Here is a 57,671-nt window from a genome sequence, read left to right as displayed (position 1 = left end):
GGGATGCGGGACTTCGTGCCGGAGACCACGTTCAGGCCCTCCTCGATGTCGCGTTGCAGGGCGCGGTCGCGTAGGTAGCGGGCGACGAAGATGGTCTTCTGGGCGCGGCCGATCTCCAGCATCGCCTGGTAGGCGGGGTGGGAGGCGGCGCGGGTGAAGCGGGAGAGGATCGCCTCGGTGGAGGCGGTGCCGGTGCGGATCGCGGTGGCGTACTTGATGACCTGGTCCCACTTGGCGGCGATCACCTCCCAGCGGATCGGGCGGGTCATCGCCGCCGCGAGGTTCGGGTAGGCGCCCGGCTCGCCCGCGGCCGGGCGGTAGAGCTTGACCCGGTTGATCTGCTCGATGCTCGGCAGCAGGTCGACGTTCAGCAACCTGGTTACCCCGAACCCGATCTCCGACTGGCCATGCGAATCGACGTAGTTGCCTTCCACGCTCATCGTGGTGTCATGGCGGATCGCGCCCTCGACCATCGCGGCGACCTCCGGGGCAGAGGCCCGCAACGTCTGGGAGTGCACCACCACGGAGCCGCGCTCGACGTGCCAATACACCAGCACACCCCGGCCGGAAGCGCGCGGGTTCCGAGATTCTTGGGCTGCCAACGGCCTGAACTCGCGCGCCATTCACGATAGATATAGCACCAGCGGATCGGTTGAGATGTGCAACGGCCCCAAGGTTGCGCTGGCAGCATCGTTGCCGGCGGGCTGAGGGCCGCGCATGCGGTAAGGGAGATCAAGGACACGATGGCGTCGACCAAGGCCACCAGCAAGATCACGAAGTTGGACCTGGCTCCGCTCGGCAGCCAGCCGAGGGCTTGCCCGGAGGAGGTCTCAGGCTCCTGGAGGTATCTCAAGGGAGCCCACGAGAGTGTCTCCGGGTTGTTCGACACCCTCCATGTGATCCGGCTGAAGTCCGCCGAGGAGACCGACCCGCGAGGGCGGCTGTCACACGATCAAACGGACCAGCTCAGGGCCGCGATCGTATTCACCTCGGCTGGCCTGGATGCTTGCCTCCGGCGGCTACTCAAGGACGCGCTGCCGACCCTGGTCAACGGGAACAGTGCAGCTGAGGGCAAGTTCAAGCAGTTCATCAACGAGCAACTCAACGAGAAGGCCAGCAAGGCTTTCAGGGCCGCAGTCATAGACCCCGACCCCAGGACGAAGCTGATCGACATCTATGTAGAGGCTCTGACGGGCTCCAGCCTCCAAGGGCACAGGGACCTGCAGAAGGTGCGGAACGCCCTCGGCATCCCAGAGTCGGACATCAGCGACAGTGCTCTGGAGGGGCTGAGCCCCTTCTTCGCCGCGCGCAACGAGATCGCCCATGAACTTGACCTTGTTGATCCGACCGGCCGAGGCAGTTCCAGCCGCCGCGGCCGCACGATGACAGCAGTCCGTGATCAGTGCGACGAGGTTCTTCAGCAGGTCAAAGCCTTCGTGGTCAACGCGGCCAAGCAGGTGAAGGCGGCGGGCAAGGCCACGCCCTGACGGCTCTTGGCACTCTCGGTGATGGCTATCTGGGTAGCTTCGACGTGCGTTCGGGGTGGGCGGTGGCGATGTACTTCATTGCGGTCTCGGCGGCGATGCCGAACACGCGCATGAGGTGGACGGGGTCGGCGGTGTGGCGGGCCTCGTCGAGGATGCGGTCCTGGCGGAGCTTGGACGGGCTCAGGCCGAGGGGCCGGAAGATGCCGTTCATCACCATGGTGGAGACGGGCGGGAGCCTGTCGTCGGCTGCGGTCTGCTGGCTGACCAGGAAGTAGCAGTTGGCGGTGAGCGGCTAGCGCCGGTGGCGCTCGCGGAGCCACTCGCCGGCGAGGGTGTGGCTGAGTTCATCGAGGTAGACGGTGCGCCGCAGGTCCCGGTGGACAGCCGAACTGTTCATAAGCTGGGGCGACACCCGTTGGAGAACCAGGGGCGTCCGGCGTCGCGGCGGACGCGGCCCCGGGCCTCGGCGCGTGCTGTGCCCGGCCCCGCAGACCGAAGGTCGGCGGGGCCGGGGGAGTGCGGGTGGCAATCGCGTTGGTCGGCTCGCCCGTGATCCGGACGGGACTCCGGCGATGCTGTCCGAAGCCGATCCAAGCTCTGACCAACTGCGCTGGCCAGTAGGTCAGTTGTCTCCGAAGTCGAACTCGGCGGTGACCGGCGCGTGGTCGGACCAGCGTTCGGCGTGGGTGGCAGCCCGTTCGACGTAGGCGCCGACGGCCTTTTCGGCCAGGGTTTTTGTAGAAACAATTAGGTCTACTCTCCAGCGGAACGACGCCTTTTGTAAAAGGTCCACCTGTTCGAGTGTGGGTTGTTCGAGGGTGTCTGCTGGCCTGGGCGGTAGGGGGCCTGCTATGGGCAGCATGACAGCTTTGGCGCCGGTTCGGGCGGTGGTTGGTTCGCGTGTCTCGGACACGCACGGGGACGAGGGCAAGGTGTCGCACCTGGTCCAGGCCGAGTCGGCCGCGCGGCACGCGCTGTCGAAGGAGTGGGAGATCGTCGGGTCGTTCGAGGACCTGGACGTGTCGGCGGAGGTCACGCCGTGGAATCGTCCGGACCTGGGGCCGTGGCTGACCGAGCGGCAGGGCGAGTGGGACGCGTTGGTGTGGGCGAAGGTCGACCGGGCGTTCCGGTCGGCGAAGGACTGCGCGGATGTGGCGCACTGGGCGGAGGAGAACCACAAGGTCCTGGTCTTCACTGATGACGGGATCACGCTGGACTACCGGGAGGGTCGGGAGTCGTCGTTCGGGAACGAGCTGGCGAAGGTGTTCCTGATGCTGGCGTCGATCTTCGCGGAGATGGAGCTCAAGCGGATCAAGGCGCGGGTGACGGCTGCGCACCGGCATCTGCGGAAGACGGACCGGTGGGCCGGGGGTCAGCCGCCGTACGGGTACCGGATCGTGGACCGGCCGGGCGGTGGCCGGACGCTGGAGCCGGACCCGGTGACGTCGGAGGCGGTGCGGTACATGGGCAGGCTTCTGCTGGAGGGGCAGAGCCAGTGGATGATCGCCACCGCTTTGGAGGCGGCCGGCTTCGACACCCCGGCGACCCACGCCTACAAGAACCAGGGCGAGTCGTACTCGAGCAAGCGGAAGACGCCGCCGTCGAACCACTGGAACCCCAGCAGTGTGGGGAAGATCCTGCGTTCGCCGGCGACGGTGGGCCTGAAGCTGACCGGTCGCTCGGTGAAGGCGCGCACGATCGCCCGTGATGCGAAGGGCCTTCCGATCCGGATGGCCGAGCCGCTGTTCACGGAGGGGGAGTGGGCGGCGGTCCAGGCGGCGATGGACGAGCGCTCGGTGACGAAGGAACGCTCGAACGGCGCCTCGCCCTGGCTGGGCGTGCCGCACTGCGACCGCTGCGGGGACCGGTTCTACCGGCAGTTGAACTTCGCGAAGAACGGGAAGGTGTACGAGTACTACCGGTGCGCGAAGACGGCTGGCAAGCCCGCGTGCAAGGGCCAGTCGATCAAGGGCGAGCGAGTCACCGCAGCGATTGCCGCGCTGGTGGAGCGCCTGGCCGGCCTGGCGATGACGGTCCGCAGGTTCATCCCCGGCGAGGACCACACCGAGCAGCTCAACCACGTCACCCAGGCCATGCGCGACCTGCGGGAGGAGAAGCGCCGAGGCCTGTTCGACTACCCCGGCGGCGACGACGAGTACTCCGAAGCCCTCGAGACCCTGGTCGACGAACGCCGCCGCCTCGCCGCCCTCCCGCAACGCCCCTCCGCCTGGGTCGAAGTCGAGACCGGCCAGACCTTCGCCGACGCCTGGACCCAGGCCGACCAAGAGCATCGCCGCCAGCTCCTCCTGGGTCTCAAAGCCAGGCTGTACATGGCGCCGGCCGTCGAGGGTTGGTACCTACCCGCCGAACTCGAGGCGAGAGTGCGACAACAATGCGCATGACGCGGGACGTCGATCGAGTTGCCGGCCGCTCGCTGCTCCGACACCGCGCTCGAGACCACAGCCCTCACCGACTGCGGAACAACAACCTTCACGTCTCGACGACAGACCGGACTGGATGGACAGGGTCCACGCGGTCATGGACCGAACGATAGTGGAGCGCAAGGCGGGAACGTAGCCTCGGCACATCGGGCATTGGCTCCGGCGGATCCTGATCCCGTCGGCTGGCCCGTGACGTGAGTCTGCCGACGACAGCCGCGGGTGCAGGTCACGGGACGGATCTCGGTGATCACCCAACGCGTCATCCATGCCGCGGCTAGGGTCCTTGAGTCAAGGAGTCTTACGACAGTTGATCAGGTGTGGGGGGATAGATGGCCGCAGGCACGCCTGCAAGTGTTCGCACGGGGTCGCTGGGCGTGCTGGAGCAGGCCGTACTGGACGCCGGGTATGACTTCACCCCGGTCCTTAACCACCTTCACGACCTCGGGTTGCGCGATCCGTCCTGGACGGTGAAGCGCTCTCTGGCGGTCGGGCTCGCCCACTCCTCCTTTCTCTACGAACACACGGATCTGCTTCCCGGTGTGACGAGAGGTCTGCTGGATACGCTCCACGGTCTCGGGATGACCTACGTCTGGCGGCGTGCCGCGATCCGCGGATATCAGCAGCTGCCGTCCCCGTTGACAGCGGGCGCGCTGAGCAAGCACGCCAGCAATGTTTCCCTGCAGGTCCCCGGCTGGGCTGTCCAGCAGTCCTGGCTGCTGCGCTCCTGCCGGCTGAGTGCGGGACTGGTGGGTAAGCCCGTACCACCAGGAGTGGCGGCCACCGTGCTCCGCCAGCTAGTCGGGGTGCTCTGCGTGCTAGACCGGCAGGACGTGGCCGATAGGCTCCTCGAGAGCCTGGTAGTGGACGCGACCCAATCTGACGCGGTCACCGATCCCAGGACAAAGCTTCAAGTTCTTCTCGGCAAGGGCGCGCCCACCTACGAGTTCGACCGTGAAGGTCCGGACCATGATGCCGTGTTCACGGCGGTCGCCACTGACACCCTTGGCCGGCAGGGATTCGGAAAGGGCAGCAGCAAGAAGTCAGCCTCCCGCAACGCTGGGCTGGACTTCATCAGCCGCCACCTGCCTCATGCTCTGCAGGTCGCTGCCCACCCCGGATCCCGACGAGAGACGCCAGGAGAGATACCCGGCCATGCAGTACACGCCTCTGCCGTACGGCGAGTTCAGGACCTGTTCGCGCTGCCCCCCGGCTCCCGCCCCTTGCTCGGACAAGCGCTAGTCCACGCCTCCTGGGAGTACGAACAGCGCTCGGTCCTCATGCCGCTGCACCAACAGGACAACCAGGCACTCGGATTCATCGGATCGCAGGTCCTCAACTTCGAATATGTTCTCGCGCAAGCCCGCAGCTCGGTCCACTCACCGCCCGATGCCTTCTTCAGCACGTCGGTGCCCAACACCGTCTATGACTCTGCCCTCCGCCTGGCCGGCCTTGCACCGGCGCTCCTACTCGGGGTCGGTCAAGCAGCCAAAGGCATTCCGGTCGAAGTCGGCTCCAACGCCTTCCAAGCTGTGATCGGCGCGGTTTTCGTCGCCAGGAACTTCCCGCCCTCCCTTGCTGAGGAGTGGCCGCTGGAGTGGAGGACGCTCTGGCCAACGCTCATCCCCGAAGCCTCAATCGACACCACAACGGCACTCGGCAAGCTTGCCAGCGGCATGCAACTGCAGATCCACTACACCGTGCGCGAGTACGGACCGGACCACGGAAAGCAGCACCGTGCCACCGCCGTACTGACCAGCTCCCTACTCCAGGCCGCTGTTAGCGCCCGAGAGGGTGAGGCCATCTCCGGGAAAAAGGTCGCACGACAGGCTGCGGCTCAGGTCGTGTTGGATATCCTGGACGCCCTGGCTGGCCGCCAGCCCGCGAAGATGCTCGCTACTGCGCCCGAAGGCGACCAGTCGGTGGCCCGCTTCATCCTCGCTCACCAAGCCGCCGCTTTGACACGGAGCACGATCCCTCTGCCCCGCTGGATCAGCGGGCAGCTGTTCGGCCTCCACTGGGCAGCCTCGTCCGAAGCCCTCCTCGAGTGGGCCACCGAAGCAGACCAGCTCATGACGCGCGCAATGAGCTTCGAGGACGGAATCAGCTCGTTCCAGAGGGCCTTCCGAGCCGCCCGCGACGCCGAGCGAGCTGATGACCAGGCCCGCAGCATCGACCTCGAGCTCTCCAACCTCTTGAGCCGCATCCAGCGCCTGGACGACCCCGAAGCCCTGACCGGCGATGACCTCCAACGACTAGTCCAGCTATGCGACATCTACCGCTGCATGGGCACCGACGATCCCGACACCGCCCTCGCGGACCTCATCGACGACTGGACACTGCTGCACCGCGGACGCCTCAACATCACCGGCAGCCCGGACAAGCCCGACGCCGAACTCACAGGCCGCGAGCGGGCCGTTCTCGACGCCCTCGCCAGCACCCTCCTCAAGACCGCCGGCACGGCCTCCGTCGAGATACTCAGCAGCCAGCCGCTGCGTCTGCGGTTCAACACCGACCTCGACGCCACCCAACGGCAAGCCGTCGACCAGACATGCAAGCTCTGGGCTGGCGTAACCCGGACTGTGACCATCACACTCGTGCATCAGGGCATAGAGGCAACCATCGCTGGCACCCACGCCCCATCGGCCCGCGGCCCCATCATCCGAGCCGCCCTCACTGCGCTGCGACCCGGCACCGAGCCATACCTCGCCTCCGTTGCCGACCTCCTCCACGACCTGAAGAACCAGGTCACCGCCGCGCGAACGGCGGCCTCGACGCCGGCCACCAGCCGAACGGCCAGACTCGAGCACCAGCTGACCGCCAGCCGGCACCTCGACCAGGCACAGGCCCTGGCCATCCGTCTGAAAGCCTCCACGTCCACGCTCAGCTACGACGGCGAACAGGCCACCGAGCTCGGGCCGTTCTTGCGCACGTACGCCGCCACCGTCCTCACCCGACTACCCGGAACGATCTCCCTGTCCATACCGGACGCCCGCCGCGCCGTCCACATCGCGATCGGAGAACGAACGCTCCGCGCCATCTTGGACAATCTCGTCGGCAATGCCATCGAAGCCATGCCTCACGGAGGCGCGATCACCCTTGAATGGACCGCCGACGACTACGAGGCCGTCGTCGAGATCGCCGACACCGGCCCCGGCGTACCCCCCGACATCCTCAACGCCCTCACCTCCGGCGAACGGATCCGCAGCACCAAACCCGGCGGAAACGGACTCGGCCTGCTCGGAGCACGCTCACTCCTGACCCGCGCCGGCGGACACCTGGCCGCGCCACCCACCGCGTCCGGCACCACCTGGCTCCTTACCCTTCCCGTCGCACCAGCGCCGTCCCCGGAGACATCGTGACGCAACCCCTCGCCGACGTCCGTATCCTCGTAGCAGACGACCAAGAAGACGTCGCCAGAACTCTGTGCAGTCCACTCCGCCGGGCCAAAGCACGCCTGCATTTCGTCACGGACGGCCAAGCAGCGCTCCAGGCCCTCGCCAGCAACTCCTTTGACCTCGTCCTCCTCGATATGAAGATGCCCCCGGACGAATGGGGCGGTGTCTGGCTCCTGCAGCAGCTCCAGGCCAGCGGCTCCCGAACTCCAACCCTCGTCCTCTCCGGTGAAGGAGCAAAGCAGCAGGTCATCCAGGCCATGCGCCTAGGAGCCACCGACTGGATCGACAAAGCCGACACAGATAAGGAACTCCTCGACCGAACCATCACCATCCTCGCCCAACACCATCAGCAGGCTCTGTCCGCTGGCAGCGAGCAACTCCCCACCCCCGTCGCTTCCCGCCTTGCCCGCTACCTCCGGACAACCGACCCCGACAAGCAGCTGACCGAAGGACTCCACACCCTCGAGGCAGTACTCCGCCTCGCCGCATTGATCGGATTGGCCAGCACACCACCGTTCGCCCTACCTGGGATCACCCTCGACCGCCTCGCCGCCCCGAGCATGGGAACGTGGCTGACCCTGTGCACCGCACTCGCCAACAGCCCCGCCCCGAGCGGCAGCTTCCAGCGTCTCTTCGCCTGCCTCGCACCAGACTCCCAAGGCCGGCAGGCCATCCAGGAATTCGTCACCATCCGGAACCAACTCGCCCACGGCAGCACGACCGCACGCCGAGCAGACCTGGACCGCCTCGACACGCTGCTGCGCCGCTTCGCGCACCGGGCCGTCTCGTCCGGCGTCGGCGAGATCGCCGTCGCCACGGCCATGACCTATGACGGGGAGAGTTACGCCGTCGACGTCCTGACCTTCCGCGGAACCGGGAAGCCCAGTCCAAATACGGTGTCCGCCAAGAATCCGCCGGTCAACGGCTCCGTCCTGCTTCTCCACAAGGACGCCGAACCGATCTCTTTGACTCCGCTGATGGTCTCCACCGTCGCCGAATCATCGGGATCCATGCACATTCTCCAATTTGATGGGCTCCAGCGATCCAAGAGCGCTCCGAGCCCCAGCGCGGCCCTGAAGTTCGCTCGAGCACACGTCGGCGAGGAGGGTAGTGTCGGAACCTTCCCCACGCCCACGTGGCCGGCACTGGCTGCATGGACCGGTCGGACCTGACCGGCTCGGCGGACTGTCTATCGGGCATGGGTCTGTCGAGCAGCAAGCTGTGTCGCTGAGGCAACGCCTGCCTGGGCGCCCAGTCGAGCACTCACTGATGTAGTGCCACGTGCCCACTCGCCGTCGCCGGGCGCGCCCCGGCCAGCGGTGGCGCCGGGGGCGCATCTGCCGTTCGTCGTGCCGGGCGCCCACGATGCAGCAGATGACCAGCTCGTAGTGGGTAACCGCGTAGGCAGGGTCAGCGGGCTCGGTGACCCTGCTGAGGAGCGACGGTGAGGACGGCCAGACCCTTGCCGACACCCCCGCCTCGCCTATTGACCCGAAACGCTAATGTTCCGGCGCGTCGAGGATGTACCGGACGTGCGGGGCGCGGAAGTAGCCCCGCACGATGTGGGGTTGCTTCTGGCGGCGGCGGAAGAAGCGGCGTACCTCGCCAGCAAGCTCTCCGGCGTTTCGGGCTCGGCAGGCTGGCAGTCGCGTCCGCTTGAGGTCGGCGTTGACGAGGTCGTCCGGGTTGGTCTCCGGCGCGTAGGCGGGCAGCAGGTGCAGGACGATCCGGCTCTCGTGCTCGGCCAGCCACTCGCGGACCCCCTTGCTGCGGTGGACGGAGTGCCGGTCGACGACCAGGTGGATCTTCCGGTCGAACTGCCCAACCAGTCGCCGGAGGAAGTCGAGGAACACCTTGGTGGTGAACGATCCGCGGTAGACCGTGAACCACATCTTCCCGCGGGTGCTGATGGCCGACATCGCGTTCACCGAGAACCGGTTGCCGGTCCGCCTGATGGTCGGTGTGCCGCCTCGGACAGCCCAGGTGCGTCCCGAGACCTGGTCCGAGCGGACACCGACCTGGTCGGCGAAGAGGATCTCGGCGCCCTCTTCGGCGGCTCGCGCGCGGATAGCCGGCCAGGTCTCCTCACGCCACACGCGCACTGATTCCGGATCCTGCTCGATCGCCCGCTTGTCCGGGCGTTGGAAGGACAGGCCCCACCGTTTCAGGTACTTGCCCACGCCCTGCTCGGTCAGCCGCACCCGGTAGAGCATGGCGATCAGGTCACCGACTGCAGCACGCGTCCACAACTGACCGCCCAGGCCCAGGTCTTCGGGCTGGTGGTCGAGCACCGCCTGCCGGACGCCCTGCTGTTCGTCCGGGTCCAGGACCTGCTGCTCGCCCGGCCGTCGTCCGCGTCGGCCGGAGACCAGAGCCTCACGACCGCCGGCCTGCCACGCCGCCCACCAGTCGGCGACCGACTCCGCACTCACGCCCAGGAGTTCGGCCACATCGCGCCGGTCCCGTCCCACCTGAATCGCCGCCACGGCCCGCATCCGCAGGGCCTCCTGCGCGTCCGGCGACAGCCGCCGAGCGTCCCCAACCAGATCCGTCACACCCGGATCAGCGAGCCCGGAACCTTACCGTTTCGGGTCAATAGGAGAGATGTGGCCATCAGTACGGGTAAAAGGGCACCCAGGAAGCGTTCGGAGTAAGAATGGGGACCCTCGGCGACCGCCCGGTGTTGATCACGGAATACGAGGAGTGCGGGTCGAGGCGTTCGACGTTGGCGGTCCGGCGGCGTTTCCCCTCCGTCGATGCTGACAGGCTGGATACCAGGTCAGCTGTCTGGCGAAGGATGTTCCTCAAGCGCGAGGCGGATGCGGGCAATACGCGCTTCGGCTTTCCGAAGCGAGGCGCCAACCTCCGCGCTTTTGGCCGCCAGGTCTCCGATCTGGCCACTGTGAGGGGCCTGAAGGTCAGTCTCATGATCTCCCTCGTGCATCAGCCGGAAGACCTCTTGAAGGGCGCGGTGCTGGTCGTCCTCGTCGAGGTGCTCAGAAAGCTCGAGCCACTTTGCTTCCTTGCTGGCTGCCTCTTCAGCGGCAAGGACCACGACGTCCCTCACGACACCGCGGACGATATCTTCCAGCTCCAGGGCGTGCTGGAGCAATGGGGCCATGCCCATGTCGGAAGCGTCGGGCTGGTGACCTGACCTGAACGTTCCGTAGAAGTGCCAGGGAGCCTGCTTCTCGCTCAAGCGTTCCAAGGCTCTGAACACGGGCCCGAAGGAGGTCATCGGCGGGTCCTGGGTATTCAGGGACGCCCGATGGCTCCAAAGGTCAAGAATGGTGCTTGCCGTTTCGCGTCGGACGCTTTGGACTTGCGACTCATCCGCAGCCTGGGCGCGGACGATCAGATCGCCGATGTGATGTGCCATCCAGCGGCCGAGGACATCGTTGCTCGGCAGGCTCTCCGCGATCTCCTTGCCGAGTGCGAGCGTCTTCTCAAAGCTCGCTGCATCCTCCGGATGCATCGAAGAGGTAAATCTTGAAGGACCGCTCGAGGAAGGGGAGGCGTTCGTCATCGTCATTGTCCCGCATGCTGGAGTAGGAAGGCTTGTGGTCGTCATGAGTGCGGTCGATCGCCACCTCGACGATCAGACTTCGACCGGTCCCGGCGAGTAGAGCGAGGAGGGCCTCGCGCTGGATCTCAAGTCGCTGGCCCTGTTGTGTTATGCCGACGCGCCGACCGGTCTGCGTGCCGTCACTCCAGACAGTGCTGCGAAGGGCAGGCCTATCGGAACACACCCAGATGCGCATGTCGGCGTCAGGAACGAGTCCGAGCATCGACACGAACTCATCGGCAGGGTGAGCAGGAGGGAATCCGACGGCGGCGGCTACTGGATCCCTGCCGTCTTGGCCTTCTCTCGTGTACTGGTCCACGATCCAACCGCTCAGCTCGAAGCCGTCGGTTGAGAACTGGTCCTCCTCGTCTGTGGCGTCAGGGAGACAGAAGTCCCAGTGGGAAGGGGCTGTCTGCAGCGCGAGGACCAGCGCCCGGGCGTTGTCAGAGTTGGCCAGAGCGCTTCGGATGGAGACGTTCTGGGCCGCTCGGTCGGTGGTGTCATCCGACCTTTCCCATACAGTGATCCAGCCGCTGTTCGCAAGGAGCCGTTGACTGAAGTACTGGCTGTTGAGACGCCAGACCCACTCCCGGTCGGGGGCGTGGTCTGGCCCGGTGAAGATGCTTCTCGGCGCGGGGTCGCGTCGGTCGGAAAGCCATCGGCCATCCTTGCGACTGATGAGGAACCTACCGAGCCATTCCGAGAATCGGTCGGCGGGTGAATCGTCATCTTGGAGGACTGGGTACTTTGTGACCAGTTCGCCGGCCGCAGCCCACAGTGCATGAGTGGACAGGTAGAAATGCAGGTCCTCTTCCTGTGGCCATTCCGATTTATGGGCGAAGCTTGAGTCCCGTGGATAGAGTCTCAATGTGTGGCGAGGGTCCTCGTCGCAGTAGTGAGGCTTCAGTCGATCGATGAGGACGTGGTCGGCGAGCCTTTCGACTTGTTCCTCCGTCATCCCGAATGCTTCTGCAAGCGGTCGGCACCAGTAGTCGGTGAAGTCCAGGAAGAAGCGGAACCGGACGGGCTCAGCGCTGGGGAGAGCGGAGGCCTCGTGTGTACCTGCGCGGGCGTCCTCCGATGCGAGAACCTTCTGCCGCCGAGCCGCCCGGTCCTGCCAGGAGTGGCGAATGATCTCCGCCGGCACATTGACGGAACGGCAGGTGAGGAGCTCGTCCGACGTCAGTTGAACGGCGCCGGAGGACGCCAACGAGATCAGGGTGGTCCTGGCACTCTCCCGCATGACGACGTGGGGAACATCGTCGAAGACGACCTTCTTCAACAGAGGCGCGAAGAGCGAGATCTGGTGAAATGCGCCGGGTTCCTCGGCTGCGCGTGCCAGCGCGAAGAGGAGCCACTGCCGCGCGTGCAGGTCGTAGAAGGGAAGACGGGTGTGCCTGAACGGGGACACGTCGAGAACCCCAAGGGCGAAGCGGTGCAGGGCGTCGAGTTCCTCGACGCAGCCGAAGGCCGCGAGGAGCCTTACGCAGTGGGATGCCTGCCAGCGCATGCCAGGTGCGGGATCGCCGAGGGCGGTCCACACGTAGCCGGCCACGCATTCGCCGATTCTCGATGGGATGGCAGGGAGCCTGGCAAACTCGCCATCGCCGGAGTCTGTGGGTGCGACGTCGGCGAGCATGGTGGTGAGGTCATCGAGAAGGACCGCTGCCTGGGGGTGTGGAAGTCGCTGTGCCAACCGCCCCGCCAGAGCGTAGCACTCCTCGGAGGATAGCGGGACCTGATGCGATCCGAGTTCCTTAAGGGCTGCTCCCAGCAGGTCTTCGTTTGGAGTACCGGCAAGTTCGGCGACCACTTTTAGGTCTAGGGTGTCATAGCTCCGGGTCGTGAGTTCTCGGCAGAACCTCGCGGCCGCCGTTCGGCCGAGACGGCCGATTCGCCTGCGGACCGCCTGAGGGAGAATCGGCTGTTCGGCGAGCTTCTTGACCATCGCTGCATGGTCGAAGATGGAGAAGTGGGGGTTGCTTTCAAAGGCGGCCACCATGTTGTCGAGCCTGGGGAGCGGGACGCGAACCGCTCGGTCGACGACACTCTCCCATCTCAGCAGGGCCTTGGAGTCGCGGACCAACACGCGGGCCGCTTCCCAGCCCTCGGCGGTGGTGAGGTCGCACGTCGTTAGGGCTTCCTCCGCCTGCTGTCTGTGTGTGACTCGGGCCTCGTCCTCCATGTACCAGTCTCGCGAACTGTTCATGGCGGTCGTGGGGATCACGAAGTGACGTGCGGCAGGAGCAAGAGGTGTCCCGTCGAGCTTGATGCCGAGCTCATTGGCAGTCTGATCGAGGCGGTCAAAGGACTCGGTGCGAAATCGCTCAGGTCGGAGGAACTCCCCGGCTGCCTGGGCAGTGGCTTGGCCGTGGGCGGGCGCATGGCGGAACGCTCGTTCGACGAGCTGAAGGGGGTTGACGCTGTGGCCGCCGAAGGGCAGCAGCCCCAGCTGTACGGTGGCTGTGAGCGGACTGTTGTCCTCTGCGGTGACCGCTCGCATGAACGGCAGCTCGGAACAGAACCGGCGGTCTCGCCAGCGAGAGGCCGTGGCTGTTGCCGATCGTCCACTAAGGCGGCTGATTGCCGAGAGCGCCTCGGAGGGGTCAGCGGCATCTCCGACGAAGGGGTCGAGACCCTCAACGACTTGCGCGACGCGGTAGGCGCGTACATCGTCGTCCTCGGTCTCTGAGGAGGCAGCTCGTGTGAGAGCGACGAGTGATTTCCACACCGCGTGGACGTCGTCCCCCACGCGATCCGTCAGATCGATGGCGTGAGTGAAGTATGCCTGGGCCTCGCTTGGGTCGAACCGATAGACGGCCCTGGCCAGTTCGACCATCTGCTCGGCTTTATTCTCCGCGCTCTCGTGAGAGGCGTCGACTGCCTTCGCGGCCAGCTCCGCCACGCTCACCGTGATGTGTGCCAGCTCAGTGATGCCGGCCGCTGTCCGCACCACGTCGATGAGGCTTGTGACACTGATGTGACGTTCCGCCTCCGAGTACCAGTTCAAGAGCAGTTGCCGAGATTCCTCCGAGGAACCGAAGGTGAGGATCCGGGCCCCGAAGCGTGAGGCACCTCGGATAAGCAGGTGGGGGGTCTCGTAGTCGGAGTAGCTCTTGAGCCTGGTCACCGCGAGCTCCCGGAACCGGGCGTCCGTGTCCTCGGCGGTGCCGACCAGGCAGTCGACCCAGAGGCCGGCCAGCCCGGCCAGGGGCACCACGCTTTGCTGATGATCCATCAGTTCACGGGAGTGAACGTGAGGTTGGCGACGCGCCTCGATGACGTCGGGGCTGGTGATTCCCTCCAGGTCGAACGGTTGCTGCCGAACTCTGGCCAGCAAGGAGTACCCGCAGAGCAGGGTCTCCGTGCCGTGGCCATATCGGCTTCCTGCTGCCCGTCCCAGGTCCTTGGGGAGGTTCAGCATGAGGATTCGTTCTGCTTCGCTGTCGGGCAGAACGCCATGGCGAAGCCCCATGGCGACGATCCATGCGACCGCCTGGAGTCCGAGGTTCTCCTGCCCGTATCGGTTGTGGAAGGAGATCGGTCTCCGCTGCCTCCTCAGTACCCTGACCAAACGCTGCGCGAGCGGCCTTCGACAGACGAGATTGGCGTTCCAGGCGGCCACGGCGACCGCGAATCGCAGGTACTTCACCCGTGTCGCCGCTCGACCGAGCTCCTCAAGTTCGTCGATGCGGCCGGCGTCGGCGAGCCGGGTTGCGATGATCAGTCCCGTGTCGAACGCAAGATGCTTGGGTCGCCACCGGGAGAGGTGGTCGATGCAGGCCTTCACCCCGTCGGTGTTCAGCAGGCCGAAAGCGATTTCGGCGATGTCCGCGGCGCCGACCCCGTGATCTTGGTGGTCGTCCCGAGGCTGCCGCACCCAGGCGCGGATCCAGTCGGCAGCGCTGCGCAGTCTGCTGCGGGCAAAGTCGGTCCGCCCCTCCGCTGCGGAGAGCAGCGTCCCTTCGTAATGGAGGTTTGATCCAGGCCAGTCTCCTGCAAGACTACGTGTGGCAACCATGTCCTCGATGGTTCGCGCATCGAGGAACTGCCCGGCCAGATCGGTGTTCCGGCGCAACAATTGAAGCCGGCGGGAGTGACCTGCGGCCAGGCCGGCGGCCTTGAGCGCGAGCCGTGCTGCGCTGTAGTCCCGCCCTGCGCGGAGGGTCGCCTTGAGCGCGAATTGGGCGCGTTGCTGAGCGATCTCTTGCTCTTCCAGGTCATTGCCCCGGGGTAGGGCGCCGTCGTTCAACGCCAGATCGACGAGGGTGTCGACCTGATTCGCCTCCCAGAGCAACTGGGGCAGGGAAGCTGCCACATACGGTTCCGTGGCGGCGAGCGGGGTTAGCCGGTCGAGGAAGTCAGTCAGGGCTTTGCCGGTTGGGCGGCATTTGGTCCGGAACCAGGTTTCGGTCGGTTCGTCGCGGAACTGCAGGGTGTCGCCGTCCACGAGCAGCGGCCGTCCGAGATCCGCCACGAAGCTGTGGATCAGGGCAGGCGGTACCGAGCACAGTTCTACCAAAACGCGGACGGGAATCCGCGGCCGAAGCGCGGCGAGCGCCTCGCACAACCGGTCGATCTCATTCGCGGAGTGGTGGGCGTCCTTGCACTTGTCCACCAGTCCCTGCAGCAGCCCGTCGAGCAAGGTACTGTCGGTCTGTAGCACCCCGCGGAGGGAGGCGAGGCAGCTCTCGATGTCCCTGGCCGAGTCGAGCGCGAGGGCTTGCACCCGGGGGTTCCCGCCAGTCAGACGGTGAAACTCCGACGCCTGCTGGTCGGTGACGACGCCGAACACCGACACGAGGAACTGCTTGGTCTCCTCGGTACCGAAGCCTATGAGCTCGATCCGGTGTGCCAGGGGCGGTGGATCGAGTAGGTCGATGCGCTCCGTCCGGCAGAGCATCATCAGACGCACGTTGCTGGGCAGGGGTTCGCGCAGCAAGTCGCTGACAAAGGTGCGTTCGTCGCAGTCCCCGGCGAAGAGCGCCGCGTTGTCAGCGGCATCCACAATCACGGCCAGCAGCGCCTGTGGGGCCGTGGCTGACAGGCTCTCCGATGCGGCCCGGACCCGAGCTAGAAATGCCTTGGCGTAGTCGGCGGGCTGGGCCGTGGCCGAGGGAATCAGAGGGTCGCAAAGAGCGTGTGAGGCCAGCTCGTTCGACAGCTGCACCAGACCTTGCTGGTGCTGGTGCCGCGGCGCGCTGGCACGCCGGTATCCGCCGTTGCCGAAGCAGTCATAGACAAGGGTGACAGAGTGCTCTGGAAGGTGTCTTTCGACCTGCGTGGCGAAGACTGACTTCCCGACGCCGCCAGCTGCGTGCACGATCACGGGCCGCCCGGCGAACGCCATGGCTTCGTCGACGATCTCGCGGGTCTGCGCGGTGACGATCACGGAGTCGGGACGGTCGATGAGGTTCGGCGCGGGGAGGAGGAGATCCGGCGCGGTCCTTAGCGAGGTCAGGACCGTAAGTCTGGTGATGACGGGATCAGATTCGAGGGACGTGGCACGCCTGGCGACCATCTCCTTGAGCAAGACGTGCTCGACGTCAGGAGCGCCGGGGAGGAAGCCCGCGAGATCCAGTCTGAAGAGACCCTCGATGCGTAGCAGGCCCGGAGCGCTGGAATCGACCTCGAAACGACCGAAGAACAGCGCTTCGCCATCCGGATCGTCGTCGAACGCCGCGTACTGCTTGAGGAACTTAATCTCGTTCTTGTGTTCCTGCGCTGCGCTCTTCGAAGCTAGGGCCTCGATCGCCTTCAGGACCGAGATGCTCACCGGCCGATTGGAGAGGAACTCGAACGACACTTTCTGCTCGGCCCCGGGGAGCTCGGACCTGATGCGGCGGAACTTCTCGGCGAACCCCTTCACGGTCTTGGAGAGCCCCGAAACCGTCCAATCCTTGTCCGCCTGGACAGTCGAGTGCTTGAGCTGTCGGTATACCACGCGGCTGGCATCCGCAAGACCGCCCGCGCCGTAGTACTCGGCGATGTCGATGACATCCTCGCCGTCGTCGCCCGCGGTGTCATCCGGCGAAACGCCCTCGACGACGATCGCCGTCAGGTCCGAGTCGGGCGACAACAGTTTGAGCGCCTGACGGGCGCCCCAGTGATAGTGGAACTGGTCGCCGTCCCGACTTGCACGAAGGCGATCGGTCTCGGTCATCCGTGGACCTGACTGAGCTGCATGTCGTTCCGGCTCGGCAAGGCTCTCCTCGACATCGCAAGTGGTGGGACGGGGCGACGTCAGCACAACGTAGCACCGGGCGCGGTCGTGCAGGTCCGCCACTACCTGGACGAAGTGATCTCGCTCTCCGGTTGTCGCAGAAGGGGCGGTACACGGAGGCCTTGGACGCCGCCGAGGAGGCGCTGTAAATTGGTCGGAGCCGGTGGACGGCAACCCCGCACACGAACCCCTTCTCGCCCGCGCACTGAGGGACTTGTTGGTGGTTACGGTAGTAGGAGGCGTGCGCGACGCGGAGATCCCGGACACCGCCGAACAGTGACGATCTATCCCGAGCCGACGGCCACGCCTTCCTTGGCCTCAGCATCCATCACGGCCACGACCCTACGTACGTTCTCAGGTGTGCCGGCGTGGAACTCCGGCGCCTTCGTCGCACGGCCGGAACGTCGGCACCGCGTCGCCATGTCACAGGATCGCCCTGGCCGGCTTCACCTGAGCGTGCCCGCGGCCGATCCGCCTCGCGCAGGCAGGACAGGCTAACGCCCTTGGGCCTATACCGGGCAGGAGTTCAGAACGGTGGCTCGTCCAGCCACAGGTGTGGCGTCGGTACGGCGGGCGGTGGTGGGCTTGTGTGCTGTAGGAGGGCCAGGGCGTCATCGATGCGGCCGAGGTCGATGAGGTAGCCGGCCAGGGTGCTGGCGTTGGCGGGGGCGTGTTGCTTGAGGGCGGTGACGGCGTCCTCGGCGCGTCCGGCGCCGGCCAGCAGCCTGGCGAGGTGCTCCGCCGCGTACGAGGTGGTGCCCTCGGGGTGGGCCAGGGTCAGCTCGACGGCCTCGTCGACCCACCCGCAGGCGGCCATCAGTGGCAGCCTGATCCAGAACAGGTCCCACTCCTCCTTGCCACGACGGGCCTTGAGGTCGTCGAGCCAGGCCACGGCGTCCTGCGGGCGGCCTTGGTCGGCGTAAAGCGTGCACAGCACGTCGACGATCCAGTCCTCCGCGCCGCCTGGGGCGTCGGCCAGCGTGCGCATCACCTCGATCGCCTCGTCGTAGCGGTCGTGCCGCGCCAGGAGGCGTGCGAGTTCCACGGCCACGTTGCCGCGGCGAACGGATGCTTCGCCGGCCTGCCGGTAGACGGTGATCGCGCCGTCGACGTCGCCGCGCTCCTCGAGCAGCTCAGCGAGGCACTGCGCGGCGTGCGCGAGAGGTTCGGTGTCCGCGTACGCGCGCAGCTCGTCGATCCGGTTGTGCCGGGCGAGCAGGTCGGCGAGCTGGTCACGGCCGTTGAACGAGGTGAGCTGGCGGGTGGACAGCAGGGCGATCGCTTCTTCAACCCGGCCCTGGCGTTCGCGGACGGTGGCGAGCAGCCCGATGGCCAGCTGGGGCTCCAGGCCGCGGCAGCACCAGGGGGAGTCGCACTCGTGCCCGGCCGGGATCCGGGCAGTCAGCAGTCCGGCGGCCTCCTCGTCGCGGCCGGCGCCCTGCGCGACGTCGACCAGTGCCTTGGCGAGGGACCAGTCGTCGATGTGGGCTTGCAGCAGGTCGAATGCCTCATCAGCCCGGCCGTGCCGGGCGAGAAGCCGCGCGAACGACGCGAGCGCCAACCCGCCCCCGGTCTCCGCGGACGAGCGGGCCAAGGTCAAGTGTGCGCGGTGGAGGGCGATCGCCTCCTCGCTGCGTCCCCATTCCTCCAGCAGCCTGGCCGTGCCCTCGGCTGCTATCCACCAGCCCGTGGCCAGGTACGGGGCGAGCACCTCGAGCGCTTCGGCCTGCCGGTCCTGCCCGCCGAGTACTCTTGCCCACTCCGCGGCGCAGAACCACTCCCCGCAGCCTGCCTGGCGCTCCACCTCCTCGATGTAGCCGAGCTCGAGAAGCCGCGCGACAAGCTCCGGCGGGATGCAGCCCGTCCGTGCCCGGGCTCGGTAGTCAAGATCAGAAGCGTCCACGACCACGCACCATAGCCCTTGCCATGGTCGGCGACCTGGACCGAGGTCGGCCCATCCGACTTTTTACAAATCGAGTCGTTTCCTCGACCGGCGTCTGGCCTCTCCAGTGCAAACGGCGCGACCTCCGCGGTGTGGTGCGCGGTGCATCGATGGGCGGCTGAACGCCCTGGTTCTCCGCCGAGAAGCGGTGGCAATGACCGAGGTGGCCTCACCGCGCCGCTTCATCTTCCGTCAGTGTTAAAGGAGTTGGCGAGAGTCGAAGACTGCCGTGACGGGGGCGTGGTCGGACCAGCGTTCGGCGTGGGAGGCAGGACGCTCGACGTACGCCTCGACGCACCTGGCCGCAATTCCCTGACTGGCCATCAGATAATCAATCCTCCAGCGGAACGACACCTTTTCGAAAAAGGTCCACCCGTTCGAGTGCAGCCTGTTCGAGGGTGCCCGCTGGCCTGGGCGGTAGGGGGCCTCCTATGGGCAGCAGCATGACAGCTTTGGCGCCGGTTCGGGCGGTGGTGGGTTCGCGTGTGTCGGACACGCACGGGGATGAGGGCAAGGTCTCGCACCTGGTGCAGGCGGAGTCGGCGACCCGGCACGCGCTCTCGAAGGAGTGGGAGATCGTCGGGTCTTTCGAGGACCTGGACGTCTCTGCCCAGATCACGCCGTGGGATCGTCCTGACCTGGGGCCGTGGCTCACCGAGCGCCAGGGCGAGTGGGACGCGATGGTGTGGGCCAAGGTCGACCGGGCGTTCCGCTCCGCCAAGGACTGCGCGGACGTGGCGCACTGGGCGGAGGAGAACCGCAAGGTCCTGGTGTTCACGGATGACGGCATCACCTTGGACTACCGGGAGGGCCGCGAGTCGTCGTTCGGGAACGAGCTGGCCAAGACCTTCCTGATGCTGGCGTCGATCTTCGCGGAGATGGAGCTCAAGCGGATCAAGGCCCGGGTCACTGCCGCGCACAAGCACCTGCGGAAGACGGACCGCTGGGCGGGTGGGCAGCCGCCGTACGGGTACCGGATCGTCGACCGCCCCGGTGGCGGGCGAACGCTGGAGCCAGATCCGGTCACGTCCGAGGCGGTCCGGTACATGGGCATGTTGCTCCTGGAGGGGCAGAGCCAGTGGATGATCGCCATGGCCCTGGAGGTTGCCGGTTTCGACACGCCGTCGATGCACGCGTACAAGAACCAGGGCGACACCTACACGAGCAAGCGCAAGACGCCGCCGTCGAAGCACTGGAACCCGACCAGCGTGGGGAAGATCCTGCGCTCGCCGGCGACGATGGGCCTGAAGCTGACCGGCCGCTCCGTGAAGGCGCGCAAGATCGCGCGGGACGCGAAGGGCCTGCCGATCCGGATGGCCGCGCCGCTGTTCACGGAGGAGGTGTGGGCTTCGATCCAGGCCGCGATGGACGAGCGATCGGTCACCAAGGAGCGCTCCAACGGCGCCTCGCCCTGGCTCGGTGTTGCGCACTGCGACCGCTGCGGGGACCGGTTCTACCGGCAGGTGAACCTCGCCAAGAACGGCAAGATCTACGAGTACTACCGCTGCGCGAAAACGGCCGGCAAGCCGGCCTGCAAGGGCCAGTCCGTCAAGGGCGAGCGCGTCGCCGCCGCGATCGCCGCGCTGGTGGCGCGCCTGGCCAAACTGGCGATGACGGTGCGCAGGTTCATCCCCGGCGAGGACCACACCGAGCAGCTCAACCACGTCACCCAGGCCATGAAGGATCTCCGCGAGGAGAAACGACGCAATCTCTTCGACTACCCCGGTGGCGACGAGGAGTACTCCGAAGCCCTCGAAGTCCTCGTCGACGAACGCCGCCGCCTCGCCGCCCTCCCCCAACGCCCCTCCGCCTGGGTGGAAGTCGAGACCGGCCAGACCTTCGCCGACGCCTGGGCACAGGCCGACCAGGAACACCGCCGCCAGCTTCTCCTCGGTCTCAAGGCCCGCCTCTACATGACACCCACCATCGAAGGCTGGTATCTACCCGCCGAACTCGAAGCACGAGTAACGAAGCTGGACTACGCCGGCAGCTCGGCGTAGGTCAGGTGATCAGGGATCGTTGTGGACCCGAGGCCGCCACGCCAGGCAGGGCTGCCGCTGGATTGGTCGGGGCATACCGCTTGGGAGGGGCGGCGGGCAGACTGGGGTGGTCAGCCGAGTAGTCGACTTCGGGCTGCTGTAGCAGCTAGCGGGGCGGGGCGGTGACCGGCAAGGGGGATTCAGTGGGAGGGCTTGGCGGGCGCGAACCGCGTGATGGGCATGAGTACCGCCCACCGGGTTCTCCTGAACCTGGAGCCGTCCGTTCTGCCAATGGGGCCGCCATGGGGGATAGCACCGTTCAGAACAGGGTCGAGACCTCCAGAGTCGTCGGCAACGTTGTCCAAGCCGGTTCCATCCATCAGCTGACGGTCGTGCAGGTCCAAGGCCGCTGCCGGATTGCGGGTGATGCGGACTTTGTGCCGCTTCACAAGGTCACCGAGACATTTGCGATCGAGCACCTGGGTGTTCAACGGAGCATTGCCACGGGGGCCGAGCATGCGTCCGTGCTTCCGCTCTACGTTCGTCGGCGCCACGACGAAGAGCTGGAGCTTGCCATTGAGCAGGCTCAGGCCCGCAGCGTCATGAAGGTGCTGGTTGCGGACTCCAGCTGTGGGAAGACCCGGGCACTCCACGAGGCACTGAGGCATCTGCGGCCGGCCTCCCGATGGCGTTTGTGGCAGCCGCTGTCCGCCGAGCGGCTCCTCAGCGTGCTCGGCACCAACGGTCTGGATCCCTACACGGTGCTGTGGCTGAACGAGTCCCAGCTCTACCTGGACGGAGACCGCGGCGAACGGGTAGGCGAAGAGCTTCGACGGCTCCTGGCGGGCGGCAACGGGCCAGTGCTGGTCTTGGGCACGTTGTGGAAGGACCACCACCGACGGTTGACCGCCCACGTGACGTCTCCAGACGCAGACCATCACGCCCAGGTACGGGAACTGCTTGCCGGACGGTGTATCAGCGTCTCCGACAGGTTCAGTGACGAGGAGCTGCGGCGGGCGGCGGAGCTGTCCCAGTGCGACGGGCGGCTTGCCGAGGCCCTGCGGCACTCAGGAGGGCGGATCACCCAGTACCTGGCTGCAGGGCCGCTCCTGGTACAGCGCTACGAACACGCAGCCCCGGCGACGAGAGCCGTGATCGAGGCAGCGATGGACGCGCGACGGCTCGGCCACGGGCGCGATCTGCCACTCTCCCTCCTGATGGAGGCTGCCCCGGACTACATGACGGACTCAGAATGGAACCAGGTCGACGAGAACTGGAAGGAGCAGGCGCTCGCCTACGCCACCGAATCGCTTCGTGGCGCCGACGGCGTGCTGACCTTCATCCGTACCCGCCCCGGTGCAGCCCCCCACTCGCAGAAGCACTACCGGCTGGCTGACTACCTTGAACAACACGGCCGCGAGACGCGGAACTGCTGGTGCCCGCCCGCCTCGTTCTGGGCAGCGGCAATCGAGCACTGCACGCGGTCAGAGGACCTGGAAGCACTGGCAGCCGCAGCGCGAGACCGCCTACGGCTACGCACCGCCGCACACCTGTACGGGCGGCTGGCGTTGGCCGGCGATCCCGCCAAGGCCATCCACGAGACGGGCATGATGATCCTGCTGAGCGGTCGACTACAACTCGCCGACTCATGGTTCCGACTCGCCGCCACGCTCGGCAGCACCGACGCCATGCGCCTTGTCGCTGGTCACACAGGCGATCGACATGAAGCCAAGCGCCTGTACGAACAGGCACGGAACGCCGGGGACAAGCACGCCTGGCAGTTGCTGTCCAAATGGCACCAGGACAACGGCGAGAGCGACAAAGCCCGGGAACTGGTGCAACTGGCTGCCGACGCCGGTGATGCAGAGGCGCTCCGGAGCCTCGCTCGGGAAGCCAAGGAAGCCCAGAACTGGGCGGCGGCCGAGCAGTACTACCGACGGGCCATTGCCGCCGGCGACACCCACGCCTACCTGTCGTTGGCCGGCCTGATCGCAGACCGAGGGGACTCGGCACGTGCCGAACAGACCTTGCACGAGGCAGTCGAGGCCGGCGAAACCGTCGCCTTGGAAGTTCTCGCCCACAAGGCCGCGGAGGCCGGCGACTGGGCGCACGCCGAACAGCTGCTTCGGCAAGCCACCGCACACTCCGCGCGTTCGGATGACGCCGACTGGCTCCTCGCTCAGATGCGGGAACAACTGGGCGACGCCGAGGGCGCACTACACCTCTCCAGAATGCTCGCCTCCCAGGATCATGCGGACGCCCTGTTCGAACTCGCCCTGCACCACCGCCGGCAAGGCGACCTCCAATCGGCCGAGGGCTACTACCGCAAGGCCCACGCCGCCGGTATCACCGAGGCCCTTACCTCGGCAGCCTTGATGTGGGTCGAAGACGCCTCCGACAACTCTGCCAACCGGGCCCGCGCTGAGCGCCTCGCTCATCAGGCCGCCGACGCGGGAGACAGTACGGCTATGCGCATACTCGCAGTTCAGGCCCTCACGACAGCCCAGTCGGCACAAGCGCGTCACCTGCTCACCTACGGCCTTGAGCCAGACGGGACCCCGACAGACTCCTGGTAGAGGCCCTGTGGGTGCCGTAAACCTGGTCCGTTCAGGTCATGCGGCATGCCGGTACTCACGGATTCTGCGGACAGTTGCCACGTGTTGCCGCTTGGCGGATGACGCTACCAGGACGAGGGGTCCTCGGCCGATGAGAACCGTCCAAGACACGTTGCCCTTCGACGGCTTCACCGAGATCCCCACGGCCTCGGAGTGGTGCCAGCACTGGCATAACCGACGGCACTCGTGGCGCCACCTCAGCGGGAAGTGGGTTCGATGCCCGCTTCTGCGCGGTCGAGACGAAATTGGTGACGCTCAGTTACCGCACTTTAGACTGCTGCGAAAGACCGAGGTCGGACATGCGCCGAGCATGGAGAGTAGCGTGAAGAAGGAGTCTAGTGCCTTGCCAAACCTGGAACGGATCACCCACTCTTCCGAATAGGTGATTGATTGATATTCGTCAGCCGGGCAGTGTTGCCGCGACGCGCCGTCAACGCCTCTGACCGGGCCTTCAGCCTGCTGGGCTCCGGCCGTCGGGTGCCCATGGCTTCTCAAAACGATGAGCGTGAGCGCACCTGGAACTCCTTGCGGCGACGCTCCCCTACGCATCGGTTCATCAGCGCCGGCGGACAAAGCAGTCGGCCAGACTCAGGGGTCAGCGCATGGTAGCCAGACGTCGCAGACTGGGCGTAGTGTTCGTCCACGGGATTGCCTCTTCGGCCGAGACCTGGGATGCAGTGCGGGAGTCGCTGGCCCAGACAGAGGACTTGGCCAACCTCGAGCCCGATCCGCCGTTCCAATACAAGACCGGCCTGCTCGGCAAGAAGCCCTGGAACCTGAAGAATTCGCTGCTACAGGTGCTTCCTTCGATTGACACCGTGGCAGACAGCCTCGCGGAATACCTGGACACCGAAGCCGAAGACTTCCAACGGCTTGTCCTGGTCGGACACAGCATGGGCGGCCTGGTCATCCAGCGCTTCCTCACGCACATGCTTGGTCAGCAGCGTGGCCACGACCTCAGACGTATCCGCCGGATCGTCCTGCTCGCCTGCCCCAACACCGGCTCCAGTTTGGTACTGGCCCTGCGCAAGGCCCTGCCCCTACGAAACCCGCAGGACCTGGAACTGCAGCCCTTCAATGAGCTTGTCGCTAACACAAAGAACCTCGTCCTGGCCAACATCGTCAACGCGCGAGCGATCACGCCCGGCAGTTGCCCCATCCCCTTCTCGGTCTACGCCGGCGAGAGTGACGGAATCGTCCCCGTGGCCTCCGCCAAGGACGCTTTCCCCGGCGCTCGGGCCCTGCCTGGCGATCACTCCACCATCCTGCAGGAGCAGCGGACCTTCAACACCCTCCGCAGGCTGCTACGAGATGCCACTGACAGCAGCTATCTGGTGACGCTACGCGATGCCGACCCCTTGGACCTCGGCGTGCACCGGGCTGCTCAGTCCACCGATCCTCGTGGTTCCACGGCTGTCGATCCGGAGCATGAAGTACTTACCCCCTATCTGGTGCGTGAGCACGATCACCGGCTGCGTGAACAACTCGCCACTGCTGTGCGCGCTGGCACGTCGCTATTCGCCTTGCTTCTCGGCGAATCCGCCACGGGAAAGACACGTGCCTTGTATGAGGCCGTACTGGGGTTGGCACCCGATCACGTGCTACTGCATCCTGCCGATGCCGAGGAACTTCAGCAGCTTCTGGATGACGGCGCGGTCGTTCAGGGAACGGTGCTGTGGCTCAACGAGACACAGCGCTACCTCCTGGGCGCAGCGGGTTCCGCCATCGCCAAGCGGTTGGCCCGGCAGCTCACTGAGTCAGCGGGCATCGTGATCGTCGGCGCAATGTGGCGTACCCCGCACTTCAAGAACCTTGCGGCCAAAAGCCTCAGTCCCGACGGTGGGCCGATCCAGGATCTGCTCCACCACCGCCACACCATGCGACTGGACGTCCGCGATCAGCTGACCCCTGCGGAGAGCAAGGCACTCCGAACTTTGGCAGTGGAGCAGTCGGACAAGCGGGTGATCGAGGCCCTCGATGCTGGCAAGGTCGACGGGCGGGTGATCCAGCATCTCAGCGGCGGTCCGGAACTTCTCGCCGCCTATCTTCTGAGCGGCGGGCCGGAACTTTTGACCGCCTACCGCGAGCGGAGCCCCCTCGGACCTGTGGACCACACACAGACCACCTTTACTCCCGTTGAACACGCAGTTATCACCGCCGCGTTGGACGCCCGCCGCCTCGGCCACCACCAGCCGATCCCTGCGGCACTGCTTGCTGACGCTGCCGACGGGTACCTGTCTCCCCGCCAGCGTCTGAGCGAACCCGATTGGGCCGCAAGCACGCTCCGTGATCTGACACACGGATACCGCAGAGATGATCATGAAGACCGCACGGACATACGCCGCTGTCTCACCGCCCTGACAACACGCAGCACCCAGTCCGGCACCCCACCGTCCTACGAACCAGCCGACTACCTCGAGCAACACACCCCCGTCGTCCGTTACGACCAACTTGGCCCGCCATCCCTCTGGAACGCCCTGACCAAGCACACGTCAGACCCGGCCGATCTGGAGCGTCTAGCCGAAGCCGCCCGTAAACGTGGTCTGCTCAAAACTGCCGTCAGGCTCTTTCGCAGGGCAGTGTTGGCAGGGAATCCTGATGCCGCATGCAATCTCATCCGCCTCCTTCGCAGTGGCCCCCTTGACCCTGAACTGCAGGCATCAGCCTGGGTAGTGGACAAGATCGATATCACTTACTCGTCCGGGGTGGCTGACTTGCTCACCCAGGTGAACTATTACGGGCCCGACGAGGCAAAGCGAGCATTGCTTGACCGGCAACCCGCCGACCACGCAGACCTTGCCTCGGCCTACGGTGTCGCCACGCTGATAGACGCGCTAATGCGAGCGGGCGCGAGCGAGGCTTTGCAGGCCTTACTGGATCGGCAGCCGGCCGAGCATGTCGACCTAGACGACCCAGGTCCGTATGGGGTTGAGCCCTTGTTGTATGCGCTCAATATGGCTGGAGCGAAGGAAGCGGTAAAAAGGCTATCCGCTCGGGCGGCATCGCGCATTGATGTCAGCAAGAAATGTCCAAGCTCCCTGTTGTATGCAATGAGGCAGGCAGGAGCGAAAGAGACTGAGCAGAGGCTAGTTCTCCGCGCCAGCATGCAGCTCGACGTCAGTGATCTATCCGAGGTCAGAAGCCTGCTGTCGCGCATGCGGGGATCAGAATCGCTGGCAGCATTGGAGACCTTTGTTGCCCGGGTAGTCGAGGGCGCGAACCTCAACATTTGGCTGTTCGGGGAGGTGCTGGATTTGCTGAGCCAATCTCAAGCAAAGGCAGTCATGGAGACGCTGGCCGCCCGGGCCTTCGCCCACATCGAGCAGACCTCCCTAGCCAGCATCGCTGCCCTGCTGTCGGCATTGATGAAAACAGGAGAGCAAGAAGGGGCGCGAAGGCTAGCCATCCTGGCTGCTGAGCAGGCCGACCCGTCCGATCCCGAAGACGTCGCTCATCTGCTGGATGAGTTGATGAAGGTGGGGATGAAGGAGTCGTGGGCCGCTGCGGCCTCGGCGAAGTTGGCCGCCCGGGCCGCCACCCATGCCGACCTCAGCACTGACACGGAAAGTCTGGTGGTTATTCTGAAGGACGCAGGCATGAAGGAGGCCTTGGAGGCGCTGGCCGCCCGGGCCTCCGCCCATGTCGAGCGGACCACCTCAGGAGGCATCGCCCAACTGCTGCGGGCTCTGAGAGAGAAGTGGGCCGACGAGGCGTGGGCGGAGGAGGCGGTGCAGACGCTGACCGCCCGGGCGGCCACACACACGGACCTGCAGGACCTGTACGGCGTCGTCGATCTATTGTCGGAGATGACGAAGGCAGGGAAGCAGAAGGCGGTGCAGGTGCTAGCCACTCGGGCCGCCGAGCACGCACCCCTCACGGAGGCCTATCGCGTCGGCGACCTGTTGTCGCAGCTGACGGAGGCTGGGCAGAGCGACGCAGTGCGAACGCTGCTGGGTCGGCGCCTGGTCGAGCAAGTCGGATTGAGCTCCCCTGACGCCATCGGCAGATTGCTCTCAAGCCTCGATGAAGCGGGGGGACAGCAAGCGAAGCAGACGCTGTCTGCCCGAGCGGCCGCGCACGCCGAAGCGTACGACCCGTACCAGGTCTATGAACTGTGCTGGAAACTGCCCGCTGCGGACTCAGAACGGCTCTATCGTCGAACCGCAGATGCGGGCAGTTTCGGAGATATGCACACTTCCGCATTTGAAGCGAATTGGAGCCATGGGGGCTGGGGATACGGCAGAGAAGCGGACGGTCAAAATTCACCCCCTTGGACATGGAATGAACTGAACTTCTCGACATGAACGCACCAGCAGCACGCCGAGGCGCACAGACTGGTCGTCGGGGAGCAAGGCGAGCATTGCGACCAGTGGCACCACCACGAAGTTCATCACCACCGCGGTGGCAGCGCCCCGAGTACCGGGGCGATCACGTGTTCCAAGTCCGGCCCGAGTCCGGGGGCCGCCCAGCCGAGCAGTGTGCCAGCGGCCAGACGCCGGCCGAAGCGAAGGCGGCCGCGGGCTGCGCCTGCGGCCGCTGACCGGCCGTGGCCGCCCTCGATGCCGGGCACGGACCGTTTCACCGGCGGCGGCCGTGTCGGTGGGTGGCCAGGTCGGTGACGCCGCCGCGGGCGGCCAGGTCCTGCTCGAGGGCGCTGTTCGCCTCCTCCAGGGCGTGCTTCTCGAGCTCCAGGACGTGGACGACGCGAGCGAGCTGCTGGGTCAGGACGCGCAGTTCGTCGCGTTCGGCGCGGACGCGGGCCAGGTCCTCATCCTGCTTGCGGCGCCGGGCCTGGTCCGCGTCGCCGTTCCGGCCGGGGATCGCCTGCACGGACTTGACCAGGGCGTGGAACAGGTCTTTCAGGCCGGTGTGCTTGTGGGTGAGCTTGTTGCGCCGAAGTCCCGCCTCGGCGGCGAGCGCGACGATGATGAGTTTCCCGTCGGAGCGCAGGGGCGCGCCGATCAGGAGCCGGATCACCGCGTCGGTGATGGCCTGGACCTCGGCAGCGTCTGCCGGGGTCCGGTCCTCGGCGGGTCGGTAGGCCAGGGCCTGGCCGACGATCCGGGCGAGGTCGGCGGCCCGCTGTTCGCCGGGGCCGGGCTCGGTGGCCGGGTCAGCTGTCGTTGTCATCGTCGGTTCCTGACGTGGTGCGGTCGGTGGCGCCCTGGTGGCGGCGGACGATCTCGATGAGGCGGGCCTTGCGTTGCTGCTCCCGCGCGGCGATCGGGTAGGGGTCGAGTCCCGCCTCGGCGTCGGCGTCTATCCAGCCGATCTCGCAGCGCAGGCCGGCGATCTGGGTGTCGGTGCGGCTGATGTTCGGGCACGCGGGGTGGCAGCGGGAGTGGTCCGGGGTCTGGCGGGCGGCGTCGCTGGCGCGGCCGCGGTCCGGGTGGCACAGCGTGGTCGGCCCCCTTGCCCACCTCCTTGCTCGGCCTCGACCAGGAACGGCTTCTGGGGGAGATCGTGCGGATGATCGGGACGGGGGAGTCGGTTCGCCTGGACCGGCTCGACCGGTTCCTGCTCTTCCCCGAGTGGTCCGGGTGACGGGGCCGGTCACGCGATGGACGAGGCGGTCCCTGGGCCCAGCCTCATGAGGAGCTTGCCTGCGGGGAGCTGTCAGAACCGATGGTCGAATACCACGGTCACCGGCGCGTGGTCGCTCCAGCGTTCGGCGTGGGATGCGGCGCGTTCGACGTAGGCCTCGACGGCCCTGTCGGCGAGACCTTTTGTACAAACACTTAGATCGATCCTCCAGCCGGAGTCGTTGTCGAAGGCGCGCCCGCGGTAGGACCACCAGGTGTAGGGGCCGGTGCGGTCGGGGTGGAGGGAGCGGACGACGTCGACGTAGCCGGCCTCGTCGAAGACGCGGGAGAGCCAGGCGCGCTCCTCGGGGAGGAAACCGGCGGCCTTCTGGTTGGCCTTCCAGTTCTTGAGGTCCTCCGGGCGGTGGGCGATGTTCCAGTCGCCGCAGACGACGACCTCGCGGCCCTCGGCGGCGGCCCGGGCGCGGAGCTTGGTGAGGTGGACCAGGAACTCCGCCATGAAGCGCTCCTTCTCCTCCTGGCGTTCGGTGCCGACTTCACCGGAGGGGAGATAGAGGCTGGCCACGGTGAGGCCCGGCAGGTCGATTTCCACATACCTGCCCGAATTGTCGAATTCCGCCGATTCGAAACCGATCACCGTGCGCTCCGGCTTCTGCCGGGACAGCACCGCGACACCCGCCCGGCCCTTGGCGGCCGACGGCGCCCAGACCGCGTGCCAGCCCTCCAGGTCGCGCAGCTCCACCGGCAGCTGCTCGGGCTCGGAGCGGACCTCCTGCAGGCAGATGACGGCCGCCTCGGTGGCGGCCAGCCACTCGACGAAGCCCTTCTTGGCGGCCGCCCGGATCCCGTTCACGTTGACACTCGTCACCACAATCACCCGGGAAGCCTATCGGGGCCCGCGGCCCCGGCCGGCGACGACGCGTCCGCATGTCGAGACGTCCGGGCGCCGAAATGTCGAGATGACGTGAACGCGGCACGAATCCCGGTGACAACCGCACCAACCGCTGCCATTGGTCTTGACCATCTCCGGAGGCAGCCCCTAGGGTCGCTTACTGCAAAGACCTTTAATAAAGAAGGACGGATAAAGCCCGCTCTCCCACCTGCCGCAACAGCGGACAGCGGGCCGGGATCCGCCCTCCTTTCGGCAGGGCGGACAGAGGCGACACAGGTGGAGGTCACGGTGGGGACGACAGGGCAACTCTCGACAGTTCCGGAACCGAAGTACTGGCACCTGCGCACGGTGCTGCTCCGCGCCATCGAGACGGAGTTCACCACCGGCCAGATCCTCCCGAACGAGCGTGAGCTCTCGGCCCGCTTCGGCGTGGCCCGGGCCACCCTCCGGCAGGCGCTCGACCAGCTGGAGCTGGAGGGGCGGCTGGTCCGCCGCCGCGGCATCGGCACCCTGATCGCCGCCCCCCGCGTCGGCGTCCCGGTCAACCGGCACGAGGAGGGCTGGCCGGGCACCGCCCGCAGCCAGGCCTGGCGCATCGTCGACTGCACCACCGCGCCGGCCACCCCCCAGCTCGCCAAGACGCTGGGCGTCGCCGAGGGGGTCACGGTGCACACCGTCCGCCGGGTCCGCATGGTCCAGGGTCAGAACATGGCCACCGAGTCGCTGCACGTCCCCGCCGCCGCGCTGCCGCACCTGCCCGGCTTCCGGGCGGAGAGCGACCGGGCCCGCTCGGTGCTTCGCCAGCTGGAGCGCCTGGAGGTCGACGGCGAGTCCCGATCGGTCGAGCTGGGCGTCGCCGAGGCCGCCGAGGCGGCCCTGCTGGAGCGCCCGCCGGGCTCGCCGGTCCTGGTGATGACCACCCAGTACGCCGCGGCCGGCCGCCTGGTCGCGATCGCCGTCTCCACCTACCGCGCCGACACCTGCAAGCTCACCTTCGGCGAGACCGGTCTGGTCGAGGTCACCCCCGTCGCGGCCTCCTCCGAGGTGCGCAGCGCCTCCTGAACCACCTCCCGAAACCCTCAGGCCACGGGCCCGGACGCACCCACAGGCGTCCGGGCCCGTGGCTGTCCGGGCGGGCGCGGGGCGAGGCGCGAGCGGGCGACGCGAGGGGCGGGCGCACGGCGCACGGACAGCACGGGACCGGGCCGCCGGCGTCCGGCCGGTGGCCCGGTCCCGGTGCCGCGCCGCTCAGCCCCGGGGGCCGGTGCCCGTCGGGGGATCGACGGCGAACAGCTGCTCCTCGACCTGGTCCAGCGCCACCCGCAGCGCGCCCGTCGCGACCACCTCCGAGCCGAGCGCGGCCAGCGCCACCTCGGGCGCGCGCAGCGTGAGCTGGGCCAGGCGCTCGCGCAGCGGCTCCAGGACGCCGTCCAGACCGGCCGCCCAGCCGCCGACCACCACCAGCTGCGGGTCGATCGCCAGCACCAGCGCCGCCACCCCCTGCACCAGCCGGGTCAGGAAGCGGTCCATCGCGACCTGCGCCACCTCGTCGCCCTCGCGGGCCAGCTTCAGCACCCGGGCGACGGCGGCCTCGTCCAGCGGGTTGAGCGGCTTGCCGGTGGTGGAGAGCAGCCGCTCGGGCGTGACCTCCTGGCCGAGCAGGTGCAGCGCGCCGATCTCGCCGGCCGCGCCGCCGAAGCCGCGGTGCAGCCGGCCGTTGATCAGCGAACCGGCGCCGGGGCTGAGGCCGGCCATCACGAACACCACGTCGTCCGCGCCGATCGCCGCGCCCTGCCAGTGCTCGGCGATGGCGGCGAGGTTGGCGTCGTTCTCGATCATGACCGGGCAGCGGAACGAGCGGCGCAGCCGGGCGCCCAGGTCGAGGCCGGTCCAGCCGGGCATCGCGGTGCCGAGCTGCACGGTGCCGTCCCGGTCGACGATGCCGGGGGTGCCGACGCCGACCGCCCAGAGGTTGTCCCGGGAGACACCGGCCTTGCGCAGCGCGTCGGAGACCACCGCGCGGACGGCGGCCAGCCGCTCCTCGGCGTCCAGGGCCTCCTCGACCGGGCGGTAGTGACGGCCCACCACCTCGCCGGTGAGGTCGGCGAGGACCACTCGGATGTCGTGGACCCCGATCTCGACGCCGAGGATGTGCCCGGCCTCGGCGCGGAACCGGAACCAGCGGGCCGGCCGGCCGCGCCGCCCGCCGCCGGGCTGGCCGCCGTTCTGCGGCTGCTCGACCTCGGCGACCAGGCCGGTCTCGACCAGGCCCTCGATCACGCCCTCCACCGTCGGCCGGGACAGCCCGGTGTCCCCGACCAGCTGAGTGAGGGTCACCGCATGGCCTGCCCGCAGCGCCCGCAGCGTCACCGCGGCATTGATCCGCCGCAGCAGCGAGGAGTCCCCACCGGTGAGTCGATCCGCCAAGACGCTGCCCTTCGCCGTTCGCGCGACTGCCCTGGCGCGCGTGCCGAGTGCGCGGTGACCGCCGGATGCCGACCACCGAGGATCGACCGCCGAGTGTCCCGCGGGAGTCCGCCGCCCGGTGCACCGGCACGGCAGCGTCGGGCCGCCTGCGCCAGGCCGGAGGGCATGTGCCGGATGCTACCCGGGCACGACCCGGACGGGCGAGCATCTTCGCAGCTCACCCCGGCTTCGGTATCGAAATGGTACGCACCGGGTGGCGGTGGGTGATTCGGCCCGCCGCCGCCCTCGGGACGGTCCGCGGGTCGCGGCCCGGCAGGGCTCGGCGAGCCGCGCCACGGGGGGGCGGGGCGGGCCCGGGCGGTCCGCGTGACCGCCGGAGAGCCTCTATGCTGCGGGCATGCCGAACGAGACGCACACGGTCCATCCGGGAGCAACTGCGGTGTCGGATCGAAGCTTTGTGCGGAGAGAGACCCGGCCCACGCCCGTCCCCTTCGTGCCCGAGGTGACCCTGCACATGGCGGAGGACGCCATCGCGCTCTGGGAGACCACCGAGGACGCCCGCGGCGAGGTCGGTATGCCACCGCCGTTCTGGGCGTTCGCCTGGGCCGGCGGGGTCGGGGTCGCCCGGTACGTGCTCGACCATCCGGAGCTGGTGGCCGGCCGGACGGTGCTGGACCTCGCGGCCGGTTCCGGGCTGGTGGGGATCGCGGCCGCGCTGCGCGGTGCCCGCGCGGTGCGGGCCGCCGAGATCGACGCCTTCGCCGTGGCCGCGATCGGGATCAACGCGGAGGCCAACGGCGTCCGGATCGACGCCGCGGTGGCGGACCTGCTGGACGGGGACGGCGCGCCGGCCGAGGTGGTGCTCGCCGGAGACGTCTTCTACGAGCGGGCGATGGCCGCCCGGTTCCTCCCGTTCCTGGAGCGGGCCCGGGCACGCGGTGCGGAGGTCATCGTCGGCGACCCCGGACGGGCCTACCTGCCGCGGGAACGGTTCACCTCCCTGGCGGCCTACGAGGTGCCGGTGGTGGCCGACCTGGAGGACGCGGCGCTCAAGACCACCACGGTCTGGCGCCTCGACCCGCCGCGCGGCTGACTCCCCGTACCGCGGTGCGGCGGACGGGCCGTCCGCACACCGGAATTGCCGGCGGGGCGGCCTGACGCACTGGTAGACACGCCCGCATGACCGATCACCTGAGCGAGAACCAGGACGACAACCAGGGCGAGGCCTTGAGCGACGACCCGGCCGGCGGCGCGGCCGGCGTCACAGCCCTGCGCGCCGCCACGCCCGAGGACATCCCCGCCGTGCTCGACCTCTGGGCGCGCGCGGCCAAGGGGACCAGCATCACGGACGACGCGGACGGTGTCGCGGGCCTGCTCGCCCGGGATCCGGGGTGCCTGTTGCTCGCGACCCGCGCCGAAGGCGCCGTCGTCGGCACCGTGATCGCCGGCTGGGACGGCTGGCGCTGCCACCTCTACCGCCTCGCCGTCGACCCGGACCACCGCCGCCGGGGCATCGGCGCCGCGCTGCTGGCCGCGGCCGAGTCCCGGTTCGCCGCGCTCGGCGGGCGCCGCGCCGACGCGATGGTGCTGGACGACAACGCCCTCGGCCGGCGCACCTGGGAGGCGGCCGGCTACGGGCCCCAGCCGCAGTGGACCCGCTGGGTGAAGCCCCTCGATGGGCAGGCGTAGCCGCCGGGCCCGGCAACCGGTGCCGGGCCCGGCGGCTACGCCCGTGCGGACGGCTCGCGCGGACGGGCGCGGGCGAAGGGGCGGGCGAAGGGGCGAGCGCAGTGAGAAGCCCTCACGCCCCCGAGGGGCTCGACGCGTACCGGTTGGCCGGCCGGGCGAGCCCGAGGTGGCCCCGCAGGGTCTGCGCCGTGTACGCCGTCCGGAAGGCGCCCCGCCGCTGCAGCTCGGGGACCAGCCCGCGGGTGATCGCGGTGAGGTCGTGCGGCAGCCGGCCCGGGCGCAGGCGGAATCCGTCGAGGCCGGCCGTCCACCGGTCGAGCAACAGATCGGCCAGCTCGGACGGCGTGCCGGTGAAGATCTCCGCGTCGGAGCGGAGCGGTGCGCCGTCCAGCTCGTCCAGCCGCTCCTTCTGGCGGGCGGCCTCGCCGGGGCGGTCGTCCAGGAAGACCAGGAGGTCGGCGAAGACCTTGAGCGGCAGGTCGGCGGGCCGGCCGACGACGGCCTTCGCGGTCTCCAGCTGGGCCAGGATCGTCGCCGCGCCGGGGCCGGAGTGCGGCGTGACGAAGACCAGGTCGGCGCCCCGGGCGGCCAGCTCGTACGGGATGCTGGCGTGCGCGACGACGGCGACCGGCGGCTGGCCCTGCGGCGGGCGCGGGGTGATGGACGGGCCCCTGACGGCGAAGTGCTCGCCGGTGAAGTCGATCGGGTGGAGCCGGCGCCGGTCGAGGAACCGGCCGGTCGCGGCGTCGCGGACCACCGCGTCGTCCTCCCAGCTGTCCCAGAGCCGCCGGACCACCTCCACCACGTCGGTGGCCTCCGCGAAGAGCGGGGCCAGCCGCTTGGCGATCAGCTCGGAGTCGCGGGCGTCGTCGGCGGTGAGCGCGGGCGTGCTGCGGCGTCCGAAGTGGGCGGCGTCGTCGGCGCGGAACGAGAGCTGTGGGCGCCAGCCGGCCCGGCCGACGCTGGTGAAGTCGAGGGTGGCGAGGGCGGTCGACAGGTGGAACGGCTCGGTGTGGGTGACGTTGGTGGTCGGTATCAGGCCGATCCGCGCGGTCAGGGGGGCGACCCGACTCGCGATCAGGACGGCGTCGAGGCGGCCGCGGACCTGGTCGGTCCGCTCGTCCGGCCCGGTGATCGCCGCACCCTGGAGGGCCAGGGTGTCCTCGATGGTGACCAGGTCGAGCAGCCCGTGCTCGGCCTCGGTGACGAGGTCGGCCCAGTAGCCGGCGGTGAACAGCTCGCCGGGGCGGGCGTCCGGGGCGCGCCAGGCGGCCGGGTGCCAGCCGGCGCCGTCCAGGGCGACGGCGAGGTGGAGCTGCTGAGACTGCTGCGCCTGCTGAGGCGACTGTGACTGCGACTGCGACTGCTGCGGCTGGGGCCGGCTCATGCGGTGGCCTCCTGGGTCGGACGGTGGGTCGCGGGCGGCTCCGGTCGGGCCTGCGGCGGTGCGGGCCGGGCCGCCGTCAGGCCGAGGTGGTCGCGGAGCGTGGTGCCGGAGTACTCGGTGCGGTGGACGCCCTTCTCCTGGAGCAGCGGCACCACCCGGTCGACGAAGTCGTCCAGCCCGCCGGGGACGACGTGCGGGGCGAGGATGTAGCCGTCGGCGCCGTCGTTCTGCACGAACGCGTCCATGGCGTCGGCGACTTCGCGCGGCGTGCCGACGAAGTTCTGCCTCCCGGTGACCTCGGTGACCAACTCGCGGATGCTCAGGCCGCGTTCGCTCGCCAGTGCGCGCCACTTGCGCACCGTTCCGGCCCGGTCGACCCGGAAGATCGAGTGCCCCTGGAGCAACAGGCTGTCCGGATCCGGGTCGATCTCGGGCAGTGGGCCGTCCGGGTCGTAGCCGGAGAGGTCGCGGCCCCAGAACGCCTCCAGGTAGGAGATGGCCTTCTGCGGGCTGATCCGCTGCCGGCGGAACTCGGCGGCCTGCTCGTGCGCCTCCTTGGTGGTGTCGCCGAGCACGAAGGTGACGTAGGGCAGGATCTTCAGCTGGTCCGGGGAGCGGCCGTACGCGGCGAGCCGGCCCTTGACGTCGCGGTAGAACTCCTGGGCCTCGGCGAGTTCGCCGTACTTGCTGAAGATCACGTCGGCGTCGGCGGCGGCGAACTCCCGCCCCTGGGCGGACTCGCCGGCCTGGATGATCACCGGGTGGCCCTGCGGGGACCGCGGCGTGTTGAACCGGCCGGCGATGTCGAAGTGGCGGCCGGTGTGGGTGAACCGCCCGGCGCCGGGCCGGAGGAAGTGTCCGTCCGCCGGGTCTGCGAGCACGTCGCCGGCCGCCCAGCTGTCCCACAACTCGCGGGCGGTCTGCAGGAATTCGGCGGCGCGGGTGTACCGGTCCGACTCGGCCAGGAAGCCGCCGCGGCGGAAGTTCTCCCCGGTGAAGTCGTCCCAGCTGGTCACCACGTTCCAGGCGGCCCGGCCCTCGCTCAGGTGGTCCAGCGAGGCCAACCGCCGTGCCACTTCGTAGGGTTCGTTGAAGGTCGAGTTGACCGTGGCGGCGAGTCCGATCCTCGACGTGACGGCCGCGAGGGCGCTCAGGACGGTGAGCGCCTCCGGCCGCCCGGCCACCTCCAGCTCGTACAGCTCGCCCTTGTGCTCGCGCAGCCGCAGGCCCTCGGCCAGGAAGAAGAAGTCGAACCTGCCCCGCTCGGCGGTGCGTGCCAGATGGGTGAACGACGCGAAGTCGATCTGGCTGCCGGCCCGCGGGTCGGACCAGACGACCGGGTCCCCGATGCCGGGAAGAATCGTGGCGAGGTGGATCTGCTTGGCGGGCACGACGAACGATCGCCTCCTGTCAGCCCCTCGGCCGAGCCCGGTGGCCCGGCCCTCGGCGAGGACACGCCCATCCTGCGCAGGCCCCGGGGAGCGGGGCAACCGGTGCAACCAACTGTTCACGGAGCGAAACACGGTGCCGCGCAACGGGGTTGGCCGAAATCCGTTGGTGCGGGGAGGCTGTTCGCGGGCCGGGCCGCAGCTGTCGCCCCGGGCCGCTCAGGGACGGCTCAGAGGCTGCTCAGGGGCGGCTCAGAGTCGGCCCGGCGCCGCTCACGGGTGGCTGAGAGCGTACGTGCGGAAGGTCGCCAGCAGCGGCAGCACGTCCGTCTTGCTCGGCTCCTCCGTCACCGCCCGCATGGCGTCGATGACCGTGCAGGCGATCACCTTGGTGACCGCCAGGTCGTCGGCGGCGGCCGCCTCCCCCCAGGCACACAGGGTCTGGGCCAGCAGGGCGCTCATCCGGGCGCCGATGTTGGAGCTCACCGCGTCGGTGAGCTCCTCCAGCTCCTCGTCGGTCATGCTGGAGCGCAGTCCGAAGGCGAGCGCCATCAGGGTGTCGATGGCGTGCTCGCCGTACGCCGCGACCAGGGCCGGCAGCGCCCGTTCGCCCGGGCCGCCGGCGGCCAGCGCGGTCAGTGCCTCGTCGTCGTCCTTCCACGCCGCCTCCAGCGCGGCGAGGGCCCGGAGGGCCTCGTCTACCGTCAGGCCATCTGTCATGCCGAGAACGGTATTGAGCCCGGCCGGGCAGGCGGTGGGCCGGGCGTGGATTCTCACTCCTTCGAGCGACACCGACCCCGATTCCCGCGCCCCGACCCCGCCGTTGCCCTTCTCCGGAGCCCCGGGCCGCGTCGCCCCGCCGCTACGCGGGCGCGTGCACGGCGGTGAACTCGGCCGCGTCCCAGCCGCCGTGCAGCTCCGGGGCCAGCGCCGCGTACGCCAGCGCCGTGAAGTCGCCGGCGCCGGCAGCCCGTTCGGGCAGGGCGCCGAGCAGCGGGGCGCCGGCCGTCTTCGGCAGGTCGGCCAGGTTGCAGCGGTCGGCGAGGCCGGGGGAGTCGGGCCAGGCGCCGATGACCACGCCGAGCAGCGGCAGACCGCGCGCGGCCAGCGCCTCCGCGGTGAGCACCGTGGTGTTGAGGGTGCCGAGGCCGGCCGTGGCCACCAGCAGGACCTCCGCCGGGAGGCCGAGCTCCCGGACGGCGGCCGCCTGGTCGGCGAGCGTGCGGCCCTCCTCGTCGTAGCGGACCAGCAGGCCGCCGGCGCCCTCGACCAGCACCAGGTCGTGCGCGTCGGCGAGTTCGGCGACCGCCGCTGCGGCCCGGTCCGGCGACAGGTACGGCCGGCCCGACCGCCGCGCCGCCGTGTCCGGGGCCAACGGCTCGGGGTAGCGCATGAGTTCGCGCGTCGTCAGTGGCGCACCGACCAGCCGGGCCACCTCGTGGACGTCTCCCGGCTCGTCCGGTCCGACGCCGGTCTGTCCGGGCTTGAGCACCGCCACCCGGCGGCCCGCGCGGACCGCCGCAGCGGCCACGGCGGCGGTCGTCACGGTCTTGCCGACCTCGGTGCCCGTCCCGGTCACGAAGAGGATCCGGGCGCTCATCCGGCCACCGCCGCCGCCGTCACCGCGGTCGCGATCCGCGCCACGTCCTCGTCCCCGGTCACGTACGGGGGCATGGTGTAGATGAGGTCCCGGAACGGGCGCAGCCAGACGCCCTCCCGGGCCGCCGCCGCGGTCGCCGCCACCATGTCCACCGGGTGGTCCAACTGCACCACCCCGATGGCGCCCAGGACGCGCACGTCCCGCACGCCCGGCAGCTCCGCCGCGCCGGCCAGGCCGGCCCGCAGGCCGGTCTCGATCCGCTTCACCTCGACCTGCCAGTCCTGTCCGAGCAGCAGGTCGATCGAGGCGTTGGCGACGGCCGCGGCCAGCGGATTGCCCATGAACGTCGGCCCGTGCGCCAACACCGGCATCTCGCCCTTGCTGATGCCGTCCGCGATCTCGCTCGTGCAGAGCGCCGCCGCCATGGTCAGGTAGCCGCCGGTCAGCGACTTGCCCAGGCACATCACGTCCGGCGAGACGCTCGCGTGGTCGGCCGCGAACAGCGCGCCGCTGCGGCCGAACCCGGTGGCGATCTCGTCGAACACCAGCAGCACGCCGTGCCGGTCGCACAGTTCGCGCAGCATCCGCAGGTAGGCCGGCGAGTGGAAGCGCATCCCGCCCGCACCCTGGACCACCGGCTCGACGATCACGGCCGCCAACTCGTCGGCGTGGCGCGCCATCAGCGCGTCGAACTGCGCCGCGTACTCCTCGTCCAGCGGCGCGTCGAAGCCGGCCGGCGGCTCCGGCGCGAACAGCTGGCCGGGCAGCACCCCGCCCCAGAGGTGGTGCATGCCGCCCTGGGGGTCGCAGACCGACATCGGGTGGAAGGTGTCCCCGTGGTAGCCGCCGCGCCAGGTCAGCAGCCGGCGCTTGGCCGGGCGGCCGATGGACTGCCAGTACTGCAGGCACATCTTCATCGCGACCTCGACCGCCACCGAGCCGGAGTCGGCCAGGAAGACGTGCTGCAGCGGCTCCGGGGTGATCTCCACCAGCCGGGCGGCCAGCCGGACGGCGGGCTCGTGGGTGAGCCCGCCGAACATCACGTGGCTCATCCGGCCGAGCTGGTCGCGCACGGCCGCGTCCAGCACGGGGTGCCCGTAGCCGTGCACCGCCGCCCACCAGGACGACATGCCGTCGACCAACTCCGTTCTGCCCTCCACCGGTTGGGCGAGCCGCAGCCGCACCCCGGACGCGGACTCGACCACGTACGGGGTGACGGTGCCGGGCATCGGACCGTACGGGTGCCAGACGTGCGCCCGGTCGAGGGCGAGCAGGTCGTCGGTGGGCAGGTGGGCCATGGCGGTGGAGTCCCCCTCGGGTTCCCGTGTGGTTGCGGTTGCGGTGCCGGTCCGGCGGTCAGGCGTTCGGCGCCAGCTCGGTGCCGGCGCCGCGACGCCGGACCCGGACCAGGTCGTTGCGCAGCTCGCCGTTCGGGTTCTCGGCCGCCGCCTCATCGGCCGCCGGGCCCTCGGCCGCCGGCTCGTCGGCCTGCGCCCGGGCGGTCGCGACCGCCGGCTCCGCACGGTGGCCGCCGCAGGGACCGCAGCCGTGCCCGCCCCCGGCGTCGGCCGGGGTGTCGGCCTGGCCGCCGGCCGGCTCCTCGCCGTGCCCGCCGCACGGGCCGCAGCCGCCGCCGGCCGTCCCGCACGCGCCGCCGGCCGCGACAGCGGCCGCGACGTCGGCGCGGTGGCGCGGCAGGGTGGCCTCGCCGGCGCCCTCGACCTCGAAGCCCGCGTCCTTGATCATGTCGAGGTCGGCCTGTCCGGCCTGGCCCTCGCTGGTCAGGTAGTCGCCCAGGAAGATCGAGTTGGCGAGGTGCAGGCCCAGCGGCTGCATGGTGCGCAGGTGGACCTCGCGGCCGCCGGCAATGCGCACCTCGGTGTCCGGGTTGACGAAGCGGACCATCGCCAGGATGCGCAGGCAGCGCTGCGGGGTGAGGTTCCACTCCTTGGCCAGCGGCGTGCCCTCGAACGGGATGAGGAAGTTGACCGGCACCGAGTCCGAGCCCAGCTCGCGCAGGGCGAAGACCACGTCGACCAGGTCCTCGTCGCTCTCTCCCATGCCCGCGATCAGGCCGGAGCAGGCCGAGAGGCCGGCGCCGTGCGCCTTCTGCACGGTGTCCACCCGGTCCGCGTAGGTGTGGGTGGTGGCGATGTCGCCGTAGGTGCCCTCGGAGGTGTTCAGGTTGTGGTTGTAGGCGTCGGCGCCGGCCGCCTTCAGCCGCTCCGCCTGGTTGTCGGAGAGCAGGCCCAGGCAGGCGCAGATCTCGACGGCCGGGTCGGCCTCCTTGATCGCCGAGATGGTGTCGGTCACCCGGTCGATGTCACGGTCCGTCGGCCCGCGGCCGCTGGCCACCAGGCAGACCCGCTTGGCGCCGCCCGCGACGCCCGCCTTCGCCGCCTCGGCGGCCTGGTCCGGCTTGAGCCAGGTGTACTTGAGGATCTCGGCCTTCGAGCCCAGCCGCTGCGAACAGTAGGAGCAGTCCTCGGGGCAGAGGCCGCTCTTCAGGTTCACCAGGTAGTTGAGCTTCACCCGGCGGCCGAACCACCGCCGGCGCACCCGTCCGGCGGCCGCGACGACGTCCAGTAGCTCGTCGTCGGTGGTGGCGAGAACGGCGAGCGCCTCCTCGCGGGTGGGGGCTTCCCCGCGCAGGCCCTTGGCGGTGAGGGTATCGAGCAGATCCATGGGCCTGATCCTGCCTGGTGGCCGACTGGCGACGCCAGAGGAAACCCGCCAGAAGATCCCCGGGAGGATGTGCGAGTTGTCACAGTGTCGCAGCTCACGGTAGTGGCGCACGTCACTCCCCGGGCTGTCGCGGTTACCGACCGGTAGTCAGATTCGGTCGCGGACCGCCCACCCCGTGATCTGCGACACCTGTGACCTGCTTAGAATCTCCGCCATGACCACGCAGGGGGAGCGCACCCCGTCATCGGGAGACCCGTCATCGGGAGACCACGGACTCGACCACCTGCCGTCCGGTACGTACCGGCGGCCCAGGAGAAGCATCGCGCGCCGCGCGGTGGGGTGGGTCGTGGTGGTGGGGGTGGTGGCGGCCGGCGGCTGGATCATCACCCGCCCGACGCCCGGCGACTTCATACCCGGGCTCGGCCCCTCCAGCAAGGACGCCAGCAAGACCCCGCCGGTCGTCGGTACGCCGGCGCCCCGCACCGTCGCCGACCCCGAGGGCCTCGACGTCGACACCCTCTTCCCCGCCCAGCGGCTGGTGGAGGCGGGCGGCTACAAGGGCAAGCGCTCCGGCGTCCGCCAGGGCGAGAACTGCACCGAGGCGCTCCAGGACCGCACCCAGGACGTGCTGCGCGAGACCGGCTGCCAGGGCTACCTGACCGTCAGCTTCGCGGGCCAGGAGAAGCCGGTGCTCAGCAGCGTCACCGTGCTGCGCTTCGCCGACCAGGCCGGGGCCGCCAAGGCCGCCGACGCGCTGCGGGCCAAGCCCGGAGCGCTGGCGTTCATCCTCCCCGACGCCACCACCGCCCGCCCGCCGGCCGCCGGCGCCGCCCAGCGCGGCACGGAGGGGCGCGTCGAGGCCGTCGGCCGGCACGTGACCGTCACCAGCTCCCGCCTGCCCGAGGCGCACACCCCCGCACCGTCGGCCTCCGGCACCGGTACGGGCTCCGCCACGCCGCTCACCGTCCCGCCCAGCCCGGCGGCGAGTCCGGAGCAGATCCTCGACGAGGCCACCCGGGCGGTCTCCTACGCGGCCGGCTCGCCGTTCGCCTGGATGTAGCCCCGGGCGGCGCCGAGCCGCCGCCGTGCCCCCGGCCCGGACGTCCGGCGCCCTTCGGAACACACACGGCGGGGGCCCACCACCTGGTGGGCCCCCGCCGTCCTCGCACTCGCCGCCCCGCGCGGACGGGGCCTCAGCCGCCCAGCCGGTCCACCGCCGTGACCCGCAGGACCGCGCGGCCCTCCTCGTCCGAGCCGTACAGGTCGACCTCGGCGCTGATGCCCCAGTCGTGGTCGCCCTCCGGGTCGTCGAAGATCTGCCGGACCCGCCAGGCGGAGTCCTCCTCCTCGATGATCAGCATCTTCGGGCCGCGCGCGTCCGGACCGGTACCGAGGTCGTCGTACTCCTCCCAGTACCCGTCCATCGCGTCCGCCCAGCGGTCCGCGTCCCAGCCGTACTCGCCGTCCAGCTCGGCGAGTTCCTCGTAGTGCTCCAGCGCGCAGAGCTCCACCCGGCGGAACATCTCGTTGCGCACCAGCACCCGGAACGCCCGGGCGTTGGCCGTCACCGGCGCCGGCTTGTCGTCCAGCGTCACCTCGGCGGCCTGCGGATCGGTCGGGTTGGCCAGCTGCTCCCACTCGTCTAGCAGGCTGGAGTCGACCTGGCGGACCAGCTCGCCCAGCCAGGCGATGACGTCCTTGAGGTCGTCGGTCTTGATGTCGTCGGGGACGGTCTGCTCCAGCGCCTTGTACGCGCCGGCCAGGTAGCGCAGCACGATGCCCTCGGTGCGGGCCAGCTCGTAGAAGCCGACGTAGTCCGAGAAGGTCATCGCCCGCTCGTAGAGGTCGCGGACCACGGACTTCGGCTGCAGCTGGTGGTCGCCGATCCACGGGTGCGCCCGGCGGTACACCTCGTAGGCGTGGGTGAGCAGCTCCTCCAGCGGCTTCGGGTAGGTGATCTCCTGGAGCCGCTCCATCCGCTCCTCGTACTCGATGCCGTCGCGCTTCATCTCGCCGATGGCCTCGCCGCGTGCCTTGTTCTGCTGCGAGGCGAGGATCTGGCGCGGGTCGTCGAGCGTCGCCTCGACCACCGAGACCACGTCCATCGCGTACGAGGGCGAGGCGGGGTCGAGCAGTTCGAACGCGGCCAGGGCGAAGGTGGAGAGCGGCTGGTTGAGCGCGAAGTTCTCCTGCAGGTCCAGGGTGAGCCGGACGATCCGGCCCTCGGCGTCCGGCTCCGGCAGCCGCTCGACGATGCCGCCCTCCAGCAGCGAGCGGTAGATGGCGATCGTGGAGCGGATGTGCCGGCGCTGGGCGGCGCGGTCCTCGTGGTTGTCGGTCAGGAGCTTGCGCATCGCCTCGAAGGCGTTGCCCGGCCGGCCGATCACCGAGAGCAGCATCGCGTGGCTGACCTTGAACCGGGAGACCAGCGGCTCCGGGTCGGCGGCGATCAGCCGCTCGAAGGTCTCCTCGGACCAGCCGACGAAGCCCTCCGGCGCCTTCTTGCGGACGATCTTGCGCTTCTTCTTCGGGTCGTCGCCGGCCTTGGCGACCGCCTTGTCGTTCTCGATCACGTGCTCCGGCGCCTGCGCGACGACCTGCCCCACGGTGTCGAAGCCGGCCCGCCCGGCCCGGCCGGCGATCTGGTGGAACTCCCGGGCGCGCAGGATGCGCACGCGGGTGCCGTCGTACTTGGACAGCGCGGTGAACAGCACCGTGCGGATCGGCACGTTGACGCCCACGCCGAGCGTGTCGGTGCCGCAGATCACCTTCAACAGGCCCGCCTGGGCGAGCCGTTCGACCAGCCGCCGGTACTTGGGCAGCATGCCGGCGTGGTGCACGCCGATGCCGTGGCGCACGAACCGGGAGAGGTTGCGGCCGAACTTGGTGGTGAAGCGGAAGTTGCCGATGAGGTCGGCGATGGCGTCCTTCTCCGCCTTCGAGCACATGTTGATGCTCATCAGCGACTGCGCCCGCTCGACGGCCTCCTTCTGCGTGAAGTGCACCACGTAGACGGGCGCCTGACCGGTCTTCAGCAGCTCTTCCAGGGTGTCGTGCAGGGTGGTGCGCCGGTACTCGTAGAACAGCGGGACCGGCCGGGTCGCGGAGCGCACCACGGTGGTGGCCCGCCCGGTGCGGCGGGCGAGGTCCTCCTCGAAGCGGCGGACGTCGCCGAGCGTGGCGGACATCAGCAGGAACTGCGCCTGCGGCAGTTCGAGCAGCGGGATCTGCCAGGCCCAGCCGCGGTCCGGCTCGGCGTAGAAGTGGAACTCGTCCATCACCACCTGGCCGATGTCGGCCCGGTGCCCGTCCCGCAGCGCGATCTGCGCCAGCACCTCGGCGGTGCAGCAGATGATCGGGGCGGTCGGGTTGACGCTGGCGTCGCCGGTCATCATGCCGACCTGCTCGGTGCCGAAGACCTTGCAGAGGTCGAAGAACTTCTCCGACACCAGGGCCTTGATCGGCGCGGTGTAGAACGTCCGCTTGCCCTCGGCCAGCGCCGCGAAGTGGGCGCCGGCGGCCACCAGGCTCTTGCCCGAGCCGGTCGGCGTCGCGAGGATCACGTTGTTCCCCGACACCAGCTCGATCAGCGCCTCCTCCTGCGCCGGGTACAGCGTGATCCCGCGCTCCTCCGCCCAGGCGGCGAACGTCTCGAAGAGAGCGTCGGGAGTGGCGGGCTTCGGCATCAGGTCAAGGAGGGTCACCCGGCTATCTTGCCTGCTCGCCGCCGCCCCGGGCAAAGCCCGCCCCTTACCGGCCCCGGCCCCGGGGCGCCGGGGCCGGGGCCGCAGTGCGACGTCCGGACCTGGCGTGGCCGCGAGGTGCCGACATTCGCCGTCGAGCCCGTGCGCTACCGCGCGGGGACGGTGGGTGGGGCGTCCACCAGACCGAGGCCCTGGCAGTGCTCGCCGGCGATCGCCTGCTGCGCCGTCCGCCAGGCGACGTCGACGTGCGAGCGCCGCAGCGAGTCCACACCCGCGCCGGAGCCGGTGGTGCCGGTGACCCGCACCCGGCGGAAGTGGTCCTCGGCGTGGCCCGGGTAGTCGCACTGGTACAGCAGGTCGACGCTCGCGTCCGGGTGGATCCAGGCGGTGATGCCCTGGCCCAGCGCGAGCGACCGGGGTGGGTGGTCGCCCTGGGTGGCCTGGGCGGGCCCGCCGAGTCGGGCGGCGTCGAAGGCTGCCCGGTCGGGCCGCTCCACGCCGACGCTCAGCAACGTCCGGCCGTGCCAGGTGTCCCAGTGGACGCCGCACCAGGGTTCCTGCTTCCCACCGGCCGGATCCCCCTTCTCTGTGACGACCGCCTTGCCGTCGTCGCCGGCGGCGGGCTCCAGATCGGTCCGGGTCACCGTGGACCAGCAGGCCGACTCAGGCAGTTCCACCGACTGCCACGGCTTCCACACCCAGAGGCTCACCCCGACCGCGGCCGCGAGTGGCAGCCCGACAACGGCCAGCAACCGCCGCCGCCGCGCCTGCCGCGCCTCGACCTCCGCGAAGGCGGCCTGGGCGATGCCCGGCAGGGGTTCGGATTCGGTCTCTTCGGTCATTGCCTACCTGCCAGCTTGTCTTCGGTGTTGCCGGACTGGGAGCCGCCCCGTAGTTCGCCGGGGTACAGCGGGTGCGCGTTGGTGGGGGCGGGCTCAGCTCTTGCCCGCAGGGCCAGCCGCACCTGAGGTGTAACCGTCGTCAGAGACCTGCCCCGCGCGTCGGCGGAGCTGTTCGAGGAATGCGGGGTCGATGCCGCTGCCGGCGGTCGCGCGGTCGAAGGTCTCCATCACCGACCTCTGTGCACCGTGCTTGGCGTCGGCGACTGCTGCCTTCGCCTGGTCGTCCGCCTCGTTGCGGGTGTCGACCTTGTAGCTGTCGGCTACGCCGTCCATGATCTTCTCGACGACGAAGTTCACGCCCTCGCCGGCGATGGGCGCGCGTTCCAGCGCCTTACCGCCAGTGAACTCCCAGACCTTGGCGGCGATCTCCTTCTTGTCGTCGATTCCCTTGTTGAAGTCCTCGTCGTCGGCGGCGTGCTTGACATAGACCTCGTCAGCCATCGCGCTGGTGACCAGGCCGGTGACCTGTCCACCGGGCTTGACGGCGTTCTCGACCGCGAGCTGGAGTTCGCTCTGGCTGCCGTGACCGTGCTTGGCAATGGCCTCCTCGATCTGGACCGTGGTGTACGCCTGCTGACCGGCGGCTATGGAGGTGTAGGCGTCAGGATCGCGCCCCAGCACGTCCAACAGCCGTCGCACCTTCGCGTCGTCCAGGTTGGCGGGAGCTCCGGTCATGGCTGGCGCTCCGGGGCCTTCGAGCGCGGCCTGCACGTCGCCCATGTAGGCGGCGGTGATGTTGCCCAGGCTGCCGTTCATGGCGCTGAACAGGGCCTTCTCGCCGTGCAACTGCTCCGGTCCGCCCTCGACGCCGTACTTGTCGAAGATCTTTTGGGTGAGCCCTGCCATCTCCGGTGTGTGCTTGGCCAGTGGCGCGTCAGCGTTGTCGTACGCGCGCCCCGTGGTCGCCGCCTCCAGGGCGTGGCCCAGGGCGCCGACCTCGAAGGCGTCCGCGGTGCCCGGGTTGGGGCGCAGCGGGTACGGCATGTCACGCAGCAGCGAGCGCTGGCCGCTGTCGGTGAGCATGTCGAAGTACTTGTTCTCGCCGCCGTGGCTCTTCACCGAGCCGTCCGGGTTGTACGTGGTCGGCGGGTCCGAGAAGAACTTGGTCGCCGCCTCGGGGCTGTGGCCGAGGGCCTCCAGCACCGAGGACATCGGGTTGAAGCCGTGGACGTTGCCCTTCTCGTCCGTCACACCCGTGAACTGGAACTCCTGGAACGGCGCGCCGTGCATCGCGGCCACCGCGTCCCAGCGGCCCGGGTTCTCGTTGGTGAGCTGGGTGACGTGCTCGGCGATCGGGTTGATGAAGTGGGCGTCGTAGTCACCGTGCCGCAGGATGTTGCCGAGGATCTGGTACCCGTACGGGCTGGAGGCCGGGTTCGCCTTCGGGTCCAGCGGGATCTGGGCGGCGCCGGCCTTGCGCAGTCGCTGCTCCCAGTCGTCGGAGACGTGTGGCTGCTTGTGGCTGTCGGTGGCGGTGGCCAGGGTGAGGCCGAGCCCGTCCTGGATGCCCTTGATGGAGGCCTTGCGGGCCGCGCTGTCGGAGAAGTCGCCACTCTGCGCCATCGCGCCGTAGGAGGCGAGGAAGGTGGCCGGGTCCTGCCCGCCGTAGAAGGCGGCGGCGAAGCGCGAGTCGCCGGAGTGGTGCTGGAGCAGCGTCTGGAGCTGGGCGAGCTGCGCGTCGGTGGCCTTGGAGCCCAGGCTGAGGATCTGCGAGGCCTGCTTGGCCTCGGCCTCGGCGAGGCTGCCGACGGGGTTGCCGTTGAACGTGCTGGAGTCGCTGCCGGTGTCCCCGGCGAGCGCCGACGCGGCGGCGGTGTCGGCCTCGGTAGCCCGTTCGATCGCCTTGCCGATGGCGTCGGCCGCGGCCTGGGCGTTGGCCTGGTGGCTCTTGGCGTAATCGGGGTCCTTCTTGTCGGCCGGGTCGGTCGCTGGCGGCCAGTGCACGCTGCCCTCCCCGTCGACGGTGAGGCCCTGGTCGGCGGCGTGCTGGACGGCGGTCTGCAGGTCCTTCTTGGCCGCCGCGAGTTCGTCGTGGGCCTCGCGCAGGGTGCGCGCGATGGCGGAGGCCTCCTCGAAGGCGGCGTGGATCTGGTCCCTGGTCCGGGTCAGTGAGGAGGCGGCGGCCTCGGAGCTGGGCCCGGTCCAGCCGGACTGCTGAACGGGGCCGATCACCTCGTTCTGCATCTTGGTCGAGAGGTCCCAGTTGCGGACCATGCTCTCGAAGTCGCCCGCTGCGGCGTTGAGGTTGGCGAGGTCTAGGTGCTGGAGCTGGCTGTACGTCACCATGGTGATCTGGTCTTCCCCCCGGGTGCTTCCTGGTCGTGCCGGCCGGGCTCGGGGCCGGCCGTCGAGCTCAGTCGTGTCAGGCGCGCCAGTCGCGCCAGAGGCGTCAGTCGTGCTTCTGGGCGAACTGGCTGTGGATCGCGGCCTCGTTGGCCTCGTAGTTCTTCGCGGTGGCCTGCAGGTTCTTCCCGATCGTGCCGAGCGCCTCACCCAGGGTCTGGGTCTGCCCGGACCACACGCTCCACGCGTTGTTCAGCCCGGCGCAGAGTTCGAGGCCCATCAGCGAGGCCACTGCGCTGTTGACGTGCTCCCACGGTCGCCCGCACTCGGTGCGCAGGGTCTCCCGGAGGACGGCGGCGTTGTTTCCCGCCTGCCGGATGATGCCGGGATTGGCCTTGACGCTCTGCCCGCCGCCGGCCGGCGGCAGGGTGACCGGCGCGGTGTTCCCGGCGGCCGCCGCGGCCAGGTCCGGGAACTGTTTCTTAGCCTGCTCGGTCAGGTTTCCCGAACTGTCGAAGAGCCAGGGATTCATCCGGCGTTCGAATTCAAGGTCTGCCATGTGCGGTCCCCCCATTACTGATCGCTGGGGGAGCGTAACCGGATCGAACAGATGACTGAAAATCCTTGGGAATTCCTTTAGGTTCTTTGCGAAACATTGGTGCCGCAAATCAACTGGAGGCGCTTTCGAGGTTGATTCCAGGTGAATGGAAGGTGAATCTGCGGGCGAACGTGTGCCGCGGCGCACATTGCCCGTGCCGCGCCCGGCGTGCCAGAGTGCCGACCATGGCCCACCGCACCGCGCCCGAACCGCCCGCCCTCGTCCCCGCGGCCGCCCCGGAAGAGGCCCCCGCCCCGGGCGCCGTCTTCGACTGGCTCGACGAGACGGCCGAGCTGCGCGCCCGCGCCGGCCTCACCCGCACCCTGCGCAGCCGCCCCGCCGACGACCCGGTGATCGACCTCGCCGGCAACGACTACCTCGGGCTCACCCGGCACCCCACCGTCACCCGGGCCGCCGCCGACGCCGCCCTGCGCTGGGGCGGCGGCGCCACCGGCTCCCGCCTGGTCACCGGCACCACCGCCCTGCACACCGAACTCGAGGGCGAACTCGCCGAGTTCTGCGGAGTGGAGGCGGCCCTGGTGTTCTCCTCCGGTTACACGGCCAACCTGGCCGCGCTCACCGCGCTGACCGATCCGGACACCCTGATCGTCTCCGACGCCTACAACCACGCCTCGCTGATCGACGGCTGCCGGCTCGCCCGCGGCGACGTCCACCGCGCACCCCACAGCGACCCCGACGCCGTCCGCGCCGCCCTCGCCGGGCGCACCCACCGGCGGGCGCTGGTGGTCACCGACTCCGTCTTCTCCGTCGACGGCAACGCCGCCCGCCTGCCCGAACTCTCCGCCGCCGTCAGCGCCCACGGCGCCGCCCTGCTGGTCGACGACGCGCACGGACTCGGCGTCCTCGGCCCCGGCGGCTCCGGCGCCCTGGCCGCGGCCGGGCTCGCCGGCCGGCCGGACACCGTCGCGACCGTCACCCTCTCCAAGTCGCTCGGCTCCCAGGGCGGCGCGGTGCTCGGCCCGCACCGGGTGATCCGCCACCTCGTCGAGACCGCCCGCACGTTCATCTTCGACACCGGCCTCGCCCCGGCCGCCGCCGGCGCCGCCCTCGGCGCGCTGCGTCTGCTGCGCGCCGAGCCGCACCGCGCCGAACGCGCCCGCGAGGTCGCCCGCAGCCTCTCCGACCGGCTCACCGCCGTCGGCCTGCAGGCCTCCACCCCGGACGCCGCGGTCGTCTCGGTCCGCGCCCCGGGCCCCGAGGCCGCCGTCGCCTGGGCCGCCGACTGCCGCCGGGCCGGTCTCGCCGTCGGCTGCTTCCGCCCGCCCTCCGTCCCGGACGGCGTCTCGCGCCTGCGTCTCACCGCCCGCGGCGACCTGACGGACGCCCAGATCGCGGACGCCGTGAGGACGATCGCCGCGCTCGCCCCGGCCGGGGCGCACCAGGCCTGAGCGGAGGCGTCGGCCGGGCCGGGGCCGAGCCGAGCCGGGCCTGGCTGGCGGGCCGCCCGGCGCCGCGCCCGTGGCCGGCCCCGCTCAGAGCCCGGCCAGCTCCAGCAGGAACGCCGTCTCCGCGTCCCGCCGCCCGGCTGCGGCGCGCGGGGCGGCGACCAGCACCGCGCCCACCCGGCACCAGGCGAGCACGCGCTCCGGGTCCGAGCCCGGCACCCGCGCCGCGAGGACGGCGATCCGCCGCTCCAGAGCGGGCCGGTCGGTGACCCCGTCGATCGCCCAGTCCACCAGGTCGAAGTCCGGGTCCCCGAGCGACGGCCGGGGGTCGATCGCGACCGGCCCGGCCGGGCCGTCCAGGACGTTGCCCGGGTGCAGGTCGCCGTGGACCAGCGCCGACGGGCCGCCGTCGGCCAGCTCCGCGGCGAGCGCCCGGGCCCGCCCGATCGCCGCGGCCGCCGCCGCGCCTGTCGCCGTTCCCGGTGCCCCGCCCGTGGTCCCGCCTGTGACCCCACCCGGCGCCCCGGCCGACACCCGCCGCTCGGTCAGGTCGAACAGGAACTCCACGCGCTCCGCGAGCGTCCCCAGCGCGAGCCCGTCCACCGGCACCGACCGCAGTGCGCCGAGCAGCGGGGCCACCTCCTCCGGGTGCCACGCCCGCTGCCGCAGCGTCGTCCCGGGCCGTACGTCGGCCAGCAGCAGGGCGCCAGCGGCCGGGTCGTCCTCCAGCACCCGCACCACCGACGCCAGCCCGGCCCATGCCCGCAGCGCCGCCGCCTCCTGCCGGGCCACCTCGGGGTCGGGCGTCAGCTTCAGCCAGACGCTCACCCCGCCGGCCCCGCGTGTGCAGCGGAACACCCGGGCCGTCCCGCCTCCGCCCGCCGCGCGCACCACCAGGCGCCAGCGCCCGGCCAGCTCCGCCACCACACCCGGCAGCGCATCGCACCAGGCCTCCGCCGACGCCCCGAACCGCACCGTCAGCCGTGCCCGCACCTCCGCCGGAACCGTCGCCACCGCCGTCGACACCCCGGCCTCCGCCGCCGACGCCCCGTGCACACCCACCCGAACCCCTCCGCCCCGCACAACCGTCCTGCGCTGCGCGACACTTCGACGCGCGGCGCCTCAAGGCACCGCACCCCGAATCACCGCACCTCGGTGCACCGCACCGCAGCGCGTCCGATCGAATGATCGAATGATCGAAAGCCGCCAGCCTATGCGGCCGCCCCGGACCGGGCGATCAGGATTTCCGCGCCCGGCTGGGCTGTACGCGCCTCGGCTCGCCCGCCGCCTTCGGATGGTCCGGCGGGTACGGCAGTTCGCCCAGCCCCTCGTCCCGCAGCTGCCGCTCGTACAGCTCCAGCAGCCCGTCCAGCCGGAACGCCTGGTCGTCCATCTCCGCCTGCAGATCGCCGACCTCGGCGAAGCGGGCGGGCAGCGTCCGCAGGTCGAAGTCCTCCGGCGCGGCGTCGTCCAGTTCCTCCCAGCGCAGCGGCGCCGAGGCCGTCGCCCGCGGGCGGGCGCGGAGCGAGTACGCGGAGGCGATGGTCCGGTCCCGGGCCATCTGGTTGTAGTCCACGAAGATCCGCTCGCCGCGCTCCTCCTTCCACCACGCCGTGGTGACCCGGCCCGGCAGCCGCTGCTCCAGCACCCGGCCCAGCGCGATCACCGCGTGCCGCCCGTCGGTGAACGTCCACCGCGGCTCCAGCGGCACGTACACGTGCAGCCCGCGGCCGCCCGAGGTCTTCGGCCAGCCGCGCAGCCCGAACTCCTCCAGCAGCGCCCGCAGCTCGTGCGCGGCCCGCACCGCGTCGTGGAAGTCGGTCCCCGGCTGCGGGTCGAGGTCGATCCGCAACTCGTCCAGGTGGTCGGTGTCCGACCGCCGTACCGGCCAGGGGTGGAAGGTCAGGCAGCCCAGGTTGGCGGCCCAGAGCACCGCGGCCGGCTCCGTCGGGCAGATCTCGTCCGCCGAACGGCCGCTCGGGAAGCTGATCCGCGCCGTCGGCAGCCACTCCGGCAGGCCCTTCGGCGCGCGCTTCTGGTAGAAGAACTCGCCCTCCACCCCGTCCGGGAACCGCTGCAGCGTGGTCGGCCGGTCCCGCAGCCCGCGCAGCACCCCGTCGGCGACCGCCAGGTAGTACTGCGCGACGTCCATCTTCGTGAACCCGCGCTCCGGGTAGTACACCTTGTCCGGATTCGACAGCCGGACGCTGCGCCCGGCGACATCCAGCTCCACGGCCGATCCCATGCCTCTCACGCTAAGCGCGCCCGGCCCGACGCGCGCCCCGGAACGGTTGGCGCGAGGATCGGAGCCATGGACCTGCCCGTGATGCCGCCGGTGGCACCGATGCTCGCCAAGTCGGTGGCCAAGATCCCGCCCGGGATGCAGTACGAGGCCAAATGGGACGGCTTCCGCACCATCGTCTTCCGCGACGGCGCCGAGGTGGAGCTCGGCAGCCGCACCGGCAAGCCGCTGACCCGGTACTTCCCCGAGCTGGTCGAGGCCCTGCAGCGCGAGCTGCCGCCCCGCTGCGTCCTGGACGGGGAGGTGGTCATCGCCCGCGACGGCCGGCTGCGCTTCGAGGAGCTGCTGGAGCGCATCCACCCCGCCGCCAGCCGGGTGCGGATGCTCGCCGAGCGCACCCCCGCCTCCTTCGTCGCCTTCGACCTGCTCGCCCTCGGTGACCGGTCGCTGCTGGACGAGCCGCTCCCGGCCCGCCGCGCCGCCCTGGAGGAGGCCCTGGCCGGCGCCGCCGACCCGGTCTTCACCGCCCCGGCCTCCACCGACCGCGACCTGGCGCAGAGCTGGTTCGCCGAGTACGAGGGCGCCGGCCTCGACGGCGTGGTCGCCAAACCGCTCGACCAGCCCTACCGCCCCGGCGAGCGCACCATGTTCAAGATCAAGCACGAGCGGACCGCCGACTGCGTGGTCGCCGGCTACCGCGAGCACAAGAGCGGCCCGGTCGTCGGCTCCCTGCTGCTCGGCATCAACGACGCCGAGGGCCGGCTCCAGCACGTCGGTGTCTGCGCCGCCTTCTCGATGGCCCGCCGCCGCGAACTCGCCGAGGAGCTGGCCCCGTTGCGGATGGACGACGTCACCGGCCACCCCTGGGGCGCCTGGGCCGACGAGGCCGCCCACGCCGACGCCCGGCTGCCCGGCGCCGTCAGCCGGTGGACGGGCGGCAAGGACCTCTCCTGGGTGCCGCTGCGCCCCGAGCGGGTGATCGAGGTGGCGTACGACCACATGGAGGGCACCCGGTTCCGGCACACCGCGCAGTTCCGCCGCTGGCGCCCCGACCGGACCCCGGAGAGCTGTACGTACGCGCAGTTGGAGGAGCCGGTCTCCTACGACCTGGCACGCGTCCTCGGCGGCTGACGGCCCGTCCTGCGCGGCCCCGACCGGTACGGCCCCGTCCTGCGCGGCCCCGGCCCCGGACCCCGCAGCGGGGCCCGGACCGGTGGCCCGCCGGCGGTCAGGTCTCCGCGAGCGCGGGGCTGGAGGCCGGCGCGGACGGCGACCCGCTCGACGGCGCGACCGGCAGCGAGTACACGTTCCCCGGCGAGACGATCTCGGTGATCGCCTGCGCGAACAGCGTCGAGGGCGCCGAACCCTGGTACGGGATGTCGGTGTTCAGCAGCACCACCAGCGTCGCCTGCGCCGACGGCAGGTAGACCGCCACGCACTGGTAGCCCGGCAGCGAACCGTTGTGCCCGATCCAGCCGTGGTTCACGAACACCCCCAGCCCGTAGCCGAGGCCCGGGTCGCCCGACGGCGGCGTCTGCAGCCGCTCGGCCTGGGTCGCCGGCTTCAGCAGCGTGCCCGTCGCCAGCACCTTGGCCCATTTCTGCAGGTCGGAGAGGTCCGAGATCATCGCCCCCGCCGCCCAGGCCCAGGACGGGTTCCAGTCGGTGGCGTCCGCGATCGCGCCGCTCGGCGTCTGGTTGGTGTAGCCACGGGCGTGCGGCTGGGGGAAGGACGCGTCGACCGGGAAGACCGTCCGGCCCAGATCGGCCGGCTCGAAGACCTGTTGCTTCAGGAAGGTGCCGAGCGGCTGCCCCGAGACCTTCTCCACCACCAGGCCGAGCAGAACGGTGTTGGTGTTGGAGTACTCGAACTCCGTGCCCGGCGCGAAGTTCGCCGGGTGCGCGAAGGCGTAGGAGAGCAACTGCTGCGGCGTGAACTCCCGGTGGGGGTCGGCGAGCAGGGCCTGTACGAAGTCCTGGTCCGAGGTGTACGGGAAGAGGCCGCTGCGCATGTCCGCGAGCTGGCGCAGGGTGATCGCGTCCCCGCCGGGCACCCCCGGGACGTACTTGGAGATCGGGTCGTCCAGACCGACCCGGTTCTGGTCGACCAGCCGCAGTACCCCGGTGACGGTGAAGGTCTTGGTCTCGCTGCCGATCCGCATGTTCAGCCCGGTCACCATCGGGATGCCAGCGATCTTGTCCGAGACCCCGAAGGCCCTGATGTAGCTGTCCTGAGGGGTGGTGAGCGCGACCATCACGCCGGGGACGGAGGCCTGGTTCAGCACCCGCTGCACCGCGGCGTCCAGTCGGGCGGTGACGGCCGGGGTGAGCTCGGCGACGGTGCCGGGGGCCGAGGCCGAGGCCGAGGTCGAGCCCGGGGCCGACGGGGAGAGCGTGGGCGAGACGCTGGGGAAGCCGGTGGGCGAGAGCGTGGGGGAGGGGCTGAGCGCGGCCGGGACGGCGGTGGCCGCCCCCGTGGCCGCCGTACCGGGCGCGGCACCGCCGGAGCAGCCGGCGGCGGCCAGCAGACCGGCCACGCCCACTGCCGCCGTGGCCGCCCGCCCGGTACGGCCGCGGCGGGCGGGGGACGGCCGTCGTCGTGGATTCGTCATCGTCGAGGCGCCTCTCTGGGCTTCTCTGGGTCCCGGGCTTCTCCGGGCCAGGACTTCTCGGGCGGCCGCTCCGGGCGCTTCCTCCCGGGCCGGACGGACCCGGAGCCCGGGCCGGACGGCCCCGGAACGGCGCTCCACGAGGCCGTGGGGGAGCGCTCCCGACCGTATGCGCGCCGCCGTCCGGCCGCGCGCCGACCACCGCGCCGCTGGACCGAACGGAGCCATCCCTCAGCCACCCGCCCCAGTTCCGGTGGCGCGCCCGGTGGCGGAGTGCGTACGGGGCGACGGGGAGACGGGGCGACGGGCAGGCCCTCCGGCCCGACCGCCCTCCCAGGCCCAGTAGGGTGCCGGACGGGGGCGCGGTGCAGGCCGGACGCGGGGTGCGGCCCCCGGTGGCGCCGGAGGTCCGCCCACCCGGGCGAACTCGCGGGAGGGGAGACGGACTTGTTGCACTGCGAGGCGGTCGGCAAGCGGTACGGCGCCGGGCGCTGGATCCTGCGGGACGTGGACCTGCGGATCGCCCCGGGCGAGGTCCTCGCCGTCACGGGCGGCAACGGCTCCGGCAAGTCCACCCTGCTGCGGATCCTGGTCGGACTAAGCCGGCCCAGCACGGGGCGCGTCACCGGCCGCCCGCGCGAGATCGGCTACGTGCCCGACCGCTTCACCGCCCACGACCGGCTCACCGCCGCCTCCTACCTGGCCCACATGGGCCGCATCCGCGGCCTGTCCACCGCCGCCGCCCGGGACCGGGCCGACCTGCTGATCGACCGGCTCGCCCTGGTCGGTGGACGGGAGGCGCCGCTGCGCACGCTCTCCAAGGGCAACGCCCAGAAGGTGGCCCTGGCCCAGGCCCTGCTCGTCCCGCCCGGTCTGCTCGTCCTCGACGAACCCTGGTCGGGTCTGGACGCCTCCGCCCACGGCGTGCTCGGCGAGCTGATCGACGAGGTCGCCGGCGAGGGCGGGGCCGTGGTCTTCACCGACCACCGGGAGGCGATCGCCGCCGCCCACGCCACCGGCGGCTACGCGATCGCCGAGGGACGGCTGACCCGGCGCGGCGGCCCCGGCCCCGGCGCCGTCGCAGGCGTGGTCGTCGCAGGCGCGGCCGTCGTGGGCGCCCACGAGGCCGTCGAGCTGGTCCTGGCCGCTCCCGAGGCCGGCGCCGCCCCGGCGGGGCCGGCCTGGACCGCCCTCCCCGGCGTCCTGTCCGCCCCGCACGACGGCCCGGGTTCCGCCCCGCACGACGGCCCGGGCTCCGCCCCGTACGCCGGTGACGACCGGGAGGTCCAGGTGGTCCTCGCCGATCGGCGGCACTCCGACGCCGTGCTCCTCGCCGCGCTGCAACACGGCTGGTCGGTGCGGTCGGTGCGGTCCGTCGGAGCGGTCCGGTCCGTCCCACCGGCGCACGGCGCGGGCGGCGGCCCGGCCGACGGCGGGGCCGCCCACCCCCGCCACCCGGACGGCCCCGCCCTCGCGGCCGCCCGGCCCACCTCCGACGCAGGAAGGGCGGACCGGTGACCGCGATCGTCCGCTACCTCTCCACCACCCTGCTGCTCTCGCAGCGCTACCTCGCGCCGGTGCTGGTCTTCACCGGCCTGGTGACCGTCCTCACCAGCAGCGACGGCGGCCCGCTGACCGCCACCTACGGCGCGTCGGCGGGTGCCATGCTGCTCGCCGCCACCTGGCTCACCATCGCCCTCGTCGGCCTGGAGGACCGCGCCCACCGTGCCGTCCTCCTCGTCAACGCCGGCGATCCGCGCCGCGTACTGCTCGGCTCCGTCTGCACCGCCGTCCTCTGGTGCCTGCCGTTGACCGCGGCCGGCCTCGTCCTGCCGCTCCTCGTCGGCACCCACACACCGACCGGCGCCGACCTGCTGCTCGGCACCGAGGCCCAGTTGACCTGCGCCCTCACCGGCACCGCCGTCGGCCTGCTCTGCTCCCGGCTGGTCTTCCGCCGCCAGGGCCACGCGCTGCTGACCGCCCTCGGGCTGCTGCTCGGCCTGACGGTGGCCAAGGGCCTCCCGCCGGTCAACGTGCTGCTCTCCCACCTGGCCACCACCCCGCGCTCGGCCGACCTGCTGGCCTCCACCGGCGGGCTGCTCGCCCTCGCCGCGGGCCTGCTCGCCGGCGCCGCGGCGCTCACCCACGCCGTCCACGGCCGCCGGAGCTGAGACGCCCGCCGCGCCGCCCGCCGCCCGCCGTCGTGCTGCCGTCGCTCCGCCCGCCGCCGTCGCCCTGCCGTGGCGCCGCCGCCTTTCGTCCTGCGCGCATCGGGGCGCGCGCCCCGGCCCGTCACCGCCGTACGCCGCCGAGCCCCGTGCGCTCGGCCGAACGGGTGGCCACCGGCACGCCGCAGGGCCCGCCGGCCCCTGCTCGGGCACGATCGTTCAGCCCAGCTGTGGCGGCCCTTAAGAATTCCTCGATGGACCGCACCCGCTCCCACCAGGCAGATTGCTGCGTGCCCGGTGTGAGGCAGGCAGCAGCCGCCACCTCGCCGGGCCTCGTCGGCCTGCCCACCGCAGGCCGCCCCCTCGTGCGTCAGGAGCCGTCGCAGTGAAGGCACTCGTCAAGCAGAAGTCCGAGCCCGGGCTCTGGCTGGTGGACGTCCCGAAGCCGGTCATCGGCCCGGGCGAGGTGCTGATCAAGGTGCTGCGCACCGGTATCTGCGGC

At 70.1% G+C, this 57,671-nt stretch carries 39 protein-coding genes and 2 pseudogenes (2 of these 41 cut by a window edge); 17 read left to right on the top strand and 24 right to left on the bottom strand.

What is annotated here, in order from left to right; genetic code table 11:
* On the bottom strand, positions 1–623 hold the 5' portion of the coding sequence (locus tag RMN57_RS05985) for a Tn3 family transposase (RefSeq protein ID WP_380235046.1). It extends 97 nt beyond the left edge of the window; only the first 623 of its 720 coding nucleotides appear in the window; it begins with the start codon at positions 621–623; its stop codon lies off the left edge, out of view.
* Positions 624–743: 120 nt separating this feature from the next.
* On the opposite strand from RMN57_RS05985, the gene RMN57_RS05980 reads away from it, so the two are divergent.
* Positions 744–1,487: a hypothetical protein gene (locus tag RMN57_RS05980; protein ID WP_313762321.1), complete on the top strand. Its 744-nt coding sequence runs from the start codon at positions 744–746 to the stop codon at positions 1,485–1,487.
* 25 nt (positions 1,488–1,512) lie between these two features.
* Here the strand turns inward: RMN57_RS05980 and RMN57_RS05975 are convergent, their stop codons facing one another.
* Both RMN57_RS05975 and RMN57_RS05970 read right to left on the bottom strand, forming a co-directional pair.
* A complete protein-coding gene (locus RMN57_RS05975) occupies positions 1,513–1,698 on the bottom strand; it encodes a hypothetical protein (RefSeq protein ID WP_313762320.1) in 186 nt (61 codons plus the stop codon).
* A gap of 411 nt (positions 1,699–2,109) precedes the next feature.
* A pseudogene (locus tag RMN57_RS05970) lies at positions 2,110–2,250 on the bottom strand (exodeoxyribonuclease III); the annotation flags it as partial.
* A gap of 88 nt (positions 2,251–2,338) precedes the next feature.
* On the opposite strand from RMN57_RS05970, the gene RMN57_RS05965 reads away from it, so the two are divergent.
* The 3 genes from RMN57_RS05965 (at position 2,339) to RMN57_RS05955 (ending at position 8,495) form a co-directional block, all read left to right on the top strand.
* Positions 2,339–3,889 carry a recombinase family protein gene (locus tag RMN57_RS05965; RefSeq protein ID WP_313762319.1) on the top strand — a complete coding sequence of 517 codons (1,551 nt, stop codon included), beginning with the start codon at positions 2,339–2,341 and terminating at the stop codon, positions 3,887–3,889.
* A gap of 368 nt (positions 3,890–4,257) precedes the next feature.
* Positions 4,258–7,287: an ATP-binding protein gene (locus RMN57_RS05960; protein WP_313762318.1), complete on the top strand. Its 3,030-nt coding sequence runs from the start codon at positions 4,258–4,260 to the stop codon at positions 7,285–7,287.
* The gene (locus tag RMN57_RS05955) at positions 7,284–8,495 is read left to right on the top strand and encodes a response regulator (RefSeq protein ID WP_313762317.1); all 1,212 of its coding nucleotides are present in this window, start codon (positions 7,284–7,286) and stop codon (positions 8,493–8,495) included. The genes RMN57_RS05960 and RMN57_RS05955 overlap by 4 nt, the downstream gene beginning before the upstream one ends.
* A gap of 327 nt (positions 8,496–8,822) precedes the next feature.
* Here RMN57_RS05955 and RMN57_RS05950 read toward each other — a convergent pair whose 3' ends face one another.
* From RMN57_RS05950 to RMN57_RS05930, 5 genes and pseudogenes are all read right to left on the bottom strand, one after another.
* Complete coding sequence (locus tag RMN57_RS05950; RefSeq protein ID WP_313767724.1) at positions 8,823–9,818, bottom strand: IS630 family transposase; 996 nt, start codon at positions 9,816–9,818, stop codon at positions 8,823–8,825.
* Positions 9,819–10,102: 284 nt separating this feature from the next.
* Entirely contained in the window at positions 10,103–10,798 is a 696-nt protein-coding gene (locus tag RMN57_RS05945) for a hypothetical protein (protein ID WP_313762316.1), read from the bottom strand.
* Entirely contained in the window at positions 10,770–17,051 is a 6,282-nt protein-coding gene (locus RMN57_RS05940) for a hypothetical protein (protein ID WP_313762315.1), read from the bottom strand. The genes RMN57_RS05945 and RMN57_RS05940 overlap by 29 nt, the downstream gene beginning before the upstream one ends.
* A 586-nt stretch (positions 17,052–17,637) precedes the next feature.
* Complete coding sequence (locus RMN57_RS05935; protein ID WP_313762314.1) at positions 17,638–19,014, bottom strand: hypothetical protein; 1,377 nt, start codon at positions 19,012–19,014, stop codon at positions 17,638–17,640.
* Between the two features lie 237 nt (positions 19,015–19,251).
* A pseudogene (locus RMN57_RS05930) lies at positions 19,252–19,395 on the bottom strand (exodeoxyribonuclease III); the annotation flags it as partial.
* Between the two features lie 89 nt (positions 19,396–19,484).
* Here RMN57_RS05930 and RMN57_RS05925 point away from each other — a divergent pair.
* The 3 genes from RMN57_RS05925 to RMN57_RS05915 all read left to right on the top strand — a co-directional run bounded on the left by RMN57_RS05925 (position 19,485) and on the right by RMN57_RS05915 (position 27,951).
* Positions 19,485–21,053: a recombinase family protein gene (locus RMN57_RS05925; RefSeq protein WP_313762313.1), complete on the top strand. Its 1,569-nt coding sequence runs from the start codon at positions 19,485–19,487 to the stop codon at positions 21,051–21,053.
* 281 nt (positions 21,054–21,334) lie between these two features.
* Positions 21,335–23,608, top strand: coding sequence for a hypothetical protein (locus tag RMN57_RS05920; RefSeq protein WP_313762312.1), 2,274 nt, complete (start codon positions 21,335–21,337; stop codon positions 23,606–23,608).
* A 671-nt stretch (positions 23,609–24,279) separates the two neighbouring features.
* Positions 24,280–27,951 (top strand): alpha/beta fold hydrolase, encoded by a 3,672-nt coding sequence (locus RMN57_RS05915; protein WP_313762311.1) that lies wholly within the window; start codon positions 24,280–24,282, stop codon positions 27,949–27,951.
* A gap of 274 nt (positions 27,952–28,225) precedes the next feature.
* Here the strand turns inward: RMN57_RS05915 and RMN57_RS05905 are convergent, their stop codons facing one another.
* Positions 28,226–28,777 carry a hypothetical protein gene (locus RMN57_RS05905; RefSeq protein ID WP_313762310.1) on the bottom strand — a complete coding sequence of 184 codons (552 nt, stop codon included), beginning with the start codon at positions 28,775–28,777 and terminating at the stop codon, positions 28,226–28,228.
* Between the two features lie 282 nt (positions 28,778–29,059).
* On the opposite strand from RMN57_RS05905, the gene RMN57_RS05900 reads away from it, so the two are divergent.
* Positions 29,060–29,191, top strand: a complete 132-nt coding sequence (locus tag RMN57_RS05900; protein ID WP_313762309.1) for a hypothetical protein — start codon at positions 29,060–29,062, stop codon at positions 29,189–29,191.
* Between the two features lie 72 nt (positions 29,192–29,263).
* Here the strand turns inward: RMN57_RS05900 and RMN57_RS05895 are convergent, their stop codons facing one another.
* On the bottom strand, positions 29,264–30,067 hold the full coding sequence (locus tag RMN57_RS05895; protein ID WP_313762308.1) for an exodeoxyribonuclease III: 804 nt from the start codon (positions 30,065–30,067) through the stop codon (positions 29,264–29,266).
* Positions 30,068–30,370: 303 nt separating this feature from the next.
* Here RMN57_RS05895 and RMN57_RS05890 point away from each other — a divergent pair, with 303 nt between their 5' ends.
* On the top strand, positions 30,371–31,144 hold the full coding sequence (locus RMN57_RS05890) for a GntR family transcriptional regulator (RefSeq protein WP_313762307.1): 774 nt from the start codon (positions 30,371–30,373) through the stop codon (positions 31,142–31,144).
* A gap of 186 nt (positions 31,145–31,330) precedes the next feature.
* Here the strand turns inward: RMN57_RS05890 and RMN57_RS05885 are convergent, their stop codons facing one another.
* Positions 31,331–32,509: an ROK family protein gene (locus tag RMN57_RS05885; protein WP_313762306.1), complete on the bottom strand. Its 1,179-nt coding sequence runs from the start codon at positions 32,507–32,509 to the stop codon at positions 31,331–31,333.
* A gap of 493 nt (positions 32,510–33,002) precedes the next feature.
* Here RMN57_RS05885 and RMN57_RS05880 point away from each other — a divergent pair, with 493 nt between their 5' ends.
* Positions 33,003–33,602 (top strand): 50S ribosomal protein L11 methyltransferase, encoded by a 600-nt coding sequence (locus RMN57_RS05880; RefSeq protein ID WP_313762305.1) that lies wholly within the window; start codon positions 33,003–33,005, stop codon positions 33,600–33,602.
* An 86-nt stretch (positions 33,603–33,688) separates the two neighbouring features.
* A complete protein-coding gene (locus RMN57_RS05875) occupies positions 33,689–34,198 on the top strand; it encodes a GNAT family N-acetyltransferase (protein ID WP_313762304.1) in 510 nt (169 codons plus the stop codon).
* Positions 34,199–34,310: 112 nt separating this feature from the next.
* Here RMN57_RS05875 and RMN57_RS05870 read toward each other — a convergent pair whose 3' ends face one another.
* The 6 genes from RMN57_RS05870 to bioB all read right to left on the bottom strand — a co-directional run bounded on the left by RMN57_RS05870 (position 34,311) and on the right by bioB (position 41,258).
* On the bottom strand, positions 34,311–35,585 hold the full coding sequence (locus tag RMN57_RS05870) for an LLM class flavin-dependent oxidoreductase (RefSeq protein WP_313762303.1): 1,275 nt from the start codon (positions 35,583–35,585) through the stop codon (positions 34,311–34,313).
* A complete protein-coding gene (locus RMN57_RS05865; RefSeq protein WP_313762302.1) occupies positions 35,582–36,976 on the bottom strand; it encodes an NtaA/DmoA family FMN-dependent monooxygenase in 1,395 nt (464 codons plus the stop codon). Before RMN57_RS05865 ends, RMN57_RS05870 begins: the two co-directional genes overlap by 4 nt.
* A gap of 270 nt (positions 36,977–37,246) precedes the next feature.
* On the bottom strand, positions 37,247–37,693 hold the full coding sequence (locus RMN57_RS05860; RefSeq protein ID WP_313762301.1) for a hypothetical protein: 447 nt from the start codon (positions 37,691–37,693) through the stop codon (positions 37,247–37,249).
* 142 nt (positions 37,694–37,835) lie between these two features.
* Complete coding sequence (gene bioD / locus RMN57_RS05855; protein ID WP_313762300.1) at positions 37,836–38,573, bottom strand: dethiobiotin synthase; 738 nt, start codon at positions 38,571–38,573, stop codon at positions 37,836–37,838.
* Positions 38,570–39,871, bottom strand: coding sequence for an adenosylmethionine--8-amino-7-oxononanoate transaminase (locus tag RMN57_RS05850; RefSeq protein ID WP_313762299.1), 1,302 nt, complete (start codon positions 39,869–39,871; stop codon positions 38,570–38,572). The genes bioD and RMN57_RS05850 overlap by 4 nt, the downstream gene beginning before the upstream one ends.
* 58 nt (positions 39,872–39,929) lie before the next feature.
* Complete coding sequence (gene bioB / locus RMN57_RS05845) at positions 39,930–41,258, bottom strand: biotin synthase BioB (protein ID WP_313762298.1); 1,329 nt, start codon at positions 41,256–41,258, stop codon at positions 39,930–39,932.
* Between the two features lie 214 nt (positions 41,259–41,472).
* On the opposite strand from bioB, the gene RMN57_RS05840 reads away from it, so the two are divergent.
* Entirely contained in the window at positions 41,473–42,318 is an 846-nt protein-coding gene (locus tag RMN57_RS05840) for a hypothetical protein (RefSeq protein WP_313762297.1), read from the top strand.
* 133 nt (positions 42,319–42,451) lie between these two features.
* Here RMN57_RS05840 and RMN57_RS05835 read toward each other — a convergent pair whose 3' ends face one another.
* The 4 genes from RMN57_RS05835 to RMN57_RS05820 all read right to left on the bottom strand — a co-directional run bounded on the left by RMN57_RS05835 (position 42,452) and on the right by RMN57_RS05820 (position 48,706).
* Positions 42,452–44,944 carry a DEAD/DEAH box helicase gene (locus RMN57_RS05835; RefSeq protein WP_380235070.1) on the bottom strand — a complete coding sequence of 831 codons (2,493 nt, stop codon included), beginning with the start codon at positions 44,942–44,944 and terminating at the stop codon, positions 42,452–42,454.
* 164 nt (positions 44,945–45,108) lie between these two features.
* Positions 45,109–45,804, bottom strand: a complete 696-nt coding sequence (locus RMN57_RS05830) for a hypothetical protein (RefSeq protein ID WP_313762295.1) — start codon at positions 45,802–45,804, stop codon at positions 45,109–45,111.
* Positions 45,805–45,897: 93 nt separating this feature from the next.
* Positions 45,898–48,150 carry a DUF6571 family protein gene (locus RMN57_RS05825; protein ID WP_313762294.1) on the bottom strand — a complete coding sequence of 751 codons (2,253 nt, stop codon included), beginning with the start codon at positions 48,148–48,150 and terminating at the stop codon, positions 45,898–45,900.
* A gap of 103 nt (positions 48,151–48,253) precedes the next feature.
* On the bottom strand, positions 48,254–48,706 hold the full coding sequence (locus tag RMN57_RS05820) for a hypothetical protein (RefSeq protein WP_313762293.1): 453 nt from the start codon (positions 48,704–48,706) through the stop codon (positions 48,254–48,256).
* Positions 48,707–48,930: 224 nt separating this feature from the next.
* On the opposite strand from RMN57_RS05820, the gene RMN57_RS05815 reads away from it, so the two are divergent.
* Entirely contained in the window at positions 48,931–50,154 is a 1,224-nt protein-coding gene (locus tag RMN57_RS05815; RefSeq protein WP_313762292.1) for an 8-amino-7-oxononanoate synthase, read from the top strand.
* Between the two features lie 84 nt (positions 50,155–50,238).
* Here RMN57_RS05815 and RMN57_RS05810 read toward each other — a convergent pair whose 3' ends face one another.
* Both RMN57_RS05810 and ligD read right to left on the bottom strand, forming a co-directional pair.
* Complete coding sequence (locus tag RMN57_RS05810; RefSeq protein WP_313762291.1) at positions 50,239–51,213, bottom strand: aminoglycoside phosphotransferase family protein; 975 nt, start codon at positions 51,211–51,213, stop codon at positions 50,239–50,241.
* A 175-nt stretch (positions 51,214–51,388) separates the two neighbouring features.
* Entirely contained in the window at positions 51,389–52,396 is a 1,008-nt protein-coding gene (gene ligD, locus RMN57_RS05805; protein ID WP_313762290.1) for a non-homologous end-joining DNA ligase, read from the bottom strand.
* Between the two features lie 66 nt (positions 52,397–52,462).
* On the opposite strand from ligD, the gene RMN57_RS05800 reads away from it, so the two are divergent.
* Complete coding sequence (locus RMN57_RS05800; protein WP_313762289.1) at positions 52,463–53,524, top strand: ATP-dependent DNA ligase; 1,062 nt, start codon at positions 52,463–52,465, stop codon at positions 53,522–53,524.
* Between the two features lie 97 nt (positions 53,525–53,621).
* Here RMN57_RS05800 and RMN57_RS05795 read toward each other — a convergent pair whose 3' ends face one another.
* Complete coding sequence (locus RMN57_RS05795; protein WP_313762288.1) at positions 53,622–55,004, bottom strand: serine hydrolase domain-containing protein; 1,383 nt, start codon at positions 55,002–55,004, stop codon at positions 53,622–53,624.
* Positions 55,005–55,451: 447 nt separating this feature from the next.
* On the opposite strand from RMN57_RS05795, the gene RMN57_RS05790 reads away from it, so the two are divergent.
* The 3 genes from RMN57_RS05790 to tdh all read left to right on the top strand — a co-directional run.
* Positions 55,452–56,519, top strand: a complete 1,068-nt coding sequence (locus RMN57_RS05790) for an ABC transporter ATP-binding protein (protein WP_313767723.1) — start codon at positions 55,452–55,454, stop codon at positions 56,517–56,519.
* The gene (locus tag RMN57_RS05785) at positions 56,516–57,172 is read left to right on the top strand and encodes a hypothetical protein (RefSeq protein WP_313762287.1); all 657 of its coding nucleotides are present in this window, start codon (positions 56,516–56,518) and stop codon (positions 57,170–57,172) included. Before RMN57_RS05790 ends, RMN57_RS05785 begins: the two co-directional genes overlap by 4 nt.
* A gap of 382 nt (positions 57,173–57,554) precedes the next feature.
* A protein-coding gene (gene tdh, locus RMN57_RS05780; RefSeq protein ID WP_313762286.1) for an L-threonine 3-dehydrogenase crosses the window boundary here: on the top strand, positions 57,555–57,671 show its 5' end (the start). 912 nt of this gene lie beyond the right edge of the window; only the first 117 of its 1,029 coding nucleotides appear in the window; its start codon is at positions 57,555–57,557; its stop codon lies off the right edge, out of view.

The organism is Kitasatospora sp. CM 4170, from assembly GCF_032110285.1.
GTDB lineage: Bacteria > Actinomycetota > Actinomycetes > Streptomycetales > Streptomycetaceae > Kitasatospora > Kitasatospora aburaviensis.
The sequence above is the reverse complement of the archived record's forward strand: the minus strand, read 5'-3'. Positions and strand labels throughout refer to the sequence as shown.

What these genes read in the sequence shown, in the direction of transcription:
- RMN57_RS05980 (WP_313762321.1), top strand. Translation starts at nt 744, where the DNA reads ATGGCGTCGACCAAGGCCACCAGCAAGATCACGAAGTTGGACCTGGCT.
- RMN57_RS05975 (WP_313762320.1), bottom strand. Translation starts at nt 1,698, where the DNA reads ATGAACGGCATCTTCCGGCCCCTCGGCCTGAGCCCGTCCAAGCTCCGC.
- RMN57_RS05965 (WP_313762319.1), top strand. Translation starts at nt 2,339, where the DNA reads ATGGGCAGCATGACAGCTTTGGCGCCGGTTCGGGCGGTGGTTGGTTCG.
- RMN57_RS05960 (WP_313762318.1), top strand. Translation starts at nt 4,258, where the DNA reads ATGGCCGCAGGCACGCCTGCAAGTGTTCGCACGGGGTCGCTGGGCGTG.
- RMN57_RS05950 (WP_313767724.1), bottom strand. Translation starts at nt 9,818, where the DNA reads ATGCGGGCCGTGGCGGCGATTCAGGTGGGACGGGACCGGCGCGATGTG.
- RMN57_RS05945 (WP_313762316.1), bottom strand. Translation starts at nt 10,798, where the DNA reads ATGCATCCGGAGGATGCAGCGAGCTTTGAGAAGACGCTCGCACTCGGC.
- RMN57_RS05940 (WP_313762315.1), bottom strand. Translation starts at nt 17,051, where the DNA reads ATGACCGAGACCGATCGCCTTCGTGCAAGTCGGGACGGCGACCAGTTC.
- RMN57_RS05925 (WP_313762313.1), top strand. Translation starts at nt 19,485, where the DNA reads ATGGGCAGCAGCATGACAGCTTTGGCGCCGGTTCGGGCGGTGGTGGGT.
- RMN57_RS05920 (WP_313762312.1), top strand. Translation starts at nt 21,335, where the DNA reads ATGGGGGATAGCACCGTTCAGAACAGGGTCGAGACCTCCAGAGTCGTC.
- RMN57_RS05905 (WP_313762310.1), bottom strand. Translation starts at nt 28,777, where the DNA reads ATGACAACGACAGCTGACCCGGCCACCGAGCCCGGCCCCGGCGAACAG.
- RMN57_RS05875 (WP_313762304.1), top strand. Translation starts at nt 33,689, where the DNA reads ATGACCGATCACCTGAGCGAGAACCAGGACGACAACCAGGGCGAGGCC.
- RMN57_RS05870 (WP_313762303.1), bottom strand. Translation starts at nt 35,585, where the DNA reads ATGAGCCGGCCCCAGCCGCAGCAGTCGCAGTCGCAGTCACAGTCGCCT.
- RMN57_RS05860 (WP_313762301.1), bottom strand. Translation starts at nt 37,693, where the DNA reads ATGACAGATGGCCTGACGGTAGACGAGGCCCTCCGGGCCCTCGCCGCG.
- bioD (WP_313762300.1), bottom strand. Translation starts at nt 38,573, where the DNA reads ATGAGCGCCCGGATCCTCTTCGTGACCGGGACGGGCACCGAGGTCGGC.
- RMN57_RS05850 (WP_313762299.1), bottom strand. Translation starts at nt 39,871, where the DNA reads ATGGCCCACCTGCCCACCGACGACCTGCTCGCCCTCGACCGGGCGCAC.
- bioB (WP_313762298.1), bottom strand. Translation starts at nt 41,258, where the DNA reads ATGGATCTGCTCGATACCCTCACCGCCAAGGGCCTGCGCGGGGAAGCC.
- RMN57_RS05840 (WP_313762297.1), top strand. Translation starts at nt 41,473, where the DNA reads ATGACCACGCAGGGGGAGCGCACCCCGTCATCGGGAGACCCGTCATCG.
- RMN57_RS05835 (WP_380235070.1), bottom strand. Translation starts at nt 44,944, where the DNA reads ATGCCGAAGCCCGCCACTCCCGACGCTCTCTTCGAGACGTTCGCCGCC.
- RMN57_RS05830 (WP_313762295.1), bottom strand. Translation starts at nt 45,804, where the DNA reads ATGACCGAAGAGACCGAATCCGAACCCCTGCCGGGCATCGCCCAGGCC.
- RMN57_RS05825 (WP_313762294.1), bottom strand. Translation starts at nt 48,150, where the DNA reads ATGGTGACGTACAGCCAGCTCCAGCACCTAGACCTCGCCAACCTCAAC.
- RMN57_RS05820 (WP_313762293.1), bottom strand. Translation starts at nt 48,706, where the DNA reads ATGGCAGACCTTGAATTCGAACGCCGGATGAATCCCTGGCTCTTCGAC.
- RMN57_RS05815 (WP_313762292.1), top strand. Translation starts at nt 48,931, where the DNA reads ATGGCCCACCGCACCGCGCCCGAACCGCCCGCCCTCGTCCCCGCGGCC.
- ligD (WP_313762290.1), bottom strand. Translation starts at nt 52,396, where the DNA reads ATGGGATCGGCCGTGGAGCTGGATGTCGCCGGGCGCAGCGTCCGGCTG.
- RMN57_RS05800 (WP_313762289.1), top strand. Translation starts at nt 52,463, where the DNA reads ATGGACCTGCCCGTGATGCCGCCGGTGGCACCGATGCTCGCCAAGTCG.
- RMN57_RS05795 (WP_313762288.1), bottom strand. Translation starts at nt 55,004, where the DNA reads ATGACGAATCCACGACGACGGCCGTCCCCCGCCCGCCGCGGCCGTACC.